Origin of the sequence: Microbacterium sp. 4NA327F11 (assembly GCF_005503465.1) — a bacterium.
Taxonomy (GTDB): domain Bacteria; phylum Actinomycetota; class Actinomycetes; order Actinomycetales; family Microbacteriaceae; genus Microbacterium; species Microbacterium ginsengisoli.
Genome location: NZ_SCOB01000018.1, coordinates 1 through 50,403, shown reverse-complemented (window position 1 = coordinate 50,403; position 50,403 = coordinate 1). Strand labels below are relative to the sequence as shown.

Sequence of the window (50,403 nt, the reverse complement as noted above, 5' to 3'; positions counted from 1 at the left end):
GCGTTAGCGTGAGACACGAAGACCTCCGTGGTCAGGATGCGAGTGTGGTAACCCACATCCTGCCCGGAGGTCTTCGCCTACCTCACCCGTTCACAACCTCCCGGGGAAGTACAGCTAGCTCGCGCGGTACGGGAACAGCGCGCGCTTCGCCCGTGACATCAAAGGTGAATACGTCTGCCATGGAGGCGAGCTCGCGGATAAGTGTCGACGTCGACGGCTCCACCTGCTTTCCGAGCGACAAACCCCTCGCCTCGCCGATGCCGTTGACGATCTCCCGCATGTTGTGCGAGATGTGCATGACCAGCAACCGGGACTCACCGCCCAGCTCTAGGCTCTGCAAGTCGCGAAGTACGTCGTCATACATCACAGAGAGAAACGGGTGCCACCGCTTGAGTTGATCGCGAACAATCCGACGGCGATCGTCGTTGGGGTCGGTTGCGTTCTGTTCGGCTGAGTCAGACATGGCACCCCTAGTTATGAAGCAGGCCCGACCATTTTGCAAGTGTTGAGCACCGCGCCGGGTGACGCCCCACGCCAAAGCGCACACAATAGAAGGACGAGCGCGCGACGAGCGGTCACTGCAGACCCACTGGGCCCTGCTTCGGCTGAAATCCTTTCGGCCGCATGTGCACGTCCTCAACTTTTAGCGCTCGCCAGATGGCAGTAGGGGTGAACTCGAGTGCGCGTGCGACCTCTGAAATCGACTTGCCTGCCTCGTACTGCACCACGGCCTTCGCGATCTGCTCGCGGGTCAGCTTCTTGCCACGCACTGTGACGTTGCGGGTGCGGAGCAGCGTCAGAACGGCTGGCTTCGAGACTCCGTTCGCCGCGGCGAGCGCTTGGGCAGTCTCACCAGCTTCGTAGCGGCGGCAGAGTTCGTCGCACTTCGCTTCACCCAGCCGAGCCGAGAGCTTGTGAACGCGCACGAACTGCTGTTCGCGGGCGTCACCCGAGGTGGCGCGGGCCAGCAGACTCGCGAGATGATCGGGGGACAGCGGGTCTTCCGAATTAGTTAAGTAAGCACTCAGCGGGTCCACCACACGCGAAGGGCTCCCGACCATCGGGAGCCCTTCGTCGTTCCGTGGATCAGGCGGCCGACCAGCCGCCGTCGCTCGCGAGAACGACGCCGTTGACGTTCACGCCGTCGTCGCTCAGCAGGAAGGTGATGGATGCCGCGAGCGCCTCGGCCTCCACGGCGCCCGGGATGAGCACCATCGCGGACTGCACACGTTCGGCGCCCAGAGGCGAGGCGAACGAGGCCTCGATGTTCGTGATCGTGGCGCCCGGTGCGACGGCGTTGACACGCAGGCCGCTCGGCCCGTACATGAACGCGCTCGACTTCGTGAGCCCCACCACCGCATGCTTCGAGGCGGTGTAGGCGGCGCCTGCGGCCGAGCCGCGGAGCGCGGCCTCGGAGGCGGTGTTCACGATCGCTCCGGATCCGCGCGCCACCATGCCGGGGATCACGGCACGCATCAGCTTCATCGTGCCCGTGACGTTGATCGCCATGACACGGTTCCACACCGCGTCGGTGAGCTCGCCCACGGGCGTCATGTCGTCCATGATGCCGGCGATGTTGGCGAGGCCGTCGACCGTGTCGCCCGCGGCGGCGATGATCGCGTCGACGCCCGCATCGTCGGTGATGTCGGCGACGATGGTCGTGACTGCGGCATCCGCATGTTCTCCGGCGAACTCCTCGAGACGCGGGGCGCTCACGTCGACGGCGATCACGTGGCCGCCCTCGCGCGCGATCCGCGAGGCGGTGGCACGTCCGATGCCCGAGCCTGCACCGGTGACGATCACCGTCTTGCCGGCGAAGCGGCCTGCGTCGATCCGTTCGGTCCATGGTTCGACAGCGGGGACGGATGCCGCAGGCGGCGCGTCGGTGTCGATCGACGCGAGTGCGCCCGCGGGCACTTCTCCCGATGCTGCGCGCCGCACGAGGTCATCCAGCATCTCCTGCGTGAACATTCCGCGGCTGAGCGGCACCAGGCGCTTGATGGCGAGCCGACGGACGGGCTTGAACACGTCGGGAGTCTGCCCGTTCTGAGCGAGCATCTCGGTGAGGATCGCGTTGCCCGCCGGGTCGGCGAGCCAGTCGGCGATGGAGGAGTTTGCGGTGAGCATCGAGCCGGACATGGGGTCCCCTTTCTACCGGACAACTGTGTCCGGTATTAGGTTATGCCCATGTCGTCCTCCGCGAAAGATGCTGCTCGTCCCAATCGGGGACGCGCGGCCGGCCCGGCGAATCGCGCGGCACTTCTGGCTGCCGCGCGCGAGGTCTTCGGGGAGCAGGGACTCTCCGCGCCGCTGTCGGCCGTGGCCCGCCGGGCAGGGGTCGGCCAAGGCAGCCTCTATCGGCACTTCCCGACCCGCACGGCGCTCGCGGCTGCCGTGTTCGACGAGAACCTCGATGAGGTGGAGCAGTTCGTCGCGGCATCCGGCACCGGACTCACCGCCCTGTTCGACGTGGTCTGCGCTCAGGCCGTCGTCTCGACCGCGATGATCGACCTCGTCGAGGCGGACCGGCACGATCCCGACGTCGAGCGCCTCGGCGCGCGGTTCGCCGCGATCGTCGGACGCCTGGTGCGCACGGAGCGCGAGACGGGCGCACTCGCATCGCATGTCGACGTCGACGACGTGCTGCTGGCCGTCGGGATGATCGCGACGGTGCTGGCCCGCTCCGACGAGGACGAACGCGCGGCACTCGCGACCCGCGGTCGGGCCATCTTCGCGCGGGCGTTCAGGCCCGCGGCGTCGTCAGACGCTCGATGAGCACCGGCGCCAGCGCACGGTCGGTGTCGAGCACGATGCGCGTCGTCACACCCGGGTGGTCGATGTAGCCCGTACGCGGCGCCCGCAGGTCGGCGATCGTCTGACCGCGCCCGGGACCATCGCCGGCATCGACCACCAGAGGAACGGCGGGTGCCACGGTGGGCGTCACGAGGCCGATGGCGATCGCCGCCGCGAGGGGGTCGTGCAGCGCGCAGCTGCGCGTGCCGTAGAGGCCGACGTAGAAGTCGAAGTACAGGTCGAGAATGTCGCCGATCGCCCGCGCGAGAGGCAGCCCCGAGGCCAACAGCGCCGCCCGATCGTCCTCATCGAGGCGGTGCTCGAGAGTCACGTCGAGCGGAACCAGGGTGAGCGGCCAGGATGCCTCGGCCACCTCGGCCGCGGCCTCGGCATCGTTGTAGATGTTCGCCTCCGCGACGGCGGTGATGTTTCCCGGAACGAGCGCCGCGCCCCCCATCGTGACGACGGAGGCGATGCGTTCGGGCAACGTCGGATCCGCACGCAGCGCCAGCGCGAGATTGGTGAGGGGACCCACCGTGACGACGACGAGCTCACCGGCGTGCGCGTGAGACAGGTCGAGGAGGAGCTGCACGGCCGTGCGCGGGTCGGGCTCGATCGGGGACGTCGGCAGCACGACGTCTCCGACACCGTTGTGCCCGTGGATGTGAGGGACGCCGCCATCGTGCGCGTGGGAGAGATGGTCGTGGGCGCCCACGGCGACCGGCACGTCGTCGCGCGCCGCCAGAGCGAGCAGGTCGAGCGTGTTACGGGCCGCCTGCGTCGAATCGACGTTGCCGCTGACCGTGCCGATGCCGACCAGCGCGATCTCCGGCGATGCCAGCAGCAACGCGAGCGCCACGCTGTCGTCGACGCCCGTATCGCAGTCGAAGTAGACCGGGCGGGGACGTGCAGACGACATGGTTCTCCGTTCGGACCACGCGCACGCGTAGCCTGGAGCGATGCTAGACGCCGCAGATGTCGCCCGGATCACACACCAGACGCGGTTGCTGGTGATCGGCAGCATCAACATCGACATCGTCGCCGATGTGGAACGTCTGCCTGCGGCGGGGGAGACGGTCGGAGGCGGGCGCCTGCGTCGATCGCCGGGCGGAAAGGGAGCCAATCAGGCCGCGGCGGCCGCGCGCCTCGGAGCCGCCACCGTGATGATCGGTGCGGTGGGCGACGACGCCGACGGGCGCGAGATGCGCGAGGCGCTGCGACAGGCCGGGGTGGATGTGTCCGCCGTCGGCACGAGTGTCGAGCCGACCGGCACGGCGCTGATCGCCGTCGACGCTGCGGGTGAGAACCAGATCGTCGTGTGCGCCGGGGCGAACGAGACGCTGACCGTGACGGACGAGGCAGTGGTGGCGGCATCCGTGATTCTCACGCAGCTGGAAATCCCTCTCGCCGTGATCGACCGGCTCGCATCCCAAGCAACCGGCTACCTCGCGATCAACGCTGCTCCCGCCCGCGCACTGAGCGGAGCCGCGATCGCGCGTGCGGACCTGGTGATCGTCAACGACAGCGAGTACGCGGCACTGCCCGCTCTGGCCACCGCGCAGCGCGTCGTCGTGACGCACGGCGCCGGCGGTGCGTCATTGCTGGAGCGCGGAACCGAGATCGCGCGGGTGCCCGCCGAGCGCGTCACACCCGTCGACACCGTCGGCGCGGGAGACGCCTTCTGCGCCGCGGTGACGATCGCACTCGCGGGCGGACTCGACGCGCACGTGGCGCTGACGCTCGCGTGCGCCGTCGGCGCGGACGCCGTGCGCGTGCGCGGAGCTCGCCCCGAGTTCGCACGCCTGGAGTCCTACGCCGAGCGGGTGAGCGCCGCGGTGTAGTCCGCGTGCACCGCCAGGAGCGCGCCGCGAATCTCGTCCGCCCGTGCGGTGAAGGCGCGCTGGGCGCTCACATACGCCGCCTTGCCGTCGGGCGTCTCGATGCGCACGGGCTCGTACCCCCAGTCGCCGAGGTCGTACGGCGAGGCGCGCATGTCGAGTTCGCGGATGTCGCGGGCGAGCTCGAACGCATCGAGCAGCACCTCACCCGGCACGAGCGGACCGAGCTTGATCGCCCACTTGTAGAGATCCATGTTGACGTGCAGGCACCCCGGCTGGTCGAAATCGCGCTGCATCTCCCGCGTCGGCCGGTGTGCGTTACGGGGCAGTGCCGCGGGTGTGAAGAAGCGCACCGCGTCGACGTGCGAGCACTGCAGAACGGATGCCTCCACCACGGCGTCGGTGCCGGCGGACCCCAGCCGCAGCGGTACCTCATGACGCGTCTCGGGCGCTCGGTAGACCATCGCCCACTCGTGGAGGCCGAAGCAACCGTACATGCCGCGACGGGAGTGCACGGCCGTGAGCAGATCACCGACTCGTGCGATCAGGTCACCGTGGGACTTGGCGAGAGCAGCGGCGTGCACAGCGCTGACCCCGTCGTCCGTGCGGTAATGACGCCACTGCGCGCGAACGCCGTCGGGATCCGCGAGTGCGACGCCGATGCCGGGGTGCCAGCGGCGCAGCACCGCAGGCTTGTAGCCGTAGTAGGTGAAGAGGAAGTCCTCGACGGGATGCTTCTCGCCGCGCGCCTTGCGCGCGCGATGCGCGGACGTCAGAGCGTCGGCACGGGTGGCATGAGTCGACTCGAGCGCATGCCAGACGGGCGGGGCCAGTGGTGCGGCATCCGTCTGAAGGGTCACCGCACGAGGATACGTCAGGGACCGACCGGCAGGATGTTCGCGGGCGAGTCGTTGCGCACGTTGCCGACCTGCGACGCAACCGGCCAGTCGGCAAGCGACTCGGCCACGTCGGGCGCCGCATCGATGGCGGCGTCGAGCACGTCTCCGATGTTGTCGAGGTCGGTGTCGAGCCAGGCGTCGGCGAAGTCCGCATCGACGAACAGGGGCATCCGCTCGTGGATGGAGCCGAGCCGGCCGACCGCCGACCGGGTGAGGATCGTGAAGCTCAGCAGCCACAGCGAGGGATCGTCGTCGGCCTTCGACGGGTCCTTCCACCACTCGTAGAGTCCAGCGAAGAACAGAGGGGCGTCATCGGCGGGATGGATGTAGTGGGGCACCTTGCCATCGGGCGTCTGCTGCCACTCGAAGTACCCCGTCGCCGGCACGATGGCCCGACGCTTCACCAGCGCCGCTCGGAACATCGGCTTGTCCTCGACCTCTTCGCTGCGGGCGTTGAAGGCGCGCGTGCCGATGGACGGGTCCTTGGCCCACGCGGGAACGAGACCCCACCGCGCAGCTTCGACGCGGCGGGTCGGGGGATCGGTCTTCGCCGAGTCGAGCACGATCGCCGCCCTCATCGTCGGTGCGACGTTGTACGAGGTCTGGGGCAGATCGTCCGCGATCGTGTCGGCCCGCAGCACGCCGACGAGCTCGGATCCGACGTTCGCGACCACGAATCTTCCGCACATGGCCCTGAGCCTAGGCCCGGGGTACGACGTCAGCGTCCCGACACGAGTCCGACGCCGGCGAGCTTCTTCATGAGCGCTGCGCCGTCGTCTCCGGTGACCCACGGCACGGATGCCGCGGAGTGGTCGTCGACCGCCGTCCGACCGCCCGCGAGCACGGCTTCCGCCGGTGTGAGGCGTCGGATGGCGACACCGGCGACGTTGTCGGGATGTGCGATCGTGAACGCCGTGTAGAGCGCGTCATCGTGCTGTCCGTCGTCGCCGACGAGCAGCCAGCGCACGTGTGGGAACTCGCGGGCGAGCCGTTCGAGGTTCTCCTGCTTGTGGAGTCGACCGCTGCGGAACAGCCGGTCGTGGGTGGGTCCCCAGTCGGTGAGCAGCATGGCGCCTGCGGGGAACAGATGACGCCGCAGGAACCGGCGAAGAGTGGGGGCGACGTTCCACGCGCCCGTCGAGAGGTAGATGACCGGAGCGCCGGGGTGCTGGGTCGCAAGTCGTTCGAGCAGCACCGCCATGCCCGGCACGGGTTGGCGGGCGTGCTCGTTCACGACGAACGAGTTCCATGCGGCGAGCAGCGGGCGGGGGAGCGCGGTGACCATCACCGTGTCGTCGACGTCCGAGACCACGCCGAAGGTGACCTCCGCCCCGACGATGAAGGTGCGCATCGTGATCGGCTCGCCGCCTTCGACCGAGACGGAGAACTCCTGCCACCCGGGTTCGAGCCGGGCCGGAACCACGACGTCGACCACGCCGCCTGCGTCGGCGGTCACCTCATGCGCCGCCCCGTCGATGAGGACCTCGACCCGGGCATGGGCGATGGGCACCGCAGCGAAGCTGCGCCACCCCCGCACGCCGGTGTACGACGCCCGCGACGCACGAGATGCCGGCGGCACGATCATGACGCGGCCGAGCACACGTACCCAGTCCGCGCCCCCGTAGCCCGGGAACGCGGCGACGACAGGCGTCAGGCCGCGGCGGCGGGCGCGGCGCTCGCGCCAGGCGTGGAATCGACGCTCCAGTCGGGCGAGCCAGAGCACCTTCGCGGGCCGGGGGGAATCGGTCGAGCGGGAGGGCACCCGTTCAGTCTGTCACGTCGGATGCCGCGCCCGTGGGCTCCCCGTCGGTCGCGAGGTGCTTGCGCTCGGCCCGTTCGATGACCTTCTTGACGACATAGACGAGCACGACGAACACGACGATGATGCCGACGAACACGTAGCCCGCGAAATGGATCTCGCCGGAGAGATCGCGGTACGTGCCCGACGCGAGGGCGGAGACTGTCACGTAGAGCGCCGCCCAGATGATGCACGCCGGCGTCGTCCATGCCAGGAAGCGCCGATACGAATACCCCGACATGCCGACGGTGAGCGGCACGAGCGAGTGCAGCACCGGCAAGAACCGCGACAGGAAGATGGCGATGCCGCCGCGGCGCTGCAGATAGTTCTCCGCCCGCAGCCAGTTGTGCTCGCCGATGCGACGGCCGAGGCGCGACATCCGGATCTTCGGCCCCAGGAACTTGCCGAGCGCATACCCGATCGACTCGCCGATGAGCGCCCCCACGACGGCGGCGGTCGCGATCGCGACGCCCTGCAGCGGGGTGGTGACGGCGGTCGCGGCGACGATCACGACGGTGTCGCCGGGAACGATGAGGCCGATGAGGATGCTGGTCTCGCACATCATCGCGAAGCCCACGATGAGCACGCGCACGAGCGGATCCACCGACTGCACGGCGTCGAGCAGCCACGTCAGAACCTGATCCACGATGCGAGCGTAGGGGCGGATGCCGCATCTAACCTGAGTGGATGGGCGTCGTGTCGCAACCGGATGCCGCGGCTCCGACGGCCGCGCGCCTGTTCGCTGCGCTGCGACACGAGCCGCACCTGTTCTGGATCGACGCCGGCACCGGACCGGACGGCGTCGACTGGGTCGGCATCGGGTCGCCGGTCTCGCCGGAGGAACCCCGGTCGGTCGTGGTCGGCGGGCGCTCCGCCGGCGAGGCATCCCCCGACTGGGTCGGCTGGTGGGGGTACGACGACGCTGCACGGCGAGCGGGGGCCGACGTGCCCGCCGGCGGCCTGCCCGACGGGTGGCTGCGCGTCGAGACGGTCGCGCGCATCGACCGCCGCACCGGTTCCGTATCGCTCTCGGGACCGGCCGCCGATCGCCTGCGGGTGCCCCTCGCGAACGCCCACCCTCCCGTCGCCCCGCCGCTCGGGCCGGCACACTCGCGCGACAGCCCCGACCTCTACGCCACGCTCGTCGAACGATGCCGGGAGCACATCCGCCGTGGCGACGCGTATCAGCTCTGCCTGACGACCTCGATGAACGTCGATGCCGCCGTCGACCCGGTCGACGCGTACCTGCGCCTGCGCCGGCTCACGGGCGCGCGACGCGGGCTGTTCGTGCGCGTCGGAGGTGTGGCCCTCGCCGGCGGCAGCCCCGAGACGTTCCTGGAGATCGGGGGAGGAGTCGTGCGCACCAGTCCCATCAAGGGCACGCGGCGCCGCGCCGACGATGACGTGGAGGATGCCGCTCTCGTCGCCGAGCTGCGCGAGAGCCCGAAGGAGCGGGCCGAGAACGTGATGATCGTCGACCTCATGCGCAACGACCTCGCCCGCATCTGCGACCCCGCGACCGTCACCGTCGAGAGCCTGCTGCACCTCGAGTCCACACCCACCGTGCACCAGCTCGTCTCGACCGTCGCGGGGCGACTCCACCCCGGGACCACGCTCGACGAGGTACTGCGGGCCACGCTGCCGGCAGGCTCGATGAGCGGGGCGCCGAAGCTCGCGGCGATCGAGATCCTCGGGCGGCTGGAGGTCGAGCCGCGGGGCGCCTACGCCGGGTGCGCAGGGTGGGTGGCGGCATCCGGCACGGCCACCCTCGGCATGACCATCCGAAGCCTCCTCATCGAGCGCGACCGGGTGACGGTCGGCGCCGGCGGGGGCATCACCTGGGGCTCGACCGCCGCGGACGAGGTCGCCGAGGTCGCGCTCAAGGCGCGCGCGCCGCTCGCCGCGATCGGCGCGACGCTGCCACCGGACTGGGCCGAGCGCGGTCCGGTAGCCTGAAGGTTGCGCTTCGGCGCGCCCCGCAGCATCCATCGGATAGGTATCTCTGTGTCGACGAACGCCCCCACCACCTCAGCCGCACCGTCTCCGTCGGACGACGTGCACGCCATCCAGGCGAAGTGGCAGGAACGGTGGGCGACCGCGGACCCGTTCCGCGCCGGCGACGCCGCCGATACCCGCCCCCGCAAGTACGTGCTCGCGATGTTCCCGTACCCGTCGGGCGATCTGCACATGGGCCACGCCGAAAACTACCTCTACAGCGACATCGTCGCCCGCTACTGGCGGCACCGCGGGTACAACGTGCTGCACCCGATCGGCTGGGACTCCTTCGGACTGCCGGCCGAGAACGCCGCCATCAAGCGCGGCGCGAACCCCGTGACGTGGACGTACGACAACATCGCGCAGCAGCGCACGAGCCTCAAGGCCTATGGCGTCTCGTTCGACTGGTCGCGTGTGCTGCACACGAGCGACCCCGACTACTACCAGTGGAACCAGTGGCTGTTCCAGCGCCTCTACGAGAAGGGCCTCGCCTACCGCAAGGATGCGCTGGTCAACTGGGACCCGGTCGATCAGACGGTGCTCGCCAACGAGCAGGTGCTGGCGGACGGCACGAGCGAGCGCAGCGGCGCGCTGGTCGAGAAGAAGAAGCTCACGCAGTGGTTCTTCCGCATCACCGACTACGCCGACCGCCTGCTCGACGACCTGAACCAGCTCGAGGGCTTCTGGCCGCAGAAGGTCATCCAGATGCAGCGCAACTGGATCGGACGCTCGGTCGGCGCCGACATCGACTTCGAGATCGAGGGCCGCGCCGAGAAGGTGACGGTCTTCTCGACCCGCCCCGACACGCTGCACGGCGCAACCTTCATGGTGATCGCCCCCGATTCCGACCTCGCGGCGGAGCTGGCGGCCGGCTCGTCCGCCGAGGTGCGGCTGCGCTTCCAGGACTACCTGGCGAGCGTCCGAATGACGAGCGAGGTCGACCGTCAGAACACCGATCGGCCGAAGACCGGCGTGTCCCTCGACCGCTTTGCGATCAACCCGATCAACGGCGAGCGTCTGCCGATCTGGGCGGCCGACTACGTGCTGGCCGACTACGGCCACGGCGCGGTCATGGCCGTTCCCGCGCACGACCAGCGCGACCTCGACTTCGCGCGCGCGTTCGACCTCCCCGTGCGGATCGTGGTCGACACGACGGCGCCCGTCACCGGGGCGATCCCGGTGATCGAGACGGATGCCGCGGGCACCCCGCTCGACCTCGGCGCCGACGAGGCATCCCTAGCCGATCTCGACCCCGCCACCACGGGCATCGCGCTCACGGGCGAGGGCCGCATGGTCAACTCGGGACCCCTCGACGGACTCAGCAAGCGCAACGCCATCACGCGCGCGATCGAGCTGCTCGAGGCGGCCGGCACCGGCCGCGCGTCCCGCACGTATCGCCTGCGCGACTGGCTGATCTCCCGTCAGCGCTACTGGGGCACGCCCATCCCGATGCTGCACACCGACGACGGTCGCATCGTGCCGGTGCCCGGCGACCAGCTGCCGGTGACGCTGCCCGCCTCCGAAGGCCTCGACCTGAAGCCGAAGGGCTCGTCGCCCCTCGGCGCCGCAACGTCGTGGGTCGAGAGCGTCGACCCCGAGACGGGGGAGCGGGCGCTGCGCGACCCCGACACGATGGACACGTTCGTCGACAGCTCCTGGTACTTCCTGCGCTTCCTCTCGCCCGGCGACGCCACGCAGGCGTTCGACCCGGCTGCGGCGCGTGCCTGGGCGCCGGTCGACTTCTACATCGGCGGAGTCGAGCACGCCATCCTGCACCTGCTCTACGCGCGCTTCGTCACGAAGGCGCTCTATGACATGGGTCTCGTCGACTTCACCGAGCCGTTCTCGAGCCTGATCAACCAGGGCATGGTCATCCTCGACGGGTCGAAGATGTCCAAGAGCAAGGGCAACCTCGTGCTCTTCCAGGACGAGCTCGACGCGCACGGCGCCGACGCGCTGCGCGTGGCCCTCGCCTTCGCCGGCCCGGTGGAGGACGACAAGGACTGGAAGGACGTCTCGACGGTCGGGGCGGCGAAGTTCCTCGCGCGGGCGCTGCGCATCGCCGGTGAGGTCACGAGCGACCCCGAGGTGGTCTGGGCCGAAGGGGATGCCGCGCTCCGCCGCGTCACCCACAAGCTGTGGTCCGATGTGCCGACCCTCGTCGAGCAGACCAAGTTCAACGTCGTGGTCGCGCGCCTCATGGAGCTCGTCAACGCGATCCGCAAGACGATCGACGGGGGAGCCGGAGCGGGCGACGCCGCGGTTCGCGAGGCGATCGAGGCGGTGGCGCTCGTGCTCGACCTGTTCGCCCCGCACACTGCGGAGGAGATGTGGGAGCAGCTCGGCTACGAGCCCTTCGTGGGGCTCGCGGGATGGCGCCAGGCCGACCCGACGCTGCTCATCGAGGAAGCCGTGACGGCTGTCGTGCAGATCGACGGCAAGGTGCGGGCGACCCTCGAGGTGCCGGCGCGCATCGGTGCGGAGGAGCTCGAGAAGCTCGCCCGTGCCGACGAGCGGGTCGTGCGCGCCCTCGGCGACAGGCAGATCGTGCGCGCGATCGTGCGCGCCCCGAAGGTCGTCAGCCTCAGCACGCGCTGAGCCCTCCACAGCGACGCCGGGGCACCGGTCGTCCACCCGGCACCGCGGTGGCGCCCGGGCCGCGAGACCGGCGCGCCTAGCGTCGGGGTGTGCGCGGCTCCGATGACCTCCCCACTGTGCGCCCGGGTGTGCGGGTGAGCGTCGGGGCGGCCGTGGTCGTCGTGCTCCTCGCCCTCGGGGTGACCGTCGTCATCGGCATGGTGCGATCCGGCGGGTCGACAGAGGTGGTGGATGCCGCGGCATCCGCCTCGCCCTCTGCCGCGCCGTTCGGACAGGTCTACGTGCATGTCGCGGGGGCCGTGGCGACGCCCGGGATGTATCGGCTCGAGAGCGGCGCGCGCCTCGCCGACGCGATCGCGGCGGCGGGCGGGTTCACCGCCGATGCCGACCGGGCGGCGGTGAACCTCGCTCGCACCGTGTCGGACGGCGAGCAACTCGTCGTGCCGGTCGTCGGCACATCTCCGCAGGGCGGCACAGCGCCGGCGGCCGGCGACGGGCTCGTGAACCTGAACACGGCGGATGCCGCGGCGCTCGACACGCTTCCGGGGGTGGGGCCTGCGACTGCGGCGCGGATTCTCGCCTGGCGCGAAGAGCACGGCCGATTCGGCAGCGTCGATGACCTGCTGAGCGTGTCGGGAATCGGCGAGAAGACGCTCGACGAGCTGCGCGACAAGGTCACGGTGTGAGTTGGGTGCCTATCGCCTCCTTCCGGTCGCCGGTTTCACCTGGGCGGCCGCGGGCATCGCGCTGTTCGGCGGCGCGTCGATCGTTGCGGCGATCGGTGCAGCCGTTGCTCTCGGAGCCATCGTCACGCTGTGCTGTGCGCGCCGAGCCAGCGGTCGTGCGCGGGCTGTGCTCGTCGTCGCGGTGATCGCAGCGTGCGGTGCGGGGGCCGCGGCATCCGCTGTCGTGTTCTCGATACCCGCGCGCGAGCAGGTACGTGACGCCCTGATCGACTCCCGTGCCGAGTCGGTGTCGGTGCGTGTCGTCGGCAAGGTCGAACCGCGCGCGCAGGGGTTTGCGTTCGACGCGCAGGTGGTGTCCGTCGAGACCCGCACGGGTCCACGCCCCGGACGCGACGTTCCCGTCGTCGTGCTCGCGCGAGGCGGTGTCGGGGCAGGCACCGACGTGGGCGCGGTCGTGCGCGTCGAGGCATCGGCGTTCGCGGCCGACGCCGGCGATCGCGCCGTCGCCGTGCTCACGGCGGACGCGCCGCCCACAATCGAGCGGCCAGCCGACGGCGTGCTGGCGGGCGTGGCCGCGCTGCGCCGCGCGCTCGCCCACGCCACCGTCGGCCTGCCCGGCCCGGCCGCGGGACTCATCCCCGGACTCGCGATCGGGGACACCGCACTCGTCGACGACACGCTCGACGCGCAGATGAAGACCGCCTCCCTCACGCACCTCACCGCCGTGAGCGGGGCGAACTGTGCGATCGTCGTCGCGCTCGGCTTCGCCACAGCCGCCGCGCTCGGCGCGCGGAGACGTATGCGTGTCGCCGTCGGCCTCACCCTGCTGGTCGGGTTCATCACGCTCACGACGCCCGAACCCAGCGTGGTCCGGGCCGGGGCGATGTCGGCGATCGCCATGTTCGCCGTGCTGACAGGACGCACCGCCACCGGCATCGGCGTCTGGTCGCTCGCGCTCACCGTGCTGCTCGTGCTCGACCCGTGGCTCGCCACTTCGATCGGCTTCGCTCTGTCCGCCGCGGCGACGGCGGCGCTGCTCGTGCTGGCGCGGCCCCTCGCCGCCGGGCTCGGCCGCGTGATGCCCCGCGCGCTCGCGCTCGGCATCGCGGTGCCGCTGTCCGCCCAGCTCGTGTGCGCACCTCTCATCGTCGTACTCACCCCGACGGTGCCGATCTACGGCGTCGTCGCCAACCTCATCGCCGCCCCGGCCGCGCCCGTCGCGACGATCGTCGGGCTCGTCGCCACGCTCGCCGCGCCCCTCCCGGTGCTGCAGCAGGGACTCGTCGCCGTGGCGTGGCTGCCGGCCGCGTGGATCGCCGAGACCGCCCGCCTGTTCGCCGCATTGCCGTTTGCGACCGCGCCGTGGCCGGGCGGCCCCCTCGGCATCGTCGTGCTCGCCCTCGTGGGCGCCGCCACGCTCGGACTGCTCGCGCCGCTCCCACGCCGGCGACTGCGCACCGTCACGCGCGCGGCATCCGTTCTCGTCGTCTCGGTGACGGCGGGCGCCACGATCGCCGCGACGGTGCTGCTCCCCGTGGTCTCACGAAGCGCGATGCCACCCGACTGGAGCATCACCATGTGCGACATCGGCCAGGGCGACGCGGTGTTGGTGCGCTCCGCGAGCGAGGTGGCGCTGATCGACACCGGAGACGATCCCGAGCTGTTGAGCGGATGCCTCGACCGCGCCGGGATCGACCGCATCGACCTGCTCGTGCTCACCCACTTCGACCGCGATCACGTGGGTGCCGCACACGCATTGAACGGACGTGTCGACACCGTGATGCACGGTCCGACGACCGAACGTCGCGAGACGGACATCGTCCGCGCGCTCGGCGCCGCCCGCACCGTCGTCGCCCACGCGGGGATGAGCGGAATGCTCGGCGATGCGCGCTGGCGCGTGCTGTGGCCTACGGCGACGGCGGGGGAGTTCGCCGAAGGAAACGACGGGAGCGTGGTCGTCGAGATGGGCGGGGGTGCGGTCCCACCCGCGATCTTCCTCGGCGACCTCGGCGCGACGGCGCAGCGGGCGCTCCTGCGTTCCGGTGGAATGTCGTCAGGGCTGCAGGTGGTGAAGGTGTCACACCACGGTTCCGGCGACCAGGACCCCGGTCTCTACCGTCGCATCGGTGCCCTCATCGGGCTCGTCTCGGTCGGTGCCGGGAACAGCTACGGCCACCCGCGCGACACTGCACTCGCGGTGCTCGCCGCCGCCGGAACGACGGTCGTCCGCACCGACACCGACGGCACGGCCGCCGTCAGCGAGGTCGACGGGCGCCTCGTCGTCTGGCACGCCGGAGCCCGCGACGTCGACGGCCCTCGGTAGGCTTTCGACATGGCCGCTCCCCGTAGACCCGCTCGCGCGAGCGCCATCCCGCAGCTCTCCTGGCGCACACCGCAGCCCGCGCCGATCGTGCTCGTCTCCGGCCCCGAAGAGGTCTGCGCGCAGCGGGCGACCAGCGGTATCCGCAGCTATCTGCGCGCCGAAGACGAGGCGCTCGAGGTCAGCGACATCGACGCCGCCGACTACACGGCGGGATCGCTCCCCGCATACGCGGCCCCCTCGTTGTTCGGCGAACCGCGCCTCATCCGCGTGACCTCGGTCGAGAAATGCAGCGACGCCTTCCTCGCCGACGCGCTCGCGTACCTCGCCGCCCCCCAGGAGGGCGCCACCGTGGTGCTGCGTCACTCCGGCGCGAGCGTGCGCGGCAAGAAGCTGCTCGACGCCATCAGGGCGGGCGAGGGCGGAGGCGTCGAGATCGCCTGTCCCGCCATCACCCGCGACGCAGACCGCGTCGACTTCGCGGCGGGCGAGTTCCGTGCCGCGAACCGCCGCATCGAGCCCACGGCGCTGCGCGCTCTCGTCGCCGCGTTCGCCGACGACCTCACCGAACTCGGCGCCGCCTGCCAGCAGCTTCTCGCCGACGTCGACGGCACGATCGACGACCGCATCGTCGAGCGCTACTACGGCGGGCGGGTCGAGACGTCCGCGTTCACCGTCGCCGACACGGCGATCGCCGGGCGGCACGGTGAGGCGCTGCTCGCGCTGCGTCAGGCGCTCGCCTCGGGCGCCGACCCCGTGCCCCTCGTCGCCGCGCTCGCCTCGAAGCTGCGCACCATGGCACGCGTGGTGGGCTCGCGGGAATCCGCGCCCGCCCTGGCCGCGCGACTCGGCATGAAGGACTGGCAGGTCGACCGCGCGCGTCGCGACCTCAACGGCTGGTCGTCAGAGGCGCTCGGGGGAGCGATTCAAGCCGCCGCCCGCGCAGACGCCGAGGTCAAGGGCGCCAGCCGCGACGCGACGTTCGCTGTCGAGCGTCTTCTCACGATCGTGGCGACGCGGCGCCCCTACGGCGACTGAACGCCGCGGTTCGTCACGCTCGCGCGCCAGGCACGCATGCCGCCCACACGGTGTGCACGCGACGCCGCGCACACCACGCGACCCCGCGCACGAAAGCGAGAAGGCCCGCCCCGTCGAAGCGGTGCGGGCCTTCTCGATGGTCGCTCAGAGAGCGGAAACCTGCTTCGCGATCGCCGACTTGCGGTTCGCGGCCTGGTTCTGGTGGATGACGCCCTTGCTCACGGCCTTGTCGAGCTTCTTGGTCGCGGTGCCCAGAGCCTTCTCGGCGGCGGCCTTGTCGCCGGCGACGATGGCCTCTCGGGTGCGACGCACCGCGGTCTTCAGCTCGCTCTTGACGGCCTTGTTGCGCTCGTGCGCCTTCTCGTTGGTCTTGTTGCGCTTGATCTGCGACTTGATGTTTGCCACGTGTGGTCAGACTTTCGTTTCGGTGTTGTCGTGGTGGTGCCGTGCAGCGAGAGAGGGGCGCTGTGCGGCGAATCGCGGGGGTCTGGGATTCCCCACACGCAAGCCAAAAGCCGAGTCTACCAAACGAGCGGGCTCCGCACGAAACGTCAGGCTGCGGCATCCGTCTCGTCGACGGCAGTGCTGTCGATCGTGGCCAGCGCGAGATCCAGCACCGCGTTGAACACGCGCGGTGCCATCGCCGTCACGAGGTGCGTGGTGTGGGGAACGACGATCAGCTCGGCGTCGGGGAGGAGCGTCTGGAAGAGCTTCTCGCTCACCCGCAGCTGATCCCACTGGCCGTTCACGAACCACGTCGGCACCCGGATGCGCGACACCGCCGCCATGAGGTCGAGGGCTCCGAGGGCGCGCAGCGCCGTGTCCTGCGACTCGAACGCGTACCCGCCCGCCCCGAAGTCCCACCGCGTCTCCGACGGGAGGGTGCGATCGAGCACACGCTCTCCCAGCCATTCGCCGTGACCAGGAAGGCTGTTGAAGGTGCCGACCGCGGCGCGGTAGGCGACGAGAGGGATGCCGCGCGGCAGCGCCGTGCACGAGGCACCGATGTACGCCGCAATCGGGGGAGCGACCACGGCGCCTGCGTACTGGGTCGTGAGGAGTCCGCCGAGCGAGTGCCCGACCAGGAGCACGGGACCGGTGTCCGCAGCCGACCGCACCGCGTCGTCGATGGTGCGGAAGGCCTCGTCGAGCGTGAACGGCTCCCCGCGTCGGGTGCCGTGTCCCGGCAGGTCGAGAGCCACCGCCGACACCCCGCGCTGCTCGAGATGGGCCACCTGTGCGCGCCACATGGTCGCGGACGTGCGGATGCCGTGCACCATCACCACGGTCGTCGCCATGTGCCCACTGTAGAACCGGTGGGTGGGCGTGAGGGCGGTGCATCCGAGGCGGCACCCTAGAATCGTCGGGACATGTCTCCGCGTGCCCTCTCTCCGCTCCAGCCCAGCGCCACCCCGCCGGCGAGCATCCGCAACTTCTGCATCATCGCCCACATCGACCACGGCAAGTCGACCCTGGCCGACCGCATGCTGCAGATCACGGGTGTCGTCTCCGACCGTGACATGCGCGCGCAATACCTCGACCGCATGGACATCGAGCGCGAGCGCGGCATCACGATCAAGAGCCAGGCGGTTCGCATGCCCTGGCAGACCGCGGACGGCACGTTCGCGCTGAACATGATCGACACACCCGGGCACGTCGACTTCACCTACGAGGTGTCCCGGTCGCTCGCCGCCTGCGAAGGCGCGATCCTGCTGGTCGACGCCGCACAGGGCATCGAGGCGCAGACTCTCGCGAATCTCTACCTGGCGCTCGAGAACGATCTCGAGATCATTCCGGTGCTGAACAAGATCGACCTGCCCGCCGCCGACCCCGAAAAGTTCGCCGGCGAGCTCGCGAACCTCATCGGCGGGTCGCCCGACGATGTGCTGCGGGTGAGCGGGAAGACCGGCCTCGGCGTCGAGGAGCTGCTCGACCGCATCGTCGAGCGCATCCCGTCGCCGAAGGGGAACGCGGATGCCCCGGCCCGCGCGATGATCTTCGACTCCGTGTACGACGCCTACCGCGGCGTCGTCACCTATGTGCGCATGGTCGACGGGAAGCTGGAGCCGCGGGAGCGCATCCAGATGATGTCGACCAAGGCGACGCACGAGCTGCTGGAGATCGGCGTCTCGAACCCCGAGCCGACGCCCACCAAGGGGCTCGGCGTGGGCGAGGTCGGCTACCTGATCACGGGCGTGAAGGATGTGCGCCAGTCGAAGGTCGGCGACACCATCACGAACCTCCGCAAGCCCGCAACCGAGGCACTCGCCGGATACACGGACCCGAAGCCGATGGTCTTCAGCGGCATCTACCCGATCGACGGCAGCGATTACGCCGATCTGCGCGAGGCCCTCGACAAGCTCAAGCTCTCCGACGCCTCGCTGCAGTACGAGCCCGAGACCTCGGTCGCCCTCGGGTTCGGGTTCCGCTGCGGGTTCCTCGGTCTGCTGCACCTCGAGATCATCACCGAGCGCCTGGCCCGCGAGTTCGGCCTCGACCTCATCACGACCGCACCGTCGGTCACTTACGAGGTCACGACCGACACCGGCGAGACCGTCGTGGTCACAAACCCGAGCGAGTACCCGGACGGTCGTGTCGCGTCGGTCTCCGAGCCGGTCGTGAAGGTCGGCATTCTGCTGCCCAAGGACTACGTGGGCACCGTGATGGAGCTCTGCCAGACGCGCCGCGGCACCCTGCTCGGCATGGAGTACCTCAGCGAGGACCGCGTTGAGCTGCGCTACAACATGCCGCTCGGCGAGATCGTCTTCGACTTCTTCGACCAGCTGAAGTCGAAGACCCAGGGTTACGCGAGCCTCGACTACGAACCCGCGGGATCCCAGACCGCCGACCTCGTCAAGGTCGACATCCTGCTGCAGGGCGACAAGGTCGACGCGTTCAGCTCGATCGTGCACCGTGAGAAGGCGTACTCGTACGGCACGATGATGACCGAGCGGCTGCGCAAGCTCATCCCGCGCCAGCAGTTCGAGGTGCCGATCCAGGCCGCGATCGGCGCCCGCATCATCGCCCGGGAGAACATCAGGGCGATGCGCAAGGATGTCCTCGCGAAGTGCTACGGCGGTGACATCACCCGAAAGCGCAAGCTCCTCGAGAAGCAGAAAGAGGGCAAGAAGCGCATGAAGATGGTGGGTCGCGTCGAGGTGCCGCAGGAGGCGTTCATCGCCGCCCTGTCGGGAGACGTGGACGGCAACGAGAAGAAGTAGGCGGGTGCACCACATGCGCAAGGGAACGACCCGGGACGGCGTCGTCGACTACGCGGCGGTCGGAGCCACACAGGCGGTCGACCTCATGCAGTACCCGCCGGAGCGGAGCCTCCCGGCAGAGTCGTCCTGGCGCATCGGCAGCGGCGAAGAGCGATTCCGCGCGGCGGGCGACGCGCTGCTGAGCTGGCAGGCGCTGCGTGATGCGGGCCTCACCGTGAAGGACGTCACCCCCGCCGCCGGCCCCACCTACGCCGGGGTGAGCTTCGACGAGAACCGTCAGCCCATCGCGCCCAGCCGTCTCGAGGCCGATCAGCGCTTCGACGCCGACGGCACACCGTGGGTGGCCGCGGGAGCGAGCGTGCGACTGCACGGCCGTGTCGACGGCATGAACGCCGACGGGCACCTCCGGGTCATCTTCGTCACGGAGGAGCCGCGCCGCGTCGGATTCGTGCTCGGCACCCTCGGCGAGTCGGTGGTCAGCGGGGAGGAGTCGTTCCTCATCGAGTGGCTCCCGAACGATGAGGTGTGGTTCTCGGTGCGGGCCTTCGACAGCCCGACCGCGTTGTCGTACCGGGCGCTGCGCACCCTCGTGCGCCGTCGTCGTCGTGCGCTGTTCACCCGCTACCTGCGCGCGGTGTCGCCCATGTTCACCACCCCGGCCTGATGCCCTCAGCGCTTCCCCTCGGCGATCCGGCTCCGGCCGACGGCGGCCTGCCCGACCTGCTCCCGGCCGCGCACCCCGACTTCGGCGTGTACGTGCACGTGCCGTTCTGCCGCGTGCGCTGCGGGTACTGCGACTTCAACACCTACACGGCGACGGAGCTGCGCGGCGCCAGCCAGGCGGACTATCCCGACGAGGTCGCGCGGGAGATCGCGCTGGCCGCGCAGGTGATGGATGCCGCGGGCCGGCGGCGGGCGGCGACATCCGTGTTCTTCGGCGGCGGCACGCCGACGCTGCTCCCGGGCGATGCGCTCGCGCGCATGCTGGGTGACGTGCGCGACGCGTTCGGCATCGCCGCCGATGCGGAGGTGACGGTCGAGGCGAACCCCGACACGGTCACACCGGCGCTGACGGCGAGGCTCGCCGAGGCGGGCGTGACGCGTCTGTCGATCGGCATGCAGTCCGCCGTTCCGTCGGTGCTGGCGACCCTCGACCGCACCCACGAGCCGGCCGCGGTCCCGCGGGCGGTCACTGCGGCGCGCGCGGCCGGGCTGCAGGTGAGCGTCGACGTCATCTACGGCACGCCGGGGGAGACGCTCGCGGACTGGGAGCGCACCCTCGACGCCGTCACCGCTCTCGAGACCGACCACGTGTCGGCGTACGCGCTGATCGTGGAGGAGGGCACGGCGCTTGCCCGCCGCATCGCACGCGGGGAGATCGACACGGTCGACGACGACGTGCAGGCCGACATGTACGAGCTCACCGACGCGCGCCTCGCGGCGGCGGGGTACGGCTGGTACGAGGTGTCGAACTGGTCGCGCGATGAGGCGACCCGCTCGCGACACAATCTCGCCTACTGGCGCGGCGCCGACTGGTGGGGGTTCGGGCCGGGCGCCCACTCGCACGTCGGCGGCGTGCGCTGGTGGAACGTGAAGCACCCCGCGGCGTACGCGCAGCGCCTGTCGGTGGGTTCCTCGCCCGCGGCGGGACGGGAGTCGCCGGATACCGCGTCCCGCGCCCTCGAGCGCACGATGCTCGAGGTGCGCATCGCCGACGGGCTGGCCGTGGCGAGCCTGCCGGCCACCGGTCGCGCGGAGGTGGCGGGGCTCATCGCGGACGGCCTGGTCGACGGGGCATCCGCCATCGCCGGGCGCCTCGTCCTGACGCTGCGCGGTCGACTCCTGGCCGACGCGGTCGTGCGACGGCTCACCGCCTGAGCCATGTGCGTCGCGCCGCGAGTGGCACCCCGGTCCGCGCTAATATTGGCACTCACGTGATGTGAGTGCCAGCGAGGGGAGGCGGAATGGTCAGCGAACGCGGCCTCGACGTCCTGCGGGCGATCGTGCAGGACTACGTGGCGACCCGCGAACCGGTCGGCAGCAAGTCGATCGTCGAGCGCCATGCCTTCGGGGTGTCGGCCGCCACCATCCGCAACGACATGGCGCTGCTCGAGGACGAAGAGCTCATCAGCGCGCCGCACACTTCGTCGGGACGCGTGCCGACCGACAAGGGCTACCGCGTCTTCGTCGACCACCTCGCCGAGTTGCGACCGCTCAGCACTGCCCAGCGCAACGCGATCGCCACATTCCTCGAGGCCCCTGCCGACCTCGACGACCTGCTCGCGCGCACTGTGCGCGTGCTCACGCAGGTCACCGGCCAGGTCGCTCTCGTGCAGTACCCGTCGTTCGAGCGCGCGAACGTGACGCACATCGAGCTCGTGCACCTCGGCGGCCCGCGCGTCGTCGTCATCCTCGTCACCGACACCGGTCGTGTGTCCCAGCGGATCGCGAGCCTCGGGACCGACCTCGACGACGCGGATGTCGCGACCCTCCGCGCCCAGGTCTCGGTGCTGGTCACGGGCGGCTCGGTGCAGGAGGGCCTCGGCAAGATCGCCCACACCCTCGCCGAGACGTCCACCCGTTCACCGCGAGAGGATGCTGCCTCGCGCGCGCTGCTCGCTGCCGTCGCCGAAGAGCTCGAAGAGTTCCGTCAGGATCGCCTCGTGATGGCGGGTGCCGCGAACCTGGCCCGACGCGAGTCGGACTTCCAGGGCAGCATCTACCCGCTGCTGGAGGCGATCGAGGAGCAGGTGACCCTGCTCAAGCTCATGACCGAGATGGCGGTCGACGCCGAGGGCCTGGCGGTCTCCATCGGCCGCGAGAACGAGGCGTTCGGGCTGAGCGAGGCATCCGTCGTGACCAGCGGCTATGCCGGCACGATCGGCGAGGCACGCCTGGGTCTGCTCGGGCCCACGCGCATGGACTACGCGACCAATCTCAGCGCCGTGCGCGCCGTGGCTCACTATCTGAGCCGCCTCATGGCCGACGACGAGCGCGCGCGATGACGAATACGACCCTGCCCGCTTCGCGGGCGGAGAGGTGACTGTGGCCGACCACTACGAGGTGCTGGGCGTCGAGCGCGACGCGAGCCCCGAGGACATCAAGAAGGCGTATCGACGGCTAGCCCGCCAGCTGCACCCCGACGTCAACCCGAGCCCCGAGGCGGCGGAGCAGTTCAAGCTCGTCACCCACGCGTACGACGTGCTCAGTGACGCCGATCAGCGACGCGCCTACGACATGGGCGGCGAGACGGGATCGCCGTTCGGCGGCGCCGGGTTCGGCGGCTTCAGCGACATCTTCGACACCTTCTTCGGCGGGGGCGGTGGGAGCCGGGCGCGCGCTCGTTCTCGCCGGGAGCGCGGCCAGGACGCGCTCGTGCGCGTGACGCTCGATCTCGCCGACGTCGTGTTCGGCGCGCATCGCGACCTCGAGGTCGACACCGCTGTGCTCTGCGAAACCTGCCAGGGCTCGTGCTGCCAGCCGGGGACGGCTCCCGTCACCTGCGACATCTGCCACGGCACCGGACACATCCAGCGCACGGTGCGCAGCCTCATCGGCAATGTCGTCACGCAGCAGCCCTGCGCGAGCTGCCAGGGCTACGGCACGACCATCCCGTACCCGTGCGCCACCTGCCAGGGCCAGGGACGCGTGCGCTCGCGTCGCACGGTCTCCGTCGACATCCCGGCCGGCGTCGAGACGGGCCTGCGCCTGCAGCTGCCGGGCTCCGGTGAAGTGGGACCCGCGGGGGGCCCGAACGGCGACCTCTACCTCGAGGTGACGGTCGCCCCGCACGACATCTTCAGCCGTGACGGCGACGACCTGCTCGCGACGCTCGAGATCTCGATGCCCGACGCGGTGCTGGGAACGACAACCCTGATCGACGCCCTCGACGGGCCCGTCGAGCTCGAGCTGCGCGCAGGGGTGCAATCGGGCGACGTGCTCACGATCAAGGGCCGCGGCGTCTCACCGCTGCGCGGCAGCGGCCGCGGCGACCTGCGCATCGGCGTGCATGTGCTCACGCCCTCTCGCCTCGACGCGAAGGAACGCGCCCTCATCGAGGAGTTCGCCCGCAAGTCGAAGGCGCCGGAGCCGCAGCTTGCGCAGTTCCACCAGGGCCTCTTCGCGCGGCTGCGTGACCGGTTCCGGAACGGCTGATCCGTGGCGCTCCACTTCGTGGACGATGGCGCCGCCGCCGCGAGGGCCGGTGACACCGTCTCACTCACCGGGGCCGAGGCACATCACGCCGCCGCGGTGCGGCGTGTGCGCCCGGGGGAGAAGGTCACGGTCGGCGACGGCCGCGGCGTGTGGCTCACCGGCACCTGCGAGTCGGTCTCACCGAAGCTCGTCGTCGTGCGCATCGACGACCGACGGGTGGATGCCCCGCCCGCCACCCGTCTGCGCCTCGTGCAGGGCCTCGCCAAGGGCGATCGCGACGAGCTGGCCGTGCAGGCCGCCACTGAGCTCGGGGTCGACGAGATCGTGCCGTGGCAGGCAGCCCGCAGCGTCTCCCGCTGGGACGCGGGCAAGGCCGTCAAGGGACGGGACCGCTGGGAGGCGATCGCCCGGGAGGCGGGCAAGCAGGCCCATCGTGCGTGGCTCCCCGAGGTGAGCCCGCTCGTGACCACCCGTGAGCTCGCCGGCCGGGGTGCGGCATCCCGTCTTCTCGTGCTCGAGCCGACCGCGAGCGTGCGCCTCGCCGACGCCGTGAGCAGCGACCTCGCCGATGTGACCTTCATCGTCGGCCCCGAGGGGGGAATCGCCCCCGACGAGCTGACCGCGCTCGCGGACGCGGGAGCGGAGCTCGTCCGACTCGGCGACACGGTGCTGCGCACCTCGACCGCCGGCCCCGCGGCGCTCGCCGCCGTGTCGGTGCTGCTCGGGCGCTGGTGAGACGGGCGCCGGTAGACTCGTTCCTATGAGCGAAGCCTCCGTGTTCAGCCGCATCCTCGCGCGTGAGATCCCCGCCGAGATCGTGGCCGAGACCGACACCCTCTTCGCGATCCGCGACATCGCGCCGCAGGCTCCGGTGCACCTCCTGGTGATCCCGAAGTCCGCCGAATACCGCGATGTCACCGAGCTCGCGGCCACCGACCCGGCCCTGCTGGCGGAGATCGTCGCCCTCGCCTCCGAGCTCGCGGCCCAGCACGCCGACGGCGACTTCCGGCTCGTGTTCAACTCGGGCGCCGGTGCCGGCCAGACGGTGTTCCACGTGCACGCCCATGTGCTCGCGGGCGGCCTTTCGGAGCAGGGGCTCGGTGCCTGACTCCGAACCCGTCACCCGCCGCCTCCTCGCGGACGGCGTCGCCATGGTGCGTCTGCTCGGCCCGCAGGACCGCCTGCTGCGCGTCGTGGAGCGCGCGCACCCCGACGTGCAGGTGCTCGTGCGCGGCAACGAGATCACCCTCACCGGTGACGAGGATCCCGTGGCCCGCGCCGCCGAGCTCGTCGAGGAGCTGCTGCAGATGACCCGCAACGGCGTCGACCTGGATGCCGCGGGTGTCGCGTCGTCTGCCCGCATGCTGCGCACCGACGGGTCACCCCGTCCGTCCGAGGTCATGGGGGAGGCGATCCTGTCCTCACGCGGCAAGGTGATCCGCCCGAAGACCGCAGGGCAGAAGGCGTACGTCGACGCGATCGAGGAGAACACGATCGTCTTCGGCATCGGTCCGGCCGGCACGGGCAAGACGTACCTCGCGATGGCGAAGGCGGTGCAGGCCCTGCAGCGCAAGGAGGTCTCCCGCATCATCCTGACGCGGCCCGCCGTCGAGGCGGGGGAGCGGCTCGGTTTCCTCCCCGGAACCCTCACCGACAAGATCGACCCGTATCTTCGGCCGCTCTACGACGCGCTCAACGAGATGATGGACCCCGAGATCGTGCCGAAGCTCATGGCGTCGGGCACGATCGAGGTCGCGCCGCTCGCCTACATGCGCGGGCGCACGCTGAACGACTCGTTCGTGGTGCTCGACGAGGCACAGAACACGACTCCCGAGCAGATGAAGATGTTCCTCACGCGTCTCGGGTTCGGCACGCGCATGGTCGTCACGGGCGACATCACGCAGATCGACCTGCCGCAAGGCGCGTCGGGCCTGCGGCTCGTCACCCGCGTGCTGTCGAACATCGACGACATCCACTTCTCCTACCTGACCAGCGACGACGTCGTGCGCCACACGCTCGTCGGACGCATCGTCGACGCCTACACCGAGTACGACGAACGTCGACTCGCCTCCCGCCGCGAGCGGGACGAGGCATCCGAGTTCGCGGGGCGCGTCGAGCGACGCACCGCCGCCCGCGGGGGCTCCCCGCGGGACCACCTTCCGAAGCGGGGACGCACATGACCATCGAGATCACCAACGAGTCGGGGGTGGCTGTCGACGAGACCGTGCTGCTGCGTCTCATGGAGCACAACTTCGCGGAGCTGCACATCAGCCCCGACGCCGACGTGGCGATCCTGCTGGTCGACGAGGGCGCGATGGAGTCGCTGCACGTGCAGTGGATGGACGAGCCCGGCCCGACCGACGTACTCAGCTTTCCGATGGACGAGCTGCGCCCCGGCACCGAGGAGCAGCCCACCCCGCCGGGCCTGCTCGGCGACATCGTGCTGTGCCCGCAGGTCGCCGAGACCCAGGCGCGTGAGGCGTCGCCCGTGCATTCCACGCAGGACGAGCTCGTGATGCTCACCACCCACGGCCTGCTGCACCTCCTCGGGTACGACCACGCCGAGCCCGACGAGTCGAAGGAGATGTTCGGCCTGCAGCGCGACCTCATCATCGCCTTCGCGCACTCCGAGCGTCGACGACCGGCGTCATGACCGTCGCGCTCCTGCTGGTCGCCGCGGTGCTGCTGGTCGCCTTCGGCGGCCTCATGGCGGCGATCGACGCCGCACTCTCGGTGACCTCGACACAGGATCTGGACGAGCTCGCCGACGGCGCGCGGTCGTCGCGGGCGCTCCATCGCATCGCGGCCGACCCCGCCGCGCACGCGAACTCGGTGGTCTTCATCCGCGTCCTCGCTGAAACCGGCGCCGCGGTGCTCACCGCCGCGGCCTTCATGCTCTGGTTCGACGACATCTGGTGGGCGCTGCTCGCGGCGGTCGTGCTGATGACGATCGCGTCGTTCGTGCTCGTGGGCACCTCGCCCCGGTCGGTCGGGCGTCGCAACGCGGCGGGGCTCCTGCGTGGCAGCGCCGGGCTCGTGCGCGGCATCCGTCTTCTGCTCGGCCCGATCGCGCACCTGCTCGTGATCCTCAGCAACCGGGTCACCCCGGGTGGGGCGCGGGCATCGAGCTTCACCTCCGAGGAACAGCTGCTGAGCATGGTCGACGAGGCCGCGCTGCAGGACCTCATCGAGGAGGACGACCGCGAGCTGATCCACTCCGTGTTCGAGTTCACCGAGACCTACGTGCGCGAGGTGATGGTGCCGCGCACCGACATGGTCACGATCGGGGCGGATGCCTCCACCCGCGCCGCGATCGCGTTGTTCCTCGATCGCGGGGTGTCCCGCATCCCGGTGATCGGCGAGGACGGCGATGACGTACGAGGCGTGCTGTACCTCAAGGACCTGGTGCAGATCGCCTTCCGCGACGGTACGGTCGCGAGTGCGGTGCCGGTGGCGGGCATCGCCCGTCCGCCCGTGTTCGTGCCCGAGTCGATGCGCGCCGAGACACTGCTGCAGCAGATGAAGCGCGACGCGGTGCACGTGTGCATGGTCGTCGACGAGTACGGCGGCATCGCCGGCCTCGTGACCCTCGAGGACATCATCGAGGAGCTCGTGGGGGAGATCGCCGACGAGTACGACCCCCGCGCCGACGAGGTGGTCGAGGTGCGCCCCGGAACGTTCCGGGTGAGCGCGCGCCTCGGCCTCGACGAGGTCGGCGAGCTGTTCGGGCTCGACCTCGACGATGAGGATGTCGACTCCATCGGAGGACTGCTCGGCAAAGCGCTCGGTCAAGTTCCGCAGCCGGGCGCGACGGCCGAGGCGCTGGGGCTCCTGCTCACCGGCGGCACCTCTCGCGGCCGCGGCCGCGGACTCGCGACGGTGTTCGTGACGCGTGCAGCCGACGCCGCGGCATCCGCCCCCGAGGAACACGCGACCGACGAGCACCCCGCCGGATCGAAGAAGAAGCGCACAGCGAAGGCGGCCCGCGCATGACCGAAGACAGCCCGTACCGCAGCGGTTTCGTCACCTTCGTCGGGCGGCCCAACGTCGGCAAGTCCACGCTGACGAACGCGCTCGTGGGCGAGAAGATCGCGATCACGAGCGACAAGCCGCAGACCACGCGGCGAGCGATCCGCGGCATCGTCGACCGTCCCGACGGCCAGCTCGTCGTCGTCGACACCCCGGGCGTGCACCGCCCGCGCACTCTGCTCGGGCAACGTCTCAACGACCTCGTCGAGGACGTGCTCGGCGACGTCGATGTCATCGCCTTCTGCGCGCCGGCCGGGGAGCGCGTCGGTCCCGGTGACCGCCGCATCGCCGCATCGCTGGACGGCTATCCGCGATCGCGCAAGGTCGCGCTCATCACCAAGACCGACGCGGCCTCGCGCGACGAGGTGCTGGAGCGTCTCGCTGAAGTCGATGCGCTGCGCGAGGACTGGGCCGCGGTCATCCCCGTCTCGGCGCTCACCGGCGCCCAGCTCGATGTGCTGGCGGACGAGCTCCTCGGTCTCATGCCCGAAGGTCCGGCGCTGTACGAACACGGCGTCGTCACCGATGAATCCGAGAGCGACCGGGTGGCGGAGATCATCCGCGAGGCGGCACTGCGCGACGTGCGCGAAGAGCTTCCGCACTCGATCGCGGTGGTCGTGCAGGAGATGGGCCCGCGCGAGGACTCTGATCTGATCGACGTGTTCGCCGACATCGTCGTCGAGCGCGACAGTCAGAAGGCGATCATCATCGGCCGCAAGGGCGCGCACCTGAAGGATGTCGGCGCCCGCGCCCGCACGCAGCTCGAGGGCCTCCTCGGCTCGCGGGTCTATCTGTCGCTGCACGTGCGCGTCGCCCAGGAGTGGCAGCGCGACCCCAAGCAGCTCGGCCGGCTCGGGTTCTGACGCGGGGTCGCGGCATCCGTCATCGACCGGGGCTCACCCGGGTGTAGCCTGGTCGCATGCGTGCGGGTGATCTCCTCCTCCTTAGCTGCCGCGGCGGGGCCTAGACCTAGGGCCACCTCGTCGCGGAGCTTGTCGTCGGCCCGCCACATCCCACACGAGGAAAGACGATCATGGAGAACACCCAGAAGGCATCGGCGCTGCCGATCCACAAGTACCGCCCGTATCACGAGCAGATCCGCGTCGACGTGCCGGACCGCACCTGGCCCGACGCCCGCATCACCCAGGCGCCGCGCTGGTGCGCCGTCGACCTGCGCGACGGCAACCAGGCCCTCATCGACCCGATGAGCCCCGAGCGCAAGCGCGTCATGTTCGACCTGCTGGTGCGCATGGGCTACAAGGAGATCGAGGTCGGGTTCCCGAGCGCCAGCCAGACCGACTTCGACTTCGTGCGTCAGCTCATCGACGAGAACCTGATCCCCGACGACGTCACCATCCAGGTGCTGACCCAGGCGCGCGAGCACCTCATCGAGCGCACCTACGAGGCGATCGCCGGGGCGAAGCAGGCGATCGTGCACCTGTACAACTCGACGAGCATCCTGCAGCGCGACGTCGTGTTCCGCACCGACACGCAGGGCGTCATCGACATCGCCCTCGAGGGCGCGCGCCTGTGCCGCGAGTTCGAGAAGCGCATCCCCGAGACGGCCGTCTACTACGAGTACTCGCCCGAGAGCTACACCGGCACCGAGCTGGAGTTCGCGGCCGAGATCTGCAACGCCGTGCTCGAGGTCTTCGAGCCGACGCCCGAGCGCAAGGTCATCATCAACCTGCCCGCGACCGTGGAGATGGCGACGCCCAACGTGTACGCCGACTCCATCGAGTGGATGAACCGCCACCTGGCGTACCGCGAGAACGTCATCCTGTCCCTGCACCCTCACAACGACCGCGGCACGGCGATCGCCGCCGCCGAGCTCGGCTACATGGCCGGTGCCGACCGCATCGAGGGCTGCCTGTTCGGCAACGGCGAGCGCACCGGCAACGTCGACCTGGTCGCCCTCGCGATCAACCTGTTCACCCAGGGCATCGACCCGCAGATCGACGTCAGCGACATCGACCAGGTCAAGCGCACGGTCGAGTACTGCAACCAGCTGCCGGTGCCCGAGCGCAGCCCCTGGGCCGGCGACCTCGTCTTCACCGCGTTCAGCGGCTCCCACCAGGACGCCATCAAGAAGGGCTTCGAGGCGATGGCCGCCCGCGCCGAACGCGAGGGCGTGTCGGTCGACGACCTGGAATGGGCCGTGCCGTATCTGCCCGTCGACCCGAAGGACCTGGGCCGCTCGTACGAGGCGGTGATCCGCGTGAACTCGCAGTCGGGCAAGGGCGGCGTCGCCTACCTGCTCAAGAGCGACCACGCGCTCGACCTGCCCCGGAAGCTCCAGATCGAGTTCTCGGGCGTCGTACAGGCGAAGACCGATGCCGAGGGTGGCGAGCTCACGAGCTCCCAGATCTGGGAGATCTTCCGCGACGAGTACCTGCCGGCGGATGCCGCCGACGAGCGCTGGGGCCGCTTCGAGCTGTTGTCGACGCGCACACAGAGCGATGTGGGCGGTCAGCTGCGGCTCGACGTCACGCTGCGCGACGGCGAGGAGCGCACCGCGGCGGACGGCATCGGCAACGGACCGGTGGCGGCCTTCCTCGCCGTGCTGCACGAGCGTGGCTTCGACGTCACGCTCTACGACTACGTCGAGCACGCGATGAGCGCCGGCGGGGACGCCCAGGCGGCGGCCTACGTCGAGCTGCAGATCGACGGGGAGCGCCTGTGGGGCGTCGGCGTCGACGGCGACATCTCGACCGCCTCACTGAAGGCCATCGTCTCGGCGGTGAACCGCGCCATCCGCGCCCGCGAGCGCGAGGGCGCCCTCACCGCGGTGTGACCCGGGGTCGCCGTCGGGTCAGTCGCTCTCCGGTCGCACGATCGGAATAGCGGATGTCTCGACGGCGACCTTTCGCCTGTAGAGCATGTGCTGCTCGGGCAGCGACAGATCGAAGATCACGGCGAGGATGCGGATCACCGCCGTCACGAGGAATCCGGCGACTGCAGATCCGACGATCGGCACACCGAACGCGTTGAGCGCGACGACCGTCGTGCAGCCCACCCCGGCCGCGACCGCATAGAGCGACCCCACGTGCATGATCGCCACCGGGAGCCCCATCATCACGTCGCGCAGCACACCGCCGCCGACCGCCGAGCAGACGCCCACGAAGATCGCCGGCACGACGGGCAGCCCGAGACCGAGCGCCTTCGTCGTTCCGAAGGCACCGAAGAGCCCGATCACCAGGGCGTCGAGAGTGACGATCACCGAGTTGAGCTTTTGCAACGGCCCGGCGAGCAACATCCCGAGCAGCGCCGCGCCGACGCCGATCAGCAGATACCAGTTGGTCTGCAGCGGAGCGGGCGTGACGTTCAGCAGCAGATCGCGGATGAGACCGCCGCCCATGCCCATGAGGATTCCGATCAGGGCCACACCGAGCAGGTCCAGACGTCGTTGCCCCCGGAAACCGGAGGCGAACAAGGCCCCCTGAACACCGCCGAGACCCACGGCGAGCAGATCGGCCCAGAGCGGGATGGTGAACGTCGGCTCGGTCACGCGTCTATTGTCGCAAGGCGCGACGATAATCGATGCGTGCCCACTTACCGCGACGAGGTCGTGGTCCTGCGCACCCAGAAGCTGGGGGAGGCGGACCGCATCGTCACCCTCCTCGGTCGTCAGCACGGACGCATCCGCGCGGTCGCGAAGGGGGTGCGACGCACCTCGTCGCGCATCGGCGCACGGCTCGAGCCCTTCATGGTCGCCGACGTGCAGATCTACAAGGGGCGCTCGCTCGACATCGTGCAGCAGGCGGAGAGCCTTGCCACCTACGGTGCCGACATCGTCGGCGACTATGACCGCTACGTCGCCGCGAGCGCGATGGTCGAGACCGCCGACCGGCTGGGGGAGGCCGAGGCCACTCCTCAGCAGCACATCCTCCTGCTCGGCGGTCTTCGCGCCCTGAGCCGCGGCGACCACCACCCCCGCAGCGTGCTCGATTCGTATCTGCTGAGGGCGCTCGCGATGTCCGGCTGGTCGCCGGGGCTCGACGACTGCGCCCGCTGCGGACGTCCCGGCCCGCACTCGTCGTTCCTCGCGCACGGCGGCGGGATGCTCTGCTCGTCCTGCGCACCGGCAGGGTCCGTGCGGGTCTCCGCCGACGTGCTCGCCCAGCTGCGTGCCCTGCTGCGCGGCGAGTGGGACATCATCGACGCGGTGTCCGACGCCGACCGGGCCGCGGCATCCGGTCTCGTCGCGGCGTTCACCCAGTGGCAGCTCGAGCGCGGCATCCGCTCGCTCGCCCACGTAGAGTCGGGGCGATGACTCCGAAGCCCTTCACCCACAAGGATGCGGTCGCGTACCGTCCGATCGACTGGACAGGCGTCTACCCGCCGGCGTTCCCCGCCGGGTCCGTGCCGAACCATGTGGCGATCGTGATGGACGGCAACGGTCGCTGGGCGAACCGACGCGGCCTCACGCGGGTCGAGGGACACAAGGCAGGTGAGGCGGCGCTGCTCGACGTCGTCGCGGGCGCCATCCAGGCGGGCGTGAAACATCTCTCGGTCTATGCGTTCTCGACCGAGAACTGGTCGCGCTCACCTGACGAGGTGCGGTTCCTGATGGGGTTCAATCGCGACGTGCTGCACCGTCGACGGGATCAGCTCAACGAGTGGGGCGTGCGGGTGCGGTGGGCCGGGCGGAAGCCGCGCCTGTGGGGCTCGGTGATCTCCGAGCTGCAATTCGCGGAGCAGCTCACCCGTGACAACGACGTGCTGACGCTGACGATGTGCGTGAACTACGGGGGGCGCGTAGAGCTGGTCGACGCGATGCGTTCCATCGCCGACGACGTCGCCGCGGGCCGGGTGCGTCCGAGCGCCGTCAGCGAGAAGCTCATACGCCGGCGGCTCTACCAGCCCGACATGCCCGACGTCGACCTGTTCGTACGTTCGAGCGGAGAGCAGCGCACCTCGAACTTCCTGCTGTGGGAGTCGGCGTACGCGGAGTTCGCCTTCCTCGACACCCTCTGGCCCGACTTCTCGCGCACAGACCTCTGGCAGGCGATCGGGCTCTACCTGTCGCGCGACCGTCGGTTCGGCGGCGCGATCGACACGCCGACCGCGTGACGGTCAGTACTCGACGGCGACGGCGTTCGCACTCGCCGAGAGCGGGATGGTCTTGCCTCCCGGGAAGAGCTGCTCGTCGGTGAACGAGTACTGACGCTGTACCCAGGCGCCGAAGCCGCGGCGTTGGAGGCACGCCTGGTCGGTGGCGCAGCCGATGACCTTGTCGTTCGCCGCGTACGCCCGGTACGCCAGGAGCTTCGTCGTCAGGGCTGCGCCGGTGATGTTGGCCGGCTGGAGATGCACGGGGTATCCCTCGAAGTAGCGCATCTCGGCGAGGTCGTACCCGGCCTTCTGCGCCGCTTCGCGGGTGAACGTGCCCACCGTGCTGTGGTCGGGATGATCGCCCTGCCAACCCTGCGCGGCAATGCTCGGGATCAGCGTTCCCACCATGGCGGGATGGAACATCGTGATGAGGTCGGCCAGGGAGTCCCGCAGACTCACCGCCGACACCGCATCACCGCCGCCCACCGGAGTGAGCTTGTCGACGCGGCCGTCGAGGAGCATCCGGATCGTGACGGACCCGGTCGTCCGGAAGCCCTTGCCCTTCAGCCCCCCGTCGGGCAGGTGGAAGAAGAGCACCGAGACGTTCGTCGCGTCGACAGGAACGTACTGGGTGAGCTGCACTCCGGATGCGAGGGTCACGGTGGACTGCGTCCACTCGGCCGAGCTCCCGCGCATGACGTTGTACGCCTTGAGGATGCCGAACTCACGAGCCTTGACGTAGGAGGCACCGAGGCCGCCGTCACCCGCGGTCACATAGGCCGTCCGGGCGCAGAATCCGCTCGAGATCGCCCCCTGCAGCGTCGGGTTCGCGAAGATCAGGTCATCGTCGTAGTGGGCCCAGACCGACAGCACCGTCTCGCCCTCGCATGTGGTGACGAGCGATCCCGGCGCAGGATCCGAATTCACGACCGGCGCCGGCGCGGGAAGAGCGGGCCCGAGCGGCGTGGCCGAGGCGGACGGAGCGATCCCGCCCGGAGTCGAGAACGCGGTCGGCCACCACTGCGCGCGCGTCTGCACCGCTACCACGACCGCGCCGACAACTGCTGCGGCGACGATCACGACCGTCGATGCGAACAGGATGCGACCTATGCGGCGGCGCGCGCGAGCACCCATGCCGTTCCTCTCTCCCACCCCGATCCCCATCGGGCCCGCATCATGCTGACATATCCGCTCCCGGCGCGCCCGACACGACGCTGTGAATCCTGCTCACAGCGGGGGAATAGTCGGCGAACCCGCAGGCGTTGCACCCGTCATGACAGACGCCATCTCGATCGACGTGTGGAGCGACATCGCCTGCCCCTGGTGCTACATCGGCAAGCGCAACCTCGAGAAGGGACTGGCGGACGCGGCATCCGATGACGACGCACCCGTGACGACCGTCACCTTCCACTCCTTCGAGCTGTCTCCCGACACGCCCGTGGACTTCGAGGGTGACGAGATCGACTTCCTCGCCGGACACAAGGGGATGCCGCGGGACCAGGTCTCGCAGATGCTGTCGAACGTGACGGGCGTGGCCGCGAACGCGGGACTGGAGTACCGCTTCGACCTGCTGCGTCACACGAACACGGTGAAGGCGCACGAACTGCTGCACTTCGCGAAGCAGGCCGGGCGCCAGCACGACATGGCGGAGCGCCTCATGTCGGCCTACTTCACCGAGGGGCGCCACGTCGGACGCATCGACGACCTCGTCGACCTCGCGACGGAGATCGGGCTCGACGGCGACGCCGTGCGCGACGCGCTCGAGAACGAGCGTCACCTGCCAGACGTGCGCGCCGACCAGGCGCAGGCCCAGGCCTACGGCATCAACGGAGTGCCGTTCTTCGTCATCGACGGCAAGTACGGCGTCAGCGGCGCGCAGCCGCCGGAGGCGTTCGCCCAGATCGCGCGCCAGGTGTGGGCGGAACGGCGGAGCGCGGCATCCGCTCTCTGACCGTCGCCGAGATCAGGCGGGGAGTGCCGCCTCGATGACCGACACGACCGCCGGGTCGTCGGGCTTCGTCGACGGACGGAAACGGTGCACGTCTCCCGTGGGCGTGAGCACGAACTTCTCGAAGTTCCAGTGCACGAGTCCCCGCTCACCCTCGGGGTTCCTGGCCTTCTTCAGCGCCTTGTAGAGCGGCGCGACACCGGGTCCGTTGACCTTGATCTTCGCGTTGATCGGAAAGCTCACACCCCAGGTCGCGGAGCAGTACTCCAGGATCTCCTCGATCGAGCCCGGCTCCTGACCCATGAACTGGTTGCACGGGAATCCGACGACGCTGAAGCCCCTCTCGCCGTACTCGCGCTGCAGCTGCTCGAGCGCCTCGTACTGCGGGGTGAGTCCGCACTTCGACGCGACGTTCACGACGAGGAGGACTTTGTCGCCGTAGTCGGCGAGCGTGCGCTCGGCCCCCTCGGCGTCGAGGAACGGGATGCTGCGCAGGTCTGCGCTGTCGGTGGCGGCCATGTGCCCAGCGTAGGCGCGGCGGGCCGCGGGAGGGTCGCCGTCTGGGAGAATGTCGGGGTGACCACGATCGCCCCCGCCACCCGGCCGTTGCAGATCGGTGCGCTCACCCTCGACGCCCCGGTCGTGCTGGCGCCGATGGCGGGCATCACGAACACCGCGTTCCGGCGGCTGTGTCGCGAGTACGGCGCAGGTCTCTACGTCAGCGAGATGATCACGACGCGCGCGCTCGTCGAGCGGAACCCCACGACGATGCGGCTCATCACGCACCACGAGTCCGAGACCCCGCGGTCGATCCAGCTGTACGGAGTCGATCCCGCGACCGTCGGCGCGGCCGTGAAGCTCCTCGTCGACGAGGACCGAGCCGACCACATCGACATGAACTTCGGATGCCCCGTCCCCAAGGTCACCCGCAAGGGCGGGGGAGCGGCGCTCCCCTGGAAGAAGGACCTCTTCGCCGACATCGTCACCCAGGCCGTCCGCAACGCCGGTGACGTGCCGGTCACTGTGAAGATGCGCAAGGGCATCGACGACGACCACCTCACCTATCTCGACGCCGCCCGCACGGCCGAGCGCGCCGGGGTGTCGGCGATCGCGTTGCACGCGCGCACGGCCGCGGAGTTCTACTCGGGGTCCGCCGACTGGAGCGCGATCGCGCGTCTGAAGGACGAGATCCGTTCGGTGCCGGTGCTCGGCAACGGCGACATCTGGAGCGCCGACGACGCCGTGCGCATGATGGCGGAAACCGGATGCGACGGCGTCGTCGTCGGCCGCGGCTGTCTCGGCCGCCCGTGGCTGTTCGGCGACCTCGCCCGCACGCTCGGCGGCGAGGACGCGGCCTACGGCGAGCCCGTGGATGCGACCCTCGGCTTCGTGGCTCGCGCGTTCCGCCGGCACGCGGAACTACTGGTCGAGTTCTTCGAGGACGAGGACCGCGGATGCCGCGACATCCGCAAGCACGTGGCCTGGTACTTCAAGGGCTATCCGGTGGGCGGGGAGCTGCGCGCGCAGCTGGCGACGGTGTCGTCGCTCGACGAGATCGATGCACTGCTCGCGACCCTCGATCTCGATGCGCCCTATCCGGGAGCCGCCGCCGAGGGACAGCGCGGTCGCGCGGGCACCCCGAAGCGTCCCGCCCTGCCCGACGGATGGCTCGACAGCCGGGAGATCCCCGCCGACGAGTCGTGCGCCCTCGCCGACGCCGAACTGGAGCACAGTGGCGGCTGAGGCATCCGCGCTCGGTGTCGCCCTCGGGCGCCCGAGCGGCTACGACGATCGGGACGCTGAGCGCTTCGTCCCCGAGCAGCACCGCTCGCAGCGCGACGATTTCGCGCGCGACCGGGCGCGGGTGCTGCACTCCGCGGCGTTGCGCCGCCTCGGCGCGAAGACCCAGGTGCTCTCGCCTGCCAGCCCTGCAGATTTCGCCCGTAACCGGCTGACCCACTCGCTCGAGGTCGCCCAGGTCGGTAGAGAGCTCGCCCTCGCCCTGCGCCTCGCGCCCGACGTGGTCGACACCGCCTGCCTGAACCACGACCTCGGGCATCCGCCCTTCGGACACAACGGCGAACGGGCCCTCAACGACTGGGCCGAGGACATCGGCGGGTTCGAGGGCAATGCGCAGACGATGCGCATCGTCACCCGGCTCGAGCCGAAGGTGTTCGACGAGGAGGGGCATTCCGCGGGCCTCAACCTCACCCGCGCGAGCCTCGACGCGACCTGCAAGTACCCCTGGACCGACGAACATCCCCTGCCCGACCCGGGCGGTCGCCTCAAGTTCGGCGTCTACCCCGACGATGAGGCGGTCTTCCGCTGGTTCCGCGAGGGCGCGCCCGGCCGCGTGCGGTGCATCGAGGCCGAAGTCATGGACCTGTCGGACGACATCGCCTACTCGGTGCACGACTTCGAGGACGCCATCGTCAACGGCTACCTCGATCCCCGCCGGCTCGTCGCCCCGAACGAGCACGAGAGCCTGATCGACGCGATCCAGGCCTGGGTCGGCTTCGACCTCACCCGCGATGCGCTCTCCGACGCGCTTTACCGGCTCACGCAGCTCCCCGAATGGGTGCCGACCTTCGACGGCTCGCGCCGCGACCTGGCGCGCCTCAAGAACCTGACCTCGGACCTCATCGGACGCTTCGCCCGTGCGGCGACCGCCGCGACGCGCGACGCATACCCCGTGGCATCCCTCACGCGTTATCGGGCTCGCGTCATGGTGCCCTCGGTCGTGGAGGCGGAGATCGCGGTGCTCAAGGGCATCATCGGCGCGACCGTCGTCTCGATAGACGGCCGCAAGGAGCTCTACAAGGAGCAGCGGCGGGTGCTGAAGCGCCTCGCGACGGCCCTGTGGGAGCGTCCCGATCAGCTCGAGCCGGTGTACCGCGGCGACTTCGCCTCCGCGACGGATGACGCGGCTCGCCGCCGGGTCGTCGTCGATCAGGTCGCCGGCCTCACCGACCAGCTCGCCATCGCCTGGCATGAGCGTTTTGTCGCACCGCTCGATCCCACGTCCCTCGGCGTGTGGGTGCCGCCGGTGCGGCCCGCGCCGGCAGGACTCGCCTGATGCCCGGTCGCATCGTGCAGACCGACGTCGACGAGGTCAAGTCGCGCACCAACATCGCGGACATCGTGGGGGAGCGGGTCGCGCTGAAGCCCGCGGGCGTCGGCTCGCTCAAGGGGCTCTGCCCGTTCCACGACGAACGGAGCCCGAGCTTCCACGTGCGGCCGCAGCACGGCTTCTACCACTGCTTCGGATGCGGCGCCTCGGGCGACGTCTACACGTTCCTGAGGGAGATGGACCACCTCTCGTTCACCGAGTCGGTCGAGCGCCTCGCGGGTCGGCTCGGCTACGCACTGCACTACGAGGACGGCGGCCCCGCGGTGGAGACCTCCGGCCGCACGCGGCTCTACGCGGCGGGCGCCGCGGCCGCGGCGTACTTCCGCGAGCAGCTGCAGAGCGCCGAGGCGGAGACCGCGCGCGCCTTCCTCGGTGGCCGCGGATTCGATGCGGGAGCCGCCGCGCACTTCGGCGTCGGGTACGCGCCGAAGGGGTGGGGCAACCTGCAGCAGGCGTTGCGCGCCCAGGGATTCAGCGACGAGGAGCTTCTGACCGCGGGTCTGCTGTCGCAGGGGCAGCGCGGCGTGTACGACCGGTTCCGCGGGCGCGTGGTGTGGCCCATACGCGATGTCACCGGCCAGGTCGTCGGATTCGGGGCCCGCAAGCTCTACGACGACGACCAGGGACCGAAGTACCTCAACACCCCCGAGACCCCGATCTACCGCAAGTCGCAGGTGCTGTACGGCCTCGACCTCGCGAAGAAGGACATCTCGCGGTCGCGCCAGGTCGTCGTGGTGGAGGGCTACACCGACGTCATGGCCTGCCACCTCGCCGGCATCACCACGGCCGTCGCGACGTGCGGCACGGCGTTCGGCTCGGAGCACATCACCGCGCTCCGCCGCGTGATGGGTGACGATTCGGCACACGGCGAGGTCGTCTTCACCTTCGACCCGGACGACGCAGGGGTCGGCGCCGCCATGCGCGCGTTCGCCGACGAGAAGCGGTTCGCCGCGCAGACCTACGTCGCCGTCGCTCCGCCCGGACTCGACCCGTGCGACCTGCGCCTCGCCCGTGGAGACGGCGCCGTGCGCGCGATCATCGAGTCGAAGGTGCCGATGTTCGAGTTCGCGATCGATCAGCGCATTCGCGGGTTCGACCTCGGCACCGTCGAGGGGCGGGCGGGTGCCCTGCGCGCCGGGGCGCCGATCGTCGCCGGCATCCGTGACCCTTCGCTGCAGCCGGGGTACGTGAAGGTGCTCGCCCGACGACTCGGCCTCGAGCTCGGCGAGGTGTCCGGTGCGGTGCGTCGCGCGTCGCGGTCGGTCGGTGCGCAGCGCGAGCAGGAGGAGATCCCGCACTCGGCCGAGACCCCCAGCGAGCTGAGGATCACCCTCCAGACACTGCCGACCACAGCGGATGCCGCGCTCGAGCGTGATGCGCTGATGGGATTCCTGCAGTACGGGCACCTGATCGACGGCGAGCTCGTACGGCGCGCCCTCGACACCACATTCACCGTTCCGGGCCTCGACGCGGTGCGCGGCGTCGTCGCGGCGATGCCGGACTACTCGCACCCCGGATGGGCCGCCGCCGCGGTGCAGGCGGTGCGTGAGCCGTACCGTTCCCTCGCCGCCGAGCTGCTCACGGGAACGTTCCCCGCACGCGATGCTTTGCACGCCCAGTTGTCAGCCCAGGACCTCGCCAGGCGACTGAGCCTGCGCACCCTCGATCGCACGAAGAGCGAGCTGCTCGGTGCCATGCAGCGGGTGCCGGCCGACTCCGAGGAGGGGCGTGCCGTGAGGCTGCGCCTGCGCGATCTGGATGTCGAGCGGCAGCGTCTCCTCGACGCCGGCTGACCCCGTCCCGGTTCGCGTCGCAGCCTCATCCTTTGCTACGATCTCAGGGTTGTCCTGATTCGGGATGACTCTTCCTCGGTAGCTCAATTGGCAGAGCAATCGGCTGTTAACCGATAGGTTCTTGGTTCGAGTCCAAGCCGGGGAGCCACGCTCCCGCCGCGATCCCAGTGATATCCAGGGATTCCGGCAATCAGCACCTTCCGACCCGCGACTTTCAGGGTGGAAATGCCCCGACTTACCCCCAACTAACGGTCCATCGAGCGTCACCTCGCGGACCGATGGACTGTTCATACTCATTGCCACGCGAAGCGACGTGACGGGTCACGGAAGAGCTGTCCAAAACTCTTCTGACTCCGACCGCACAGATTCTGAGCGGCGCCGCACACATGGTGTGTATGACGACTCAGAGAACCCAGCCGGTCGCACCATCGGCCCTGCGAGAGCACACGATCGCGCTGCCATCGCTGCTGACGAAGCAGGATGTTGCGCAGTACTTCCACGTTTCCCCGCGCACCGTGGAAACGTGGATTGCGACCGACAAGCTGACGAAGCCGATCAAGATGGGCCGCCACCGATACTGGACGCCGCAGATGCTCGCGTCGTTGCTCGGGGTTGACCTGATCGATGTCCAGGCCGCCCCGTAAGCCAGGAGAACTCGGCAATCCTCGCCCTGCCCAGCACAGGGGAGAGTGGCGCACGCGCGCCCGAGTTCGCGACACCTCCGGCAAGCCCATAGACCTCGAGGCCTACGGCCCCACCCCCGAAGACTCTCTCCAGAAGCTGCGGGCAAAGGCGGACGCGGTCTGGCACAACGCGTTCACCTCGCTAACCGCGGAAACCACGATGGCCGAGCTCAGCCGCATGTGGCTCGCTGACAAGGCACAGCTTCCACCGAGCAAGGCCGTCGTCGAAGCGAGCTTGCGCGGCTACACCAGTAGCGTCGAGAACGGCGTCATCCCGTACATGGGCGCAATCCGCGTAGGAGACGTGACCCCCACGTTGCTCGGGAAGCTGCTCGACAGGATCGAAAAGGAACGCAGCTCGTCTTACCGTGTCGCGATCCGCAAGGTCCTCTCGATGATGCTCGGCTACGCCGTGGCGGAAGGCGCGATCAGCTTCAACCCCGTGAAGCAGCTTCCCCGCGAACATCTGGCCAGACGCGATCGCCTCCGACTGAACGCGATGCAGGCTCTCCTCGTTCTGCAGATGATCCGTGTGTGGTCAGGCGTCAACCCAGAGCGAAGGGGCGGACGGCGCCGAGACATGAGCATCCACGCTGATGTGCTCACCGTGATGCTCGGCTCCTCGATTCGTCCGGGGGAGGTGCTCGCGCTACGCCGGGAGGACATCGTCGGCACGACTGATGAGGGTCAGCTGATCGTCGAAATCTGCGGCACCATCAAGTCCGACAAGGGACGGCATGCCTATCGGCAGCACTGGACAAAGCACAAGAAGCAGCGCAGGCGCATCGTTCTCCCGGAGTTCGCGGCGGAGGTCATTCGGAGGCGGGTCGCGGCGTATCGACCGAACCCGGACAAGGTCATCTTCACCTCGGCCACGAACACGAACGTGAGCGTCACCAAGATCGACAAGGGCCTCCGCGACTTTGATGCGCACAACCGTGAAGTGCTTCAGGATCTCGGCATCGCGAAGGGCGAGCTCGTGCCGTACACGATGCGCCGCACCGTCGCCAGCGTCGTCAGCGATGAAGGCGGTCTTTCGCTCGCGCAGCAGCTGCTTGGGCACACATTCGAGAGCACAACAGCGGGGTACGTGTTCCACGAGATCAAGCTGGTCGATCCGGCGACCGCGTCGATCCTCGAGCGCTGGTTCTCCGCGAACGCGCCACTCCCACATGGAGAGCAGCCGCACACAGGGCAGGAGCGGGGTCCGGGAGTCGACCAACCATGATCCCGCTCAAATGATCGCCGCGCCTCGACGTAAGCCCGGCCTGTCGTAGGGGCCAACGGTTGTCCTTCATGGCGGTTCGGGGCGCGTCCGCGGAGCTGCTGCCGCGAGCGCAACCAACTGCACCAGGGAGCCTCTGGGCATCGCGTGACCTGCGGCCGCTGCCCGCGCACACCATCGGATCGCCGCCGCACACATGGTGTGTATGACGACCGGTTTCGATCCCAACCTGCATCCGCGAAGCGCCGTTGGGAGGTTCACGGCGAAGTCCAACACCGCACCGACGAGCGAGCTCTCGAAGCTGTCTGACTTCGGGTTCACGCCCTCCTTCGACGAGATTCCCGCACCGACCGACGATGAACTCCGCAATGCCGAAATCGAGTCCTACTACCGGCAGGGGGACGCTGTTCCGATCAGCGATGATGCGGCGATCACGATCGCTCGGGACATCCTCCACCACTTCCCATCGACGGTTCCGGGTGGCCCGAACGGTCAGACTTCGCAGCTGCGTCTCATAGCGAGCGGCAGGCCGATCAGGTCCACCAACTATGACGCCGTCGACGAACTGCATGACGAGCTCACTCGTCTCCGTGGAAGGCGCGCAGGCAGCGGCGCCTCGTCGGATCGGAGAATCGAATCTCTGCTGACGTGGTCCCAAACCCGACGCGCACCCGGCTCATCGAGATAGCGAATCGACCTGCGGCCGCCGCTCGTGCACACCATCGGATCGGCGCCGCACACATGGTGTGTATGACGATCGATGCCGCAGGCAACATCCACCGAGGCGCAGGACTGAACGGTGCCGGACAGTTCTCAGGCCGCGTCCCACACGCGCCCGCCGGCGATCTCGTCGAAGAGACCGTCCCGGTCAGGTGGGGTGAGGTGAACCTCCGCGAGGGCTCCCGAACCCCATGGGGGCCGGCGCAGAGCGTCGACCGGGTCGCAGACGGCATCGTTGCGGTCGGCACAGCCGGCCACGGTGGAGTGAAGCTGTCCCCGGAACGTAACCGCGTCATCCCGCCCGCCCTGCGGGACCAGACCGGCTGGTACGAGGAGGACATGGAAGTCAACATCGTCCGGCGCTACTTCTCCGACGAATGGGCGGGCGCGCATTGGGTCCACGACGACGCCGCCACCATCCGTGAGGATGCGGACGCATCGATCAGACACTGGCTCCCGGACGGATGGGAGGCCGCGAACGGGAGGGTGCTCGCCCCCGGGGAGTCGAGGGTGAAGGACGAGGCCGCATGGCTGGCACGGCACGCCGGAGAGCCCGTCGTCATCTCGGCGTCTAGAGCGGAGAGCGACGCAGACCTGCTGCGCGTGTCCGCGAACGTCGACGGTGCCAGGCACGAGTACTTGGTGCCTCGCGAGGAGTACGAAACACGGAGTGCGGGCACCGAGCTCGGGCAGAACGGACGGTTCGTCGTAGATCCCTCCCGGCACCCGCGCCTGCCGTCCGCGGACCCGGCACGCCCAGCGGCGCCGACCGTCGTGAAGGTCACCGTCCCCTCCGCCCTAGAGCGTCAAGCGGACCGTGCACTGACCGCGGTCGCGAAGGATCGGATCAGTCGCGACCTTCACAAGAGGTGGCGTCACACAGACGACTCGGGCGCGACAGTCGTCCGCTCGCTCGAGGAGATCATCTCGACCGACGGCCTCGAGGGGAAGGGCGCGTTCCTGCAGGGCGGGAAGATGGTCTACTCGCTGCACCAGCCGACGCCGGAAGGCCGCGGCCATTACGGGTTCCCGGTCTCGAAGGCACTGTTCGACTACCTGACGACCGTGCCTGACGTCCGATCTCCCTCCCAGATTGCGCAGCAGCGGGCATACGCCTACCAGGAGCGGGTCGACCGGAAGTGGCCCGGACCGACCCCAGAGGAGAGCGCCCGAGCCCGATCGCTGTACGCCGAATATCGGAAGCTCGCGGACGCAGAGGAAGCAGAGCGAACCGCCCGCGAGGGTTCCTGGGCCGAGCGTGATGCCGCGCGGCGACTCACGATCGCTGAGCGCGAGCGCGCCGCAACGGTGAGCTGACGGTCACGCCGCGCTGTACCGGCGGCCCAGGAGGTGCCCGACCGGTGCGGGGATCTCACGGTTGCGCGTCCTTGCCCAGTTCCGGAAGGCGTCCGCGTCGGCCCACAGCGAGCCGGAGAGCACCCATTCGTTCAGGCCGACCCGCCACGCAGTCGGTTGATCGAGCGGAACGATCCGCAGCGTGACGTCTCGCCGCGGAACGCGTCGGAAAAGGGTCTTCAGGCGGTCATGCAGGGTGATCGAGTCGAGCGGAACCTGATGACGGGCATCGGCGAGCCACTCCAGGAGGTCGTCCGCTGTCGAGGTCAACGAGGCCGCGATCGTCGGGTACCGGCGCAGAGCGTCGAGCACTGACCGCGGCTCGTCCTCGGTCGCCCACTGCACAGCCTCATCGTCGAGGATTTCCCACTCAGCCCGATAGTTCGGCGGACTCGCGATCGGGCCCAGCAGGGTGCCTTCTCGCCGGCATCCGTGCAGGACCCACAGCGACGCGGAGAGTCCGACGTCGAACCGAGGGTGCAGGGTCCTGATCACCATGACCGCAGAGTAGCCCGTCGGTCAACGCGAGGGAAGATCAGAAGCCTTGTGGGAGGAACCGCCCGCCATCACACTGAGGCGCAAGGCCGGAACCCCGGCCGGGGGAATCAACTGATTGGGGAATCATGAACAGAATCTGGCGACGGTCTCTACTGAGCGGCGCTGCGGTTGTCGCTGCGATGGGGCTCGTACTGGGCTCCACACAAGCGTCAGTCGCTGCGGCGCCAGTTGACTCGGTGACGGTCGTGAGCGGGCCGCAGATGGTGTTGGCGTGCGATCAGTTCAGCGGCAGCACCCTGAAGTACGCACAAGACCATGGGTATTGCCCGACCGTGAAAGTGGGCACCATCACGCCGCAATTCGTTCAGAGCTACAACTGCGGGAGCTCCTACATCTACATCTTCAACCGGGGTCTGCGTGGCTACGCCTACGTCGACTACGGCTTCAGCTCGAGCCTCGGAATCGTGACGTCACGGAGGATTGATGTGGCTGTCGCCGCCATCGCCGCCTGGACCGACGCGAGCCTGATGTGGAGCACAACCTACGACTCTGGAAGGCGGTTCGCGGGGTACACGGGAACCGGCTGGCAGTCGGCCTCGTTCAGCGGCACGGTATGGCTCGTCTGGGGAGGGTGGTGCACCATCCCACTCGGAACTGACTCGGCCTACTTGTAACTCGCCGTCGGCCTCGACCTCGTGCGGCTTGTCACTGCACGGGGTCGAGGCCGACGAACTTCATCCGGTTCTCACCGTAGAAGCAGCTCTGCAGAGCGAGTTGACCACCGAGCCCGACCAGTGAAGCGATCGGCGTGTAGTGCTTGCCGGTGTACCGGATGTCGACGACCCGGTAGCGGCGCGTCACCCCTTCATGCTCGATGTCCACGAGCTGCCCCAACGCCCACGTCAGCACGATGTCGCCGCCACAGATGTTGTGCGCCGCCCACACCGGCGGGACGCCGGGGATCTCGTACGCACGCATCTCGGTGAACTTCCCCGTGCACGCGTCCATCTGAGCGAGGCCGCCAACGGCACCGAGGTGGACGACCGGGACGGAACCGACGACCGTCGTCTGAATGGTCTCCACCGCGCCCTGCGCGACACCGTACGCGCGCTCCGTGACCTGTGGGGCGAGGAGGGTGACCGCGCACAGCACGCCGGCGGTGACGGTGCACACGCACACCGAAATGACCGCGAGCCGGCGTACCCATCGGCGCCGGCCGCCGCTGCTGCTCGTCACGATTCCACCTCCGCTGATAGACCCCTGCGGCGACCGCGCATGTGGGAGGTATGGCCCACGCCCCCACAATCGACGAGCTCGTTCCCCCGCACAGCAGGGATCAGCTTCTCGATGACCCGCTCGGGCTGCTCACCGCCGCCGTCCGAGTCGCGACCTCGAACCCGACCGCGACCGCGCGCGAAGGGCAGGCGTCTCTCCGCCATCACATTGACGAGGCGATGCAGGGACTGAGTCACCTCGTGGGTGTTGCGCCGACCGGGTCGGGAAAGTCGCTCGCGACCCTCACCGCGGCGTTCGACGCCGCCATCCTCCGCGACGAGCGAACCGTCATCTCGACCGACTCGCTCGCCCTCATGGGGCAGCTGCAGGACAAGGACGTGGACACTGTCCAACGCGCCTCCAGCCAACTGCACCCCGACCGTGATGTCACCGTCGCGTTCCTCAAGGGAGTGTCGAACTACGTCGACCCGGCGAAGACCATCGCGACCGCGCAGACACTCACCCGCTCGACATCAGTCGGCTTCGCGCAGCTCGCTGACGAGCTCGATGCGAACCGCCCACTTCACGGTCTTGATCAGTACGACCGGGTCACCGACCATGAGCTCCTCCGCGCGCTCGTCATCTGGGCTCTCCGCCAGTACACCTCCACGACCGGCCCGCGCACGTCCGGTGAACGCCACTCCTGCCCGATCGAGCATGACGCGGCCATGTGGGAGACCGTGTCCTCACCGTCCTCGGAAGCTGACGACGGCGCCCGATACGGGGTGCGGTCGAAGGCGGAGCTCGCGAAGGACGCCGCCGAGGCGGCAGACATCATCATCACGAACCATTCGATCCTCGCCGTGCAGGCCGCCCACGCTATCCCGGTGATCATCGGATCATCCCGGTTCGGCCGCATCGACCACATCATCGTGGACGAAGCGCACACACTCCCCAGCCATGTGCGGGCGCAGGGATCGTCGAAGCTGTCAGGCCCGATCATCGAGTCGATCAGCCGGCAGGCGTCCCGCGCGCTCGGATCCCCGGGCGGGAAGTTCCGTCAGTGGGCCGATGAAGGAGCACGGGTTGCCGCGGAAGTGGAGTCCGCGCTCAACTCGTTCACACACGGCCAACGTGACGGTGCGCGCCGGCTCGGTCAGAACGATGACCCGTTCGGTCGGGTCGGCGCTCTCGTGAAGCAGTGGGCAGAGGTCGGTTCCCGGATGCTCGCGAACGACTCAAGCTCGGACGTGGCGCGAAGTCTGAAGATCAGTGCCGCAGCGGACCGCCTCGACACGCTCCTGAGCGCCCTGAAGGCGTTCAGTCGACACCGCACCGGCTGGGCGCGGTGGGTGGATCGTGCGGAGTCACGAGCCGGCGGGACAGGCGCCGCCAGGTCATGGTCGGTCGCGAACGTCGCGCCGATCAACGTCGGCTGGATGCTCAACGACAACCTCTGGACCGCGCCCGACGTCGACGGTGACGAGGGAGCCAGGTACCCGCTGTCTGTGACGGCCATCTCCGCCACCCTCCCCTCGAACTACCCCCAGCAGGCAGGGCTTGCCGCTCAACGGCGCGTGTACCCGACGCCGTTCGCTGACGCCTACGCCCGCTCCGCCCTCTTCATCCCCTCCGCAGTATCCCCGGCCGACCTGGCAGCTCTGACGAGCACTTTCGGGGCCAACCCTCGCGCGAAGTTCGACGCGGGTAAGCATGCGAGCTGGGCGGTCGACCATGTCGTCGACCTCGTACGCGCGAACGGTGGCAAGGCGTTGGTGCTGGCGGCGAAAGCGGCGGACGGCCGGATGTACGCCGAGCGGCTCCGTTCGGAGCTCCCGCACATTCAGGTGCACTCGCAATGGGATGGTGGATCGCCGTCGCGCATCACGACCCAGTGGCGTGACGATGAAGGCAGCGTCCTCGTTGGAACGAAGTCGCTCATGACCGGTGTGGATGCGCCGGGGGAGACCTGCAGCCTCGTCATCATCGACCGTGTGCCCCGCAGCCCGTCCAACCCGATCGACGACGCTCGCGTCGATGACCTGAACGAACGGCTCGGCGATCGGTGGGCGGCGGACAGGTTCGTCTACGCGGTCGACGCTGCTCTGCTGCTCGATCAGGCGAGCGGGCGGCTTGTGCGCGCGACGTCGGACACGGGCATGGTCGCCTGCCTTGACCCGCGGCTGCTGAAGGCGCCGGGAGGGCGTCCAGGGCCGCTCACGTACCCTGAGCCGACCCGGCAGGTTTACATGGCCGGGCTCTACCAGTTCGGGGTGAAGATCGCCGCGAAGGCCGACGCGCTCGAGTGGCTTGCAGGTCGGAAGTGACGCTCAGAACGGGCAGGTGGGGTCCGGGTCCCCGAACAGGTCGGCGCCCGGCGCCGGATCAGAGTCGCTCTCGCCTGCGTCGATGATCGCTGCCATCCGGTCATGCCAGTCGGCGCTGTCGGAGGGGTCCTCGAGCGTGCTGACGGGAGCGTGAGACTGCCGAGCGGTGAAACGGCCGCCAGCGGGGTCGCCGGCGGGACGCCGAGGGTGGTCGGCGGAACGGAAGTTGGTCATACCTCCATGTGTGCGGCGCGCCCCGGATCGCGACCAGGTGCGGTGCTCGGGCGTCGACCGCCTAGGCGGTCGTGCTCAACGGAGGGAGCCGTTCGGGGGTGAGTTCCGCTTCCCGGCGAACTGTCCACCTTCACGGCTCCCGGCCGGCCGGCGCAGCTGCTCGGCGCCGGCTGCGATCACCGTGCGATCCTTCACCCCACGTGCCACGTCGGTGTTCCGGTTGATGGAGGCCCGCAGTACCGCCGCCTGATCGTCGTCCAGCGCATCCCAGGCGGCATGGTTGTGTTCCGCGACCCGCTCAGCCACACCCTTCACGAGATCGGTGATCTCGTCCTCATCGACACCGATCGTGCGTGCGAGCTTCCGCCAATGGTTCGGGGTGATCGCCTGCGGGAGAGCTTGGCCACCGACCTGCATCGCGAGGGTCTGATCGAAGTTCGGGTACAGCGCGAGCGGCACGACGTCGTACATCGGTGCCATGGTGATGCTGTCTGGGTCGAGGAGCACCGAGTAGTTCTTCGCGTGCGCGTCGGAGTTGCCGACGACGGTGTTGAGGACGAGCTGCGCCAGGAACCCGCGCAGGAGCCGCCCGGTGGGGTCCGCTCTGGTAAGGATCCCCGCGATCTGCTTGGCGGTCACGTCGTACTTGTTCGCGGAAGCCACGCCGAACGCCTGCGCCAGGTCCTCGGCGTGACGCCTGCGCGCGAGCAAGCCCGCACCGAGATCACGGTCGAAGCGTTCGACGATCAACGCCGTCTGATCACCGATCTCGAACACAGCAGCTCGGGCCGCGTCGACACCGGCGTTGAGGGCGAGGTGGAGGGCGCTCGACTCCGCCGCCTCGATGCCGCGCAGATCGGGGCGGCCAGGCTTCAGGATGTGCGTCGATGGGACTGTGCTGTTCGGCCAGAACCAGGAGCCGTCGACCCTGGCGAGAGCGAACTTCCCCTGCGTGCCGGCGAGCGAGAAACGCGCAGCGAACTCCCGCGGCGCCCACGCGTCGGAGTCGAGCTTGATGTCGCTGATTCGGGCGGCGATGTCCCGGTCGAGGACGGGGCGCAATTGTGCGCTGCCGGCCGGCAGAGGCTGCCCTTCGGGCGTGAGGATGAGGCCGCCGGCGATGTCGCCGCCGGCTCTGGCGAGGAGGTCGAAGGTCCTGCTGCTCGGTGCCCCGTAGGCATCGGCAAGTCTCCTTCGCGTGGACCCATGGTCGGGGAGCAGGTTCTCGAGGAAGTTCGCGGGTGCACGCTTGGTGGCGCTCCCATCGCGCGGCAGGGAGAGGGAGATCGGTGTGGGCGGCGCGTCCGCGTCGTAGTCGAACGTGACCGTGCCGTCGTCGGCTTCGGTGAATTGGCCTGCGTGGCGGCCATCGAACCACGCCTCGAGGCGGTTGCTCACGTCAGCACCACATCGGGGAGAGCTGATGCTTCGATGTTCAGCGCGGCGAGCACCTTCAGGATCCGTCCGGGGGAAGGGACGCTGCGGGCACGTTCGATCTGCAAGACGACGTCGCCGTCGACACCGGCGATCGCGGCGAGCTGCTGCCGGCTCCAGCCTTGAATGGCGCGCTCGGAGGAGACCACGTCAGCAAGGTCAGCGGGGTCGCGGAGGTACTCTGTCGGCCGGCTGCGGATCGTCTCGGCAACGAAGTCACCGGAGCCCTCAACGGCATGCCGTGCGAGTTGCGACCCCAGGTCATTGGCTTCCGTGGCGAAGCCCCACCAGTCCACGAGAAGCGCACCAGGGTCGGCTGATTCGCGGAGCTGGCGCACGCGCTCGGCGGTGCGCGCCCGTTCCTGCCCGGTGAGGCTCCCGAGGGCCCTGTTGGTGAGGGCTTCGGACAGCGCTGTGCGGGAGGCGGCGGAGAGAGGGCGTCGGCTGCGCACGGTGGGGAGGGAGTCGAGCTGCCACACGCCGTCCACCTTGCGAGCGGCAACGCGCTCGGACTGAACGAGTGCGCGCACGCGGCGCTCGCTCACACCCAGCGCTGCCGCAGCCTCCGTGACGTTCATGACACAACTATACCGATTGTCGTGTGACGGCGCTCGGAATGAGACGACATTCCACGCGGACCCCGGCACCGCACTACGGCCGCTGCGCCGCCTCCGAACGCACACGGTCGACGGTGCGATACACGGTGGCGCGGCCGACATGGAACAGCTCGGCGAGCTCAGCCACGCTGTGCTCCCCAGCATCGAACAGCCGAAGCAGAAGCTTCGCCTGCGCGGGTGACAGCTTCGGCGCCTTCCCCTTCAACCGGCCACGCGCACGCGCGATCGCCATCCCCTCCCTGGTGCGTGCGCGAATGAGGTCAGCTTCGAACTCCGCAACCATGGCCAGCACGTTGAACAGCAGCCGCCCGACCGGGTCGGTGGGGTCGTAGACGCTCGCACCGATGCTCAGCGCGACATCCCGGCGGGCAAGCTCATCGGCGATGTCTCGCGCGTCAGGGAGCGAGCGTGCGAGACGGTCGAGCTTCGTGACGACAAGGACGTCCCAGCGCCGGCAGGAAGCGAGCGCGGCCGTGAGCCCCGGCCGATCACGATTGGTCCCCGTCCGGCCGTGGTCGACGTGGATCTGCTCGTCATCGACCCCGAGCTCGCGAAGACCGGCGCGCTGCGCCTCGAGGTCCTGATCGACCGTGGACACCCGCGCGTACCCGATCCTCATGCGGGGAGCCTAACCGTGTCCGAAAGCCGGTCGTTCAGCGAGACACGGCACCGTTCACTCCGTGGATGTCGTTTCTCGCGGTCGCCTGCGCGATTGATCGCGCTGTTGTTGCGTTCGTGCAGGTGAGTGTGAAGATCTAGCTGCGCGAGGTTGTCTGCACTACCGTTGCGATCACGACG

The 50,403-nt window shown here is 69.4% G+C and carries 50 protein-coding genes and 1 tRNA gene; 32 read left to right on the top strand and 19 right to left on the bottom strand.

Going from position 1 to position 50,403, the window contains the following annotated elements:
- Positions 1-82: 82 nt before the first annotated feature.
- The 3 genes from FFS51_RS11640 to FFS51_RS11630 form a co-directional block, all read right to left on the bottom strand.
- On the bottom strand, positions 83-463 hold the full coding sequence (locus FFS51_RS11640; RefSeq protein ID WP_137878430.1) for a hypothetical protein: 381 nt from the start codon (positions 461-463) through the stop codon (positions 83-85).
- A gap of 112 nt (positions 464-575) precedes the next feature.
- Positions 576-1,040: a helix-turn-helix domain-containing protein gene (locus FFS51_RS11635; RefSeq protein WP_137878429.1), complete on the bottom strand. Its 465-nt coding sequence runs from the start codon at positions 1,038-1,040 to the stop codon at positions 576-578.
- 46 nt (positions 1,041-1,086) lie between these two features.
- Entirely contained in the window at positions 1,087-2,139 is a 1,053-nt protein-coding gene (locus FFS51_RS11630) for an SDR family NAD(P)-dependent oxidoreductase (RefSeq protein ID WP_137878428.1), read from the bottom strand.
- Between the two features lie 48 nt (positions 2,140-2,187).
- Between FFS51_RS11630 and FFS51_RS11625 the strand changes: the two genes are divergently transcribed.
- The gene (locus FFS51_RS11625) at positions 2,188-2,775 is read left to right on the top strand and encodes a TetR family transcriptional regulator (RefSeq protein WP_137878427.1); all 588 of its coding nucleotides are present in this window, start codon (positions 2,188-2,190) and stop codon (positions 2,773-2,775) included.
- On the opposite strand, the gene FFS51_RS11620 is transcribed toward FFS51_RS11625, so the two are convergent.
- Positions 2,744-3,712 carry a nucleoside hydrolase gene (locus FFS51_RS11620; protein ID WP_137878426.1) on the bottom strand — a complete coding sequence of 323 codons (969 nt, stop codon included), beginning with the start codon at positions 3,710-3,712 and terminating at the stop codon, positions 2,744-2,746. The genes FFS51_RS11625 and FFS51_RS11620 overlap by 32 nt on opposite strands.
- A gap of 40 nt (positions 3,713-3,752) precedes the next feature.
- Between FFS51_RS11620 and FFS51_RS11615 the strand changes: the two genes are divergently transcribed.
- Positions 3,753-4,634 (top strand): ribokinase, encoded by an 882-nt coding sequence (locus FFS51_RS11615; RefSeq protein ID WP_137878425.1) that lies wholly within the window; start codon positions 3,753-3,755, stop codon positions 4,632-4,634.
- On the opposite strand, the gene FFS51_RS11610 is transcribed toward FFS51_RS11615, so the two are convergent.
- From FFS51_RS11610 to FFS51_RS11595, 4 genes are read right to left on the bottom strand one after another with little or no spacing between them, the layout of a single operon-like run.
- Positions 4,604-5,491, bottom strand: coding sequence for a 3-methyladenine DNA glycosylase (locus FFS51_RS11610; RefSeq protein WP_249352716.1), 888 nt, complete (start codon positions 5,489-5,491; stop codon positions 4,604-4,606). The genes FFS51_RS11615 and FFS51_RS11610 overlap by 31 nt on opposite strands.
- A gap of 14 nt (positions 5,492-5,505) precedes the next feature.
- Positions 5,506-6,219: an SOS response-associated peptidase gene (locus FFS51_RS11605; protein WP_137878424.1), complete on the bottom strand. Its 714-nt coding sequence runs from the start codon at positions 6,217-6,219 to the stop codon at positions 5,506-5,508.
- Between the two features lie 29 nt (positions 6,220-6,248).
- Complete coding sequence (locus FFS51_RS11600) at positions 6,249-7,292, bottom strand: App1 family protein phosphatidate phosphatase (RefSeq protein WP_045246842.1); 1,044 nt, start codon at positions 7,290-7,292, stop codon at positions 6,249-6,251.
- A gap of 4 nt (positions 7,293-7,296) precedes the next feature.
- Positions 7,297-7,974 (bottom strand): DedA family protein, encoded by a 678-nt coding sequence (locus FFS51_RS11595; RefSeq protein WP_137878423.1) that lies wholly within the window; start codon positions 7,972-7,974, stop codon positions 7,297-7,299.
- 41 nt (positions 7,975-8,015) lie between these two features.
- Here FFS51_RS11595 and FFS51_RS11590 point away from each other — a divergent pair, with 41 nt between their 5' ends.
- From FFS51_RS11590 to holA, 5 genes are all read left to right on the top strand, one after another.
- Positions 8,016-9,284, top strand: a complete 1,269-nt coding sequence (locus tag FFS51_RS11590) for an anthranilate synthase component I family protein (RefSeq protein WP_137878422.1) — start codon at positions 8,016-8,018, stop codon at positions 9,282-9,284.
- Positions 9,285-9,326: 42 nt separating this feature from the next.
- Positions 9,327-11,921: a leucine--tRNA ligase gene (leuS, locus tag FFS51_RS11585; protein ID WP_431463231.1), complete on the top strand. Its 2,595-nt coding sequence runs from the start codon at positions 9,327-9,329 to the stop codon at positions 11,919-11,921.
- 89 nt (positions 11,922-12,010) lie between these two features.
- Positions 12,011-12,607 carry a ComEA family DNA-binding protein gene (locus FFS51_RS11580; protein ID WP_249352715.1) on the top strand — a complete coding sequence of 199 codons (597 nt, stop codon included), beginning with the start codon at positions 12,011-12,013 and terminating at the stop codon, positions 12,605-12,607.
- 1 nt (position 12,608) lies between these two features.
- Positions 12,609-14,930 carry a ComEC/Rec2 family competence protein gene (locus tag FFS51_RS11575; RefSeq protein ID WP_137878420.1) on the top strand — a complete coding sequence of 774 codons (2,322 nt, stop codon included), beginning with the start codon at positions 12,609-12,611 and terminating at the stop codon, positions 14,928-14,930.
- Positions 14,931-14,939: 9 nt separating this feature from the next.
- On the top strand, positions 14,940-15,965 hold the full coding sequence (gene holA / locus FFS51_RS11570; RefSeq protein ID WP_137878419.1) for a DNA polymerase III subunit delta: 1,026 nt from the start codon (positions 14,940-14,942) through the stop codon (positions 15,963-15,965).
- A gap of 144 nt (positions 15,966-16,109) precedes the next feature.
- Here the strand turns inward: holA and rpsT are convergent, their stop codons facing one another.
- Positions 16,110-16,370, bottom strand: coding sequence for a 30S ribosomal protein S20 (gene rpsT / locus FFS51_RS11565; protein ID WP_045246847.1), 261 nt, complete (start codon positions 16,368-16,370; stop codon positions 16,110-16,112).
- A gap of 146 nt (positions 16,371-16,516) precedes the next feature.
- Complete coding sequence (locus FFS51_RS11560) at positions 16,517-17,263, bottom strand: alpha/beta fold hydrolase (RefSeq protein WP_137878418.1); 747 nt, start codon at positions 17,261-17,263, stop codon at positions 16,517-16,519.
- Between the two features lie 72 nt (positions 17,264-17,335).
- Here FFS51_RS11560 and lepA point away from each other — a divergent pair, with 72 nt between their 5' ends.
- From lepA to leuA, 12 genes are all read left to right on the top strand, one after another.
- Positions 17,336-19,186: a translation elongation factor 4 gene (gene lepA, locus FFS51_RS11555; protein ID WP_137878417.1), complete on the top strand. Its 1,851-nt coding sequence runs from the start codon at positions 17,336-17,338 to the stop codon at positions 19,184-19,186.
- Positions 19,187-19,199: 13 nt separating this feature from the next.
- The gene (locus FFS51_RS11550; protein WP_137878431.1) at positions 19,200-19,850 is read left to right on the top strand and encodes a DUF1990 domain-containing protein; all 651 of its coding nucleotides are present in this window, start codon (positions 19,200-19,202) and stop codon (positions 19,848-19,850) included.
- The gene (gene hemW, locus FFS51_RS11545; RefSeq protein ID WP_137878416.1) at positions 19,850-21,064 is read left to right on the top strand and encodes a radical SAM family heme chaperone HemW; all 1,215 of its coding nucleotides are present in this window, start codon (positions 19,850-19,852) and stop codon (positions 21,062-21,064) included. Before FFS51_RS11550 ends, hemW begins: the two co-directional genes overlap by 1 nt.
- An 86-nt stretch (positions 21,065-21,150) precedes the next feature.
- Positions 21,151-22,191, top strand: coding sequence for a heat-inducible transcriptional repressor HrcA (hrcA, locus tag FFS51_RS11540; protein WP_137878415.1), 1,041 nt, complete (start codon positions 21,151-21,153; stop codon positions 22,189-22,191).
- 40 nt (positions 22,192-22,231) lie between these two features.
- Positions 22,232-23,341, top strand: a complete 1,110-nt coding sequence (gene dnaJ, locus FFS51_RS11535; protein WP_045246852.1) for a molecular chaperone DnaJ — start codon at positions 22,232-22,234, stop codon at positions 23,339-23,341.
- 3 nt (positions 23,342-23,344) lie between these two features.
- Entirely contained in the window at positions 23,345-24,076 is a 732-nt protein-coding gene (locus tag FFS51_RS11530) for a 16S rRNA (uracil(1498)-N(3))-methyltransferase (RefSeq protein ID WP_045246853.1), read from the top strand.
- A gap of 25 nt (positions 24,077-24,101) precedes the next feature.
- Complete coding sequence (locus tag FFS51_RS11525; protein ID WP_045246854.1) at positions 24,102-24,449, top strand: HIT domain-containing protein; 348 nt, start codon at positions 24,102-24,104, stop codon at positions 24,447-24,449.
- Between the two features lie 43 nt (positions 24,450-24,492).
- On the top strand, positions 24,493-25,521 hold the full coding sequence (locus FFS51_RS11520) for a PhoH family protein (protein WP_245610946.1): 1,029 nt from the start codon (positions 24,493-24,495) through the stop codon (positions 25,519-25,521).
- The gene (gene ybeY, locus FFS51_RS11515) at positions 25,518-25,994 is read left to right on the top strand and encodes an rRNA maturation RNase YbeY (RefSeq protein WP_045246856.1); all 477 of its coding nucleotides are present in this window, start codon (positions 25,518-25,520) and stop codon (positions 25,992-25,994) included. The genes FFS51_RS11520 and ybeY overlap by 4 nt, the downstream gene beginning before the upstream one ends.
- Positions 25,991-27,334, top strand: a complete 1,344-nt coding sequence (locus tag FFS51_RS11510) for a hemolysin family protein (protein ID WP_045246857.1) — start codon at positions 25,991-25,993, stop codon at positions 27,332-27,334. The genes ybeY and FFS51_RS11510 overlap by 4 nt, the downstream gene beginning before the upstream one ends.
- A complete protein-coding gene (gene era, locus FFS51_RS11505) occupies positions 27,331-28,233 on the top strand; it encodes a GTPase Era (RefSeq protein WP_045246858.1) in 903 nt (300 codons plus the stop codon). The genes FFS51_RS11510 and era overlap by 4 nt, the downstream gene beginning before the upstream one ends.
- Before the next feature lie 170 nt (positions 28,234-28,403).
- Complete coding sequence (leuA, locus tag FFS51_RS11500; protein ID WP_137878414.1) at positions 28,404-30,164, top strand: 2-isopropylmalate synthase; 1,761 nt, start codon at positions 28,404-28,406, stop codon at positions 30,162-30,164.
- Positions 30,165-30,182: 18 nt separating this feature from the next.
- Here the strand turns inward: leuA and FFS51_RS11495 are convergent, their stop codons facing one another.
- Positions 30,183-30,878 carry a trimeric intracellular cation channel family protein gene (locus FFS51_RS11495; RefSeq protein ID WP_056208792.1) on the bottom strand — a complete coding sequence of 232 codons (696 nt, stop codon included), beginning with the start codon at positions 30,876-30,878 and terminating at the stop codon, positions 30,183-30,185.
- A 36-nt stretch (positions 30,879-30,914) separates the two neighbouring features.
- Between FFS51_RS11495 and recO the strand changes: the two genes are divergently transcribed.
- Together recO and FFS51_RS11485 are read left to right on the top strand one after the other, a co-directional pair.
- Positions 30,915-31,643, top strand: a complete 729-nt coding sequence (gene recO, locus FFS51_RS11490) for a DNA repair protein RecO (RefSeq protein ID WP_045246861.1) — start codon at positions 30,915-30,917, stop codon at positions 31,641-31,643.
- Entirely contained in the window at positions 31,640-32,443 is an 804-nt protein-coding gene (locus FFS51_RS11485; RefSeq protein WP_137878413.1) for an isoprenyl transferase, read from the top strand. Before recO ends, FFS51_RS11485 begins: the two co-directional genes overlap by 4 nt.
- Before the next feature lie 3 nt (positions 32,444-32,446).
- On the opposite strand, the gene FFS51_RS11480 is transcribed toward FFS51_RS11485, so the two are convergent.
- A complete protein-coding gene (locus FFS51_RS11480) occupies positions 32,447-33,559 on the bottom strand; it encodes a PIG-L family deacetylase (RefSeq protein WP_045246863.1) in 1,113 nt (370 codons plus the stop codon).
- A 139-nt stretch (positions 33,560-33,698) separates the two neighbouring features.
- On the opposite strand from FFS51_RS11480, the gene FFS51_RS11475 reads away from it, so the two are divergent.
- Positions 33,699-34,376 carry a DsbA family oxidoreductase gene (locus FFS51_RS11475; protein ID WP_045246864.1) on the top strand — a complete coding sequence of 226 codons (678 nt, stop codon included), beginning with the start codon at positions 33,699-33,701 and terminating at the stop codon, positions 34,374-34,376.
- A 12-nt stretch (positions 34,377-34,388) separates the two neighbouring features.
- Here FFS51_RS11475 and FFS51_RS11470 read toward each other — a convergent pair whose 3' ends face one another.
- Complete coding sequence (locus FFS51_RS11470) at positions 34,389-34,892, bottom strand: glutathione peroxidase (RefSeq protein ID WP_045246865.1); 504 nt, start codon at positions 34,890-34,892, stop codon at positions 34,389-34,391.
- Between the two features lie 57 nt (positions 34,893-34,949).
- Between FFS51_RS11470 and dusB the strand changes: the two genes are divergently transcribed.
- The 8 genes from dusB to FFS51_RS11430 all read left to right on the top strand — a co-directional run bounded on the left by dusB (position 34,950) and on the right by FFS51_RS11430 (position 43,241).
- Complete coding sequence (dusB, locus tag FFS51_RS11465; RefSeq protein ID WP_249352714.1) at positions 34,950-36,116, top strand: tRNA dihydrouridine synthase DusB; 1,167 nt, start codon at positions 34,950-34,952, stop codon at positions 36,114-36,116.
- Positions 36,106-37,449 (top strand): deoxyguanosinetriphosphate triphosphohydrolase, encoded by a 1,344-nt coding sequence (locus FFS51_RS11460; protein ID WP_137878411.1) that lies wholly within the window; start codon positions 36,106-36,108, stop codon positions 37,447-37,449. Before dusB ends, FFS51_RS11460 begins: the two co-directional genes overlap by 11 nt.
- Entirely contained in the window at positions 37,449-39,296 is a 1,848-nt protein-coding gene (gene dnaG, locus FFS51_RS11455; RefSeq protein ID WP_137878410.1) for a DNA primase, read from the top strand. The genes FFS51_RS11460 and dnaG overlap by 1 nt, the downstream gene beginning before the upstream one ends.
- A 72-nt stretch (positions 39,297-39,368) precedes the next feature.
- Positions 39,369-39,444, top strand: a tRNA-Asn gene (locus tag FFS51_RS11450).
- A 247-nt stretch (positions 39,445-39,691) separates the two neighbouring features.
- On the top strand, positions 39,692-39,940 hold the full coding sequence (locus FFS51_RS11445) for a helix-turn-helix transcriptional regulator (RefSeq protein ID WP_137878409.1): 249 nt from the start codon (positions 39,692-39,694) through the stop codon (positions 39,938-39,940).
- A 199-nt stretch (positions 39,941-40,139) separates the two neighbouring features.
- The gene (locus FFS51_RS11440) at positions 40,140-41,207 is read left to right on the top strand and encodes a tyrosine-type recombinase/integrase (RefSeq protein ID WP_171006171.1); all 1,068 of its coding nucleotides are present in this window, start codon (positions 40,140-40,142) and stop codon (positions 41,205-41,207) included.
- 202 nt (positions 41,208-41,409) lie between these two features.
- Entirely contained in the window at positions 41,410-41,892 is a 483-nt protein-coding gene (locus FFS51_RS11435) for a hypothetical protein (RefSeq protein ID WP_137878407.1), read from the top strand.
- A gap of 62 nt (positions 41,893-41,954) precedes the next feature.
- On the top strand, positions 41,955-43,241 hold the full coding sequence (locus FFS51_RS11430) for a DUF7007 domain-containing protein (protein ID WP_137878406.1): 1,287 nt from the start codon (positions 41,955-41,957) through the stop codon (positions 43,239-43,241).
- A gap of 3 nt (positions 43,242-43,244) precedes the next feature.
- Here FFS51_RS11430 and FFS51_RS11425 read toward each other — a convergent pair whose 3' ends face one another.
- Entirely contained in the window at positions 43,245-43,778 is a 534-nt protein-coding gene (locus FFS51_RS11425; RefSeq protein WP_137878405.1) for a hypothetical protein, read from the bottom strand.
- 245 nt (positions 43,779-44,023) lie between these two features.
- On the opposite strand from FFS51_RS11425, the gene FFS51_RS11420 reads away from it, so the two are divergent.
- The gene (locus FFS51_RS11420; protein ID WP_137878404.1) at positions 44,024-44,452 is read left to right on the top strand and encodes a hypothetical protein; all 429 of its coding nucleotides are present in this window, start codon (positions 44,024-44,026) and stop codon (positions 44,450-44,452) included.
- 31 nt (positions 44,453-44,483) lie between these two features.
- Here FFS51_RS11420 and FFS51_RS11415 read toward each other — a convergent pair whose 3' ends face one another.
- Positions 44,484-45,014: a hypothetical protein gene (locus tag FFS51_RS11415; protein ID WP_137878403.1), complete on the bottom strand. Its 531-nt coding sequence runs from the start codon at positions 45,012-45,014 to the stop codon at positions 44,484-44,486.
- A 50-nt stretch (positions 45,015-45,064) separates the two neighbouring features.
- Here FFS51_RS11415 and FFS51_RS11410 point away from each other — a divergent pair, with 50 nt between their 5' ends.
- Positions 45,065-47,320 carry an ATP-dependent DNA helicase gene (locus FFS51_RS11410; protein WP_137878402.1) on the top strand — a complete coding sequence of 752 codons (2,256 nt, stop codon included), beginning with the start codon at positions 45,065-45,067 and terminating at the stop codon, positions 47,318-47,320.
- Between the two features lie 3 nt (positions 47,321-47,323).
- On the opposite strand, the gene FFS51_RS11405 is transcribed toward FFS51_RS11410, so the two are convergent.
- The 4 genes from FFS51_RS11405 to FFS51_RS11390 all read right to left on the bottom strand — a co-directional run bounded on the left by FFS51_RS11405 (position 47,324) and on the right by FFS51_RS11390 (position 50,224).
- A complete protein-coding gene (locus tag FFS51_RS11405) occupies positions 47,324-47,554 on the bottom strand; it encodes a hypothetical protein (RefSeq protein ID WP_137878401.1) in 231 nt (76 codons plus the stop codon).
- Between the two features lie 75 nt (positions 47,555-47,629).
- Complete coding sequence (locus FFS51_RS11400) at positions 47,630-48,952, bottom strand: HipA domain-containing protein (RefSeq protein WP_137878400.1); 1,323 nt, start codon at positions 48,950-48,952, stop codon at positions 47,630-47,632.
- Positions 48,949-49,566 carry a helix-turn-helix domain-containing protein gene (locus FFS51_RS11395; RefSeq protein ID WP_171006170.1) on the bottom strand — a complete coding sequence of 206 codons (618 nt, stop codon included), beginning with the start codon at positions 49,564-49,566 and terminating at the stop codon, positions 48,949-48,951. Before FFS51_RS11395 ends, FFS51_RS11400 begins: the two co-directional genes overlap by 4 nt.
- 73 nt (positions 49,567-49,639) lie before the next feature.
- Positions 49,640-50,224 (bottom strand): recombinase family protein, encoded by a 585-nt coding sequence (locus tag FFS51_RS11390; protein ID WP_137878398.1) that lies wholly within the window; start codon positions 50,222-50,224, stop codon positions 49,640-49,642.
- Between the last annotated feature and the right edge of the window lie 179 nt (positions 50,225-50,403).

Bases quoted from the DNA above. Each gene is read 5' to 3' on its own strand.
- FFS51_RS11640 (WP_137878430.1), bottom strand. From the start codon at position 463: ATGTCTGACTCAGCCGAACAGAACGCAACCGACCCCAACGACGATCGC.
- FFS51_RS11630 (WP_137878428.1), bottom strand. From the start codon at position 2,139: ATGTCCGGCTCGATGCTCACCGCAAACTCCTCCATCGCCGACTGGCTC.
- FFS51_RS11625 (WP_137878427.1), top strand. From the start codon at position 2,188: ATGTCGTCCTCCGCGAAAGATGCTGCTCGTCCCAATCGGGGACGCGCG.
- FFS51_RS11620 (WP_137878426.1), bottom strand. From the start codon at position 3,712: ATGTCGTCTGCACGTCCCCGCCCGGTCTACTTCGACTGCGATACGGGC.
- FFS51_RS11615 (WP_137878425.1), top strand. From the start codon at position 3,753: ATGCTAGACGCCGCAGATGTCGCCCGGATCACACACCAGACGCGGTTG.
- FFS51_RS11605 (WP_137878424.1), bottom strand. From the start codon at position 6,219: ATGTGCGGAAGATTCGTGGTCGCGAACGTCGGATCCGAGCTCGTCGGC.
- FFS51_RS11590 (WP_137878422.1), top strand. From the start codon at position 8,016: ATGGGCGTCGTGTCGCAACCGGATGCCGCGGCTCCGACGGCCGCGCGC.
- holA (WP_137878419.1), top strand. From the start codon at position 14,940: ATGGCCGCTCCCCGTAGACCCGCTCGCGCGAGCGCCATCCCGCAGCTC.
- FFS51_RS11560 (WP_137878418.1), bottom strand. From the start codon at position 17,263: ATGGCGACGACCGTGGTGATGGTGCACGGCATCCGCACGTCCGCGACC.
- lepA (WP_137878417.1), top strand. From the start codon at position 17,336: ATGTCTCCGCGTGCCCTCTCTCCGCTCCAGCCCAGCGCCACCCCGCCG.
- FFS51_RS11550 (WP_137878431.1), top strand. From the start codon at position 19,200: ATGCGCAAGGGAACGACCCGGGACGGCGTCGTCGACTACGCGGCGGTC.
- hemW (WP_137878416.1), top strand. From the start codon at position 19,850: ATGCCCTCAGCGCTTCCCCTCGGCGATCCGGCTCCGGCCGACGGCGGC.
- hrcA (WP_137878415.1), top strand. From the start codon at position 21,151: ATGGTCAGCGAACGCGGCCTCGACGTCCTGCGGGCGATCGTGCAGGAC.
- FFS51_RS11525 (WP_045246854.1), top strand. From the start codon at position 24,102: ATGAGCGAAGCCTCCGTGTTCAGCCGCATCCTCGCGCGTGAGATCCCC.
- FFS51_RS11520 (WP_245610946.1), top strand. From the start codon at position 24,493: ATGGTGCGTCTGCTCGGCCCGCAGGACCGCCTGCTGCGCGTCGTGGAG.
- ybeY (WP_045246856.1), top strand. From the start codon at position 25,518: ATGACCATCGAGATCACCAACGAGTCGGGGGTGGCTGTCGACGAGACC.
- FFS51_RS11510 (WP_045246857.1), top strand. From the start codon at position 25,991: ATGACCGTCGCGCTCCTGCTGGTCGCCGCGGTGCTGCTGGTCGCCTTC.
- era (WP_045246858.1), top strand. From the start codon at position 27,331: ATGACCGAAGACAGCCCGTACCGCAGCGGTTTCGTCACCTTCGTCGGG.
- leuA (WP_137878414.1), top strand. From the start codon at position 28,404: ATGGAGAACACCCAGAAGGCATCGGCGCTGCCGATCCACAAGTACCGC.
- FFS51_RS11485 (WP_137878413.1), top strand. From the start codon at position 31,640: ATGACTCCGAAGCCCTTCACCCACAAGGATGCGGTCGCGTACCGTCCG.
- FFS51_RS11480 (WP_045246863.1), bottom strand. From the start codon at position 33,559: ATGGGTGCTCGCGCGCGCCGCCGCATAGGTCGCATCCTGTTCGCATCG.
- FFS51_RS11475 (WP_045246864.1), top strand. From the start codon at position 33,699: ATGACAGACGCCATCTCGATCGACGTGTGGAGCGACATCGCCTGCCCC.
- FFS51_RS11470 (WP_045246865.1), bottom strand. From the start codon at position 34,892: ATGGCCGCCACCGACAGCGCAGACCTGCGCAGCATCCCGTTCCTCGAC.
- dnaG (WP_137878410.1), top strand. From the start codon at position 37,449: ATGCCCGGTCGCATCGTGCAGACCGACGTCGACGAGGTCAAGTCGCGC.
- FFS51_RS11445 (WP_137878409.1), top strand. From the start codon at position 39,692: ATGACGACTCAGAGAACCCAGCCGGTCGCACCATCGGCCCTGCGAGAG.
- FFS51_RS11440 (WP_171006171.1), top strand. From the start codon at position 40,140: ATGGCCGAGCTCAGCCGCATGTGGCTCGCTGACAAGGCACAGCTTCCA.
- FFS51_RS11435 (WP_137878407.1), top strand. From the start codon at position 41,410: ATGACGACCGGTTTCGATCCCAACCTGCATCCGCGAAGCGCCGTTGGG.
- FFS51_RS11430 (WP_137878406.1), top strand. From the start codon at position 41,955: ATGACGATCGATGCCGCAGGCAACATCCACCGAGGCGCAGGACTGAAC.
- FFS51_RS11425 (WP_137878405.1), bottom strand. From the start codon at position 43,778: ATGGTGATCAGGACCCTGCACCCTCGGTTCGACGTCGGACTCTCCGCG.
- FFS51_RS11410 (WP_137878402.1), top strand. From the start codon at position 45,065: ATGGCCCACGCCCCCACAATCGACGAGCTCGTTCCCCCGCACAGCAGG.
- FFS51_RS11405 (WP_137878401.1), bottom strand. From the start codon at position 47,554: ATGACCAACTTCCGTTCCGCCGACCACCCTCGGCGTCCCGCCGGCGAC.
- FFS51_RS11395 (WP_171006170.1), bottom strand. From the start codon at position 49,566: ATGAACGTCACGGAGGCTGCGGCAGCGCTGGGTGTGAGCGAGCGCCGC.
- FFS51_RS11390 (WP_137878398.1), bottom strand. From the start codon at position 50,224: ATGAGGATCGGGTACGCGCGGGTGTCCACGGTCGATCAGGACCTCGAG.